Genomic DNA, 56286 nt, shown 5'->3' on the forward strand with positions numbered 1-56286 from the left:
GTGGGCCATCAGCGTAGTCTCCTATAAGGAAGCTGATTCGACCAACACCGGTCAAGATAGTTCTATCTATTTTTGAGACACCACACTAGGAGTCCGCGCGGCAGAACCCTGACTTGAGGGCATCGCCGGATGCGCGCAAGCGGCGCTGGCGATAAATTGACTGCATGCCGACCAGCTACCTACCCTACGCGCCCGACCAGCAGTTGCTTCTGCCCCACTCGTTGCAAGAGTGGCTGCCGCAAGGGCATCTGGCCCACTACATCAACGACACCATCGACACGCTGGATCTGAGCGCGTTCTTCAAGCGCTACCAAGGTGGCGGCTCACGCAACCAGCCCTTCCACCCGGCCATGATGGTCAAGGTGCTGGTGTATGGCTACGCCACGGGCGTGTTCTCCTCGCGCAAGATCGCCAAGAAGCTGCACGAGGACGTGGCCTTCCGGGTGCTGGCCGCAGACAACTTCCCCAAGCCCCGCACGCTGAGCGACTTCCGGGCGCTGCACCTGGAAGAGCTGGCGGCGCTGTTCGTGCAAGTGGTCAAGCTCGCGCGAGAGTGTGGCTTGGTCAAGCTGGGCACCATCGAGGTGGACGGCACCAAGCTGCGTGCCAAGGCCAGCAAGCACAAGGCGATGAGCTACGAGTGCATGCAGGCCAGGGAGATCGAACTGAAGGCGCAGATCGACACCTTGCTCAAGCGCTCCGCCCACCTGGAATGGCTGAGCTGGCGGCGCTGGCTGGACATCCACGGCGTGGACAAGCTGCAGCCCGAGCGCTGGCTGTATTTCAACTACGCGCACCAGATTGCCCAGGCCGCCCTGAGCGGCCAGGGGCTGGCGCTGTCGCGCATGCCCCTGATTGCCGACGCGCTGGCAGCGGGGGACCTGCTGGAGGTGCTGCCCCAGCACCGCATCGACACCCCGCTGGCCTACTGGCTCATGGTGGGCCCGCGTAGCGCACAGCGCCCCGAAGTCAAGGCGTTTTGCACCTGGCTGGCGGCGCAGGCTGAAATCACGCGTGCGGCCATTGGCGATGGGCCCGACCCCGACACGCAAGACCACCACGACTGAAAGGCCCCCGTGAAAACACCAGTCACCGCCGCAGCCTCTCGGAGGACACTTCGCACTGGCCATGGGCTGCCCCACCGCACCACCCGATCACACCAAGCCGGGGCACCCCGCTGACCACGGCCCCACCCCTGCCGCCACCATGCACCCGATCGAGGCCCCCAACGACAACTTTCGCCTGCTGATACGCCAGGCGTCGGCCTTGTGTGTGCTGGTGCACAGCCTGTACATCGCGCTTTTTGTGTGGGCCAAAGTCGATGCACTGGCCTGGCTGAATGTGGCCAGCGTGCTCACCCATTGCACGGCGTTCTGGCTGTCGCGCACCGACCGCCACGTCAGGGCCGCATCCCTGGTGCTGATCGCCGAGATCACCGTGCACGCCATCGCCGCCACGGTGGTCATCGGCTGGGAGGCGGGCTTTCATTACCTGATGCTGCCCGTGGTGCCGGTGGCCATGCTGTCATCCAGCGAACACCGGATGACCAAGAACGCCATCGCACTGTGCCTGACTGCCATCTACCTGGGCCTGGACGGCTGGAGTGACAACAACCCACCTCAGTACCTTCTGGACGACACCGTGCTGGACTTGCTGCGCTACCAGAACATCGTCACGCTGCTGCTGGCCTTCATCGTCCTCTCGCGCGGCTACTACAACATGGTGACCCAGGCGCAGGCCGCGCTGGCAAAGGAAGCGTCCACCGACCCACTCACTGGCGCCGTGAACCGCCGCCGCCTGATGGACATGGGGCGCAGCGAAATGGCAAAGCAGCAGCCGGGGAGCCGCCCCTGGCCCTGCTGCTGTGTGACCTAGACCATTTCAAGCGCATCAACGACACCCATGGCCACCGCGCAGGGGACCTGGTGCTGCAGGATTTTTACCGCCGCGCGCTGGGGGTGACCCGATCCACCGACACGATCTGCCGCTGGGGCGGCGAAGAGTTTCTGATTTTGCTGCCAGATACCCCCACCGCAGGGGCCCACGACCTGGCAGAGCGCCTGCACCAGCCCGTTGTCACCGCCCCGTTCAGGGTGGGTTCAGGCAAGGTGCTGCATGTGACCGTGACCATCGGCGTGGCCACCGTGCGCGCCAGTGAAGACTTGCTGGACGCAGTGCACCGCGCAGATGCCGCGCTGTACCAGGGCAAGCAGCAAGGGCGCAACCAGGTCGTGCTGAGCCAGGCGCCCACGGGGCAGGATGCGCGGCCCGAGCGGGCGCGCAGCCCTGCCATGCGGCAGGACTGAGCCCGCAAAAAAACCGGTCAGGTCAGCCCAGCGTCACGCGGGCAAACTTGCGCTTGCCCACTTGCACGACATAGGTGCCAGCCTCCAGCTTCAAGCCCTTGTCGCTGACCACACCGCCATCCACACGCACGCCGCCGCCGTCGATCAAACGGTTGGCCTCGCTGGTCGATGGCGCCAGATTGGCCTGCTTGAGCAAGGCGCCAATACCCAGAGGTGCGCCGGACAACGCCACATCAGGAATATCGTCGGGCACGCCGCCCTTGCTGCGGTTGATGAAGTCTTGCTCGGCCGCATCGGCCGCTGCAGCGCTGTGGAAGCGGGCCGTGATTTCCTTGGCAAGCGCCACCTTCGCATCCTTGGGGTTGCGCCCGGCCGCCACTTCGGCCTTGAGCGCGGCGATCTCATCCAGGCTCTTGAAGGACAACAAGGTGTACCAGTCCCACATCAGGGTGTCCGAAATCGACAGCACCTTCGCGAACATGGTGTTGGCGTCTTCGGTGATGCCGATGTAGTTGTTCTTGGACTTGGACATCTTGTCCACACCGTCCAGCCCCACCAGCAAAGGCATGGTGAGCACGCACTGCGGCTCCTGGCCATATTCCTGCTGCAAATGGCGGCCCATCAGCAGATTGAACTTCTGGTCCGTGCCGCCCAGCTCCAGGTCGCTCTTGAGAGCCACGGAGTCATAACCCTGCAGCAGGGGGTAGAGGAATTCGTGCAGGCTGATCGAGCTGCCATCGGTGAAGCGCTGGTGAAAGTCGTTGCGCTCCATCATGCGGGCCACCGTGTACTTGGCCGACAGCTGGATCATGCCGCGCGCGCCCAGGGCGTCGCACCACTCGCTGTTGTAGCGAATTTCCGTGCGCGCCGGGTCCAGCACCTTGGCGGCCTGGGTGTAATAGGTTTCGGCGTTGAACTTGATCTGCTCGGGCGTGAGCGGCGGGCGCGTGCTGTTGCGGCCAGAAGGATCACCGATCAGCGTCGTGAAATCGCCGATCAGAAAAATCACCTGGTGGCCCAGATCCTGCAGCTGGCGCATCTTGTTGAGCACCACCGTGTGGCCGATGTGGATGTCAGGTGCCGTGGGGTCCAGGCCGAGCTTGATACGCAGGGGCTTGCCCGTGGACTCGGAGCGCGCCAGCTTCTTGGCCCACTCGTCCTGCGGCAGCAACTCTTCCACACCCCGCAGCGAGACTTCCAGGGCCTTTCGTACACCATCGGACAGCGGGCTTGTTGTAACAGCAGATTGATTCATAAGGGTTTTTTTCGATGTCTGGGGATCGCGCGCCGCTATACTCGGGCTCCATTGCAAAGGCGGATTCTAGTAGGGCCGCCGTTTCGGCACTGGATTCACCGGCCGAAATTTGCCTTGTATCCATCTCAGTGCCTCCACGTGCCGCCGAGCCATCCGCTCCCGACTCAGACGTTGACACACCAATTCTGGGGATAGAACTTGATTCACGGCTTGACCACCGCCAGCCTGGCTTTGCTTGATCGCCTCTCCCAAACCGCCCAAAAACACCCCAAGCGCATCACCGCCGCAGTGGCTGCTGTGCTGCTGACAGGCGGCGGCGGGGCGTTTGCTGTGGCATCGCTTGACCCCGATGCGTCGGACCTGCCCACCAAACTGGTGAGCTATCCGGTTGAATCTCTGGCAGAAAACCTTTCCCTCGAGGCTCTGGAAGCACCAGGCTTCTCGCTGTACCGGTCTGAGCAGACCCGCAGCAGTGACACCGCTGAATCGCTGCTGCAACGCATGGGCGTTGCCGATCCAGCTGCGGCGGCATTCTTGCGCGCTGACAACACGGTGCGCCAAAACTTGCTGGGCCGTGCGGGCCGCCTGGTTTCCGCAGAAACCACGGACGACCATAGCCTGGTACGCCTGACTGCACGCTGGGCTCCCGACGACAGCGGCACCTTCCGCCGACTGGTGGTTGAACGCAAGGGCGAAGGCTTCGCCTCCCGCATCGAAACTGCCCCCCTCACCAAAGGCACCCGCCTGGCTGGTGGCGTGATTCGCAGTTCATTGTTTGCAGCCACAGACGCCGCCAACATTCCCGATGCCGTTGCCATGCAAGTGGCGGAAATCTTCTCCGGCAACATCGATTTCCACCGCTCCCTGCGCAAGGACGACCGCTTCGCCGTAGTTTACGAAACACTGGAAGCCGATGGCGAGCCGCTGCGCACCGGCCGCGTGTTGAGCACCGAGTTCCGCAACAACGGCAAGACCTATGAAGCCGTGTGGTTCCAGGAACCCGAGGCATCCAAAGGCGCCTACTACACCCTGGAGGGTGAGAGCATGCGCCGCGCGTACCTCGCCTCTCCCGTCGAGTTTTCTCGGGTGACCAGCGGCTTCAAGATGCGGATGCATCCGATCCTGAAAACCTGGCGCGCACACCTGGGCACCGACTACGCAGCCCCTACAGGCACCCCGGTGCGCACGGTGGGTGATGGCGTGGTGGAGTTTGCAGGGGTACAGAACGGTTTTGGCAACGTGGTCTTCGTCAAGCACCGCAACCAGCACGTGACCGTGTACGCCCACCTGAGCCGCATTGACGTCAAGAATGGCCAGTCGGTAGAACAAGGCCAAACCGTGGGTGCCGTAGGCGCCACGGGCTGGGCAACCGGGCCGCACTTGCATTTTGAGTTCCGCATCAACGGTCAGCACCAGGACCCACAAACCATCGCCCAGCAAAGCGAGGCAGCAGCACCGGTCTCTGCGGCGGCGCGGCCCGCCTTCCAGCGCTTGGCCGCTGCCATGCGAACCCAACTCTCTTCAGCAGACCTGATCCAGCAGGCCAGCGCCCAGTAAAAGTATTCCCCCCGCCTGCACACGGCCAGCGGGGGAATGAGCCAGACGCCACAACCATGGGTGATCTCTACATCGGACTGATGTCTGGCACCTCGCTGGATGGGGTGGATGCTGTTCTGGTGGACTTCGCTGGAAAACGCCTCCAGGTACTGGGGCACCGATCTGCCCCTTTTTCGGACGAGCTCAAAAGTGAGCTGCTTGCCCTGAACACTTCTGGAGCGGACGAGTTGCACAGAGCTGCACTCGCGGGCAACGCTGTCTCTCGCATCTATGCATCCCTGGTCCAGCAACTGCTGAGTGACCTGCAACTCAACGCTAGTCGAATCAGTGCCCTTGGCGCCCATGGACAAACCGTTCGCCATCGCCCCCAGGAGTTCGACGGCACGGGCTACACACTGCAGTTGCAAAACCCAGCCTTGTTGGCGGAGCTCACCGGCATTCGTGTAGTGGCCGACTTCCGCAGCCGCGACGTCGCGGCCGGGGGCCAGGGCGCACCTTTGGTTCCTGCATTCCACCACGGTGTTTTCCGCAAGCCCAACCAGACCGTGCTGGTGCTGAACATTGGCGGCATTTCCAACATCAGCGTGCTACCAGCGCAAGGATCGGTGATCGGCTTCGATTGCGGCCCCGGCAATGCGCTCATGGACTACTGGTGCCAGCGGCACACCGGTGCACCCTACGACGCTCAAGGCCACTGGGCGGCCCAGGGCACTGTGCACCCGGCCCTGCTGGAAACCTTTTTGAACGAGCCTTTCTTTCAGAAAGCGCCACCGAAAAGCACCGGAAGGGACTTGTTCAATGTGGCGTGGCTCAACAGCAAGTTGCAGCACTTTGCGGACCTGCGCCCCGTCGATGTACAAGCCACTTTGACCGAGCTGACTGCCCAGGCTTGCGCGAACACAGTCAAACAATACGGTGGAGGCGCAACTTTGATGGCAGTGTGCGGTGGCGGCGCGCTCAACAACCACCTGATGCACCGCCTGAAGGACTTGCTCGCCCCTTTACCCGTAGAGCCAACGGATGTGCTGGGCCTACCTGTGATGCAGGTGGAAGCCTGCGCTTTTGCGTGGCTGGCCCGTCAAACCATCGTCGGGCAAGCAGGGAACCTTCCAAACGTCACGGGCGCACAAGGCGCCCGTGTTTTAGGGGCCATCTACCCCGCTTGATGCCCTTTGGCAGGGCTTGGCCTGGTCAGGCAGAGAAGCTGGAACCGCAACCACAGGTGGTGGTAGCGTTCGGGTTCTTGATCACAAACTGTGCGCCCTGAAGGTCTTCCTTGTAGTCGATCTCAGCGCCCACCAGATACTGGTAGCTCATCGCGTCGATCAACAACGACACCCCGTTCTTGGTCATGGTGGTGTCGTCGTCATTGGTGATTTCATCGAAGGTGAAACCGTACTGGAAGCCAGAGCACCCGCCGCCCTGCACGAACACGCGCAGCTTCAAATCCGGGTTACCTTCCTCGGCAATCAGATCCGCAACCTTGGCCGCAGCGCTGTCGGTGAACAGAATCGGCGCGGGCATTTCGGTGGGGACGTTTTCAGCAACTGTACTCATGGGGACTCCGGATTCAGAATTTGCATGCGATGGTACTGCAACTCCCCCGTGCGCTCAGCGCACTGGTTGTTTGACGCTAGTTTGAGTGGGGGCTTTTCTTCAATCAACACAGCCGCAGGTTGCAACTGACCCGCAATCGTTGCCCCTTGGTGCATCTCCAGCGCCCTGTAGTTCACATTGCCTGTGATGCGCGCCTTGGGCTGCAGTTCCAGCAGCTCCGCGGCGTGCACTGGCCCCACCACCGACCCATTCACGATCACATGGTCAGCATGCACAGCCCCCTCCACTCGGGCCGTTTCGGAAATCACCAAGATGCTGGGTTGCTCGGTCGAAGCACGGATATCACCCACCACATCCCCGTCGATCCGAATTCCTTCTTCAAACAGAACATTGCCTTCGATGCGGGTGCCATGGGCAATCAAGCTTTTGATGGGCGGCTGCTTCTTGCGAGAAAACATTGGAACTCCTCCTCAGACGCCTTTGCGGCGCTCCACTGCGAAATCATTGAGACACCGCACCACCACGCCAGGCAGAAAGCCCCAGCACCAGTGCATTGCGCACACGTCCGCAAGCTCCCTCGGCGGACTCAATCCAGATCTACCGCCTGGATTGCCCGAATGGTCTGGCCTTCATAGACACGGGCGGTCACGGTTTTTACCACGACATTCAGAGGCAAAGCGAATACGCCTCCCAAGCGACGGTACTGGCGAAACTGGATCGCCTGCCCTTCAGGCGGGAAGGCCTGCGTCCAAGGCTTGCCGTTGAGAACACCCGCAAGCACCAATTCGAGGCGCCCTTTGAATTCCGGCGCATTGCGTGCAGCAGCAGCCTGAATGACCAGCACCTGCCACTTCAGCTGCGCACCACCCACCAACTCCGCTTTCAGGCCACGTATGGTGACGCCATCCGATTTGGCCGCAGGAATGAGTTTTTCAAAAAAGCCCAGATCGTCTCGCAGGGCGCGATTCTCCGCTTCCAGCAGCTTCACCTGGGCAGTCAGGCGCTCCAGTGTTGCACGATCAGCAGTCAAGAGACTCTCCGCCGTTTGCGACAGCAACTGGGTTTGCTGTGACTGCTCCCGCAATCGCTCAATCTCGGCGCGCAGTTGCATTACCTCCTGCCGCGAAGTGGGCTCAAGGCCTGCAATCGACTTGCCAAACTCAAAAGCCCACAAGGCGGTGGCTGCGCTCAGGCCCAAGGCAAGCGCCAATACCAGCCAGCGCAGGGGCCACGGCATCGCACTGCGAATGGCCACCCTGGGTGCGCTAATGGTCAACCGCCGACGAAGCAAACGAAAACGCATGTACGAACCATCCCCCTTGAAGAAGCACGCACCATAAACGAAAAAACCGCCCGAAGGCGGTTTTTGCAGAGGCCGGGGGAAAACCCGGTCTCCTGAAGGCTGCGAAGATTAACGCTTCGAGAACTGCTTTGCACGACGTGCAGAGTGCAGACCGACCTTCTTACGCTCCACTTCACGTGCATCACGTGTCACGAAGCCGGCTTGGCTCAGTGCAGACTTGAGTGCTGCATCGTAGTCGATCAGAGCGCGGGTGATGCCGTGACGGGTTGCACCGGCTTGACCGGATTCACCACCGCCGTGGACATTGACCTGGATGTCGAAAGTTTCGACATGGTTGGTCAGCACCAGGGGTTGCTTGGCAATCATGATCGATGTTTCGCGGCCGAAGTAGGACTGGATGTCCTTGCCGTTCACAGTGATCTTGCCGGAGCCTTTTTTCAGAAACACGCGGGCGACGCTGGACTTGCGACGGCCGGTGCCATTGTTCCATTCACCAATCATTCTCAAGGCTCCTTAGATTTCCAGCACTTTGGGCTGCTGGGCGGCGTGGGGATGCTCAGCACCACCGTACACCTTGAGTTTCTTGATCATTGCATAGCCCAGGGGACCCTTAGGCAGCATGCCCTTGACAGCCTTTTCCAGAGCACGACCAGGGTGCTTGGCTTGCATGTCGCGGAAGTTGGTGGCCGTGATACCGCCGGGATAGCCCGAGTGACGGTAGTACACCTTGTCCAGGGACTTGGTGCCGGTAACCTTGAGTTGGGCTGCGTTGATAACGACGATGAAGTCACCGGTATCGACGTGAGGCGTGTAAATGGCCTTGTGTTTGCCGCGCAAACGGAGAGCAACTTCGCTGGCTACTCGTCCGAGGACCTTATTGGTCGCGTCAATCACAAACCACTCGTGCACAACCTCAGCGGGCTTTGCGCTGAAAGTAGTAGTCATGAGTTTCTCTTTTCAAGAGGGGGTTTGTAAGGGCCCTTTTCCACGGTCGGTGCTTCTCTGAAGGAAGCCTCTTAGGTGGGACTGATGTGTTCGCCGCGGGGCCGCTCAATCGCTGCGAAGCCTGTGATTATACGAAGTTTCACAAAAGCGGCACAACCGCTCGTCCCGAAGCCCGTCCGCCGAGGCGCCAAACCACTCAGTTGCCCATCTGCCGGGCACGCTGCTCCTCAGCCTCGTAGCGCTTTCGGTTCTCGACACAGATGGCCTGCCCGACCTGCGACGGCTTTTGGCATTCCTGATGAATGCACATGGGTTTGGCCAAGAAGCCAGCATTCGCGCAAACCTCTTGGGGCGTCGGGATTTTGGCGGGTGCTGGCCGGGGTTTCGGCTCAGGCGGTGGCGGGGGAGGCGGAGGAGGCGCTTCCACAGCCACCACCGGCGCGGGGGCAGGCTCTGGAGCCACCTTTCTTGCAGCGGCGCTGTTGCGCACCACGGGCTTGGGCGCCGTAGCCGGCTGGGACGCAGAAGCTGCAACCAGCGGAGGATCCACGAGACTGGGCTCCGCCACAGCCACCTCACTGGCGACCGAGGCGCTGGCCACCGGAGCAGATGCTTCCACCAGCGTCAAAGCAGCTGGTGGCTCAGCCATTTCGGTGATGATGTCATCCGCCACCGGAGCCTTGCGTGCATACAGCCCCCAGCCCGCACTCGCCACCGCCATGAAAGCAACCGCAGCCACAGCCCCCCAGCGCAAACTCTTGTGGCGACGCGGGACAGCAGCGCGGGCCCGTTGACTCGATTCTTGCGAAGCGCTCGCAGACCTGGAAGACTTGGAAGCATGCCCCCCTACTTCGCGGTGCGCGCCCGATCCTGAACGATGACCTGACGAACTGGACGACTCCAACTCCTCCATCATCACCGTATCGCCCGGATCCATGAAAACGGTATCTGCAGCCTCTACAGCCACCGTATCAGGGCCTGAGTCAGCATCCACCCGCTTGGAATCGCGCAAAGCGGCAGGAGCAGAGACCGCGGCTTGCGCGCCCCCCAGCGATGCCTGGATATCCGCCACGATCTTGGGCGCAGAGGTCACATCCACGGTGGGCGTCAGCAACCCAGGGCCGGGCTGGTCCGCAGGCTCGACCCAGATGTCGCCCAGATCAGCGCGGAAATCGAATCCGTCAATACCTTCAGGTGCAGACACCATTTCCATGGCCTGCAAGAAGGCGTCAATGCTCTGAGGACGATCTTCGGGGCGCAAAGAGAGGGCCTGGCTCACCGCTTCGATAAACGCAGGCGAATACTCGACACCAAACTGCCGCTTCACGGTCTTGGCAACGCGGGGGAACGGCACCATGCGATCTCGAATGGAACGCAAGGTGGCAGGCAAAGGCGTGTCGTTGCACAGACAGCCGTGCACGACCGCCGCCAGCGAATACAAATCGCTCCAGGGCCCCTGGCGCAGGTCGTCATCGGTTTCTGAATACTGCTCGATGGGCGCATAGTTGACCTTGAGCACCGCAGTGTGCTGGCGCCCCTGGTCATTGATGGCGTGGCGTGCGGCCCCCAGGTCCAGCAACACGGGGGGGCCATAGTCTTGCAAGAAGATGTTGTCTGGAGAGATATCGCGGTGCAGCGTCTTGCCGTCGTGCAGCACCCGCAGCGCCCCCAGCACTGACCACAGCACCTTGCGCAGCCAGGCCTCTGGCGGCGGAGTGCGCATCTGCGCACGCGCTTGCTTGAACGTCATGCCGCTGTAGAGCGGCATGACCATGTAAGCCGTGTTGTTCGCCTCCCAGAAACGGAACACCTTCACGAGCGAAGGGTGATCAAACTGGGCCAGCAAGCGCGCTTCGCCCACAAAGGAAGCCAACCCGGCCTGGAAGGTCTGCTGATCGGACGAAGAGCGAACCCCCAGGGATTGCCCGTGCACACGCCCTGCCAGAGCCGTCGGCATGTATTCCTTGATGGCCACCGCGCGGTGCAGGGAATGGTCAAACGCCTTGTAGACCATGCCAAAACCGCCCACACCCAGAAGCCCCAGGATTTCAAACTCAGCCAGCCTGGTGCCGGGCGGCAGCGCATCAACGTGGCTGACGCCGGCGGCAGGGGTTTGACTGGATCGTTCGATCATGGTGGGAAGGGAGCAGGACCGGGTCTGAAAGGGCACTCAATGGTGCCTGCCAAGCGTCTAGGCTGGGCAACAGACGCGATGATGCGATATCAAAGCCTGTAGAGAAGCCACAAAAAGCAGACTGTCTGAGAAAAACATCACAGGCCGCCGGAAGGTTGTGATTTTGCCCGGCTCCCGGACGATTTGTATGAGGTTTCTCAGCACTCAAGGCCGTCAAGGTACGCAATCGTTACCATACGGGCATGTTCAGTTATCGCCACGCATTCCACGCAGGCAACCATGCCGATGTGCTCAAGCACACGGTTTTGATTGCCACCTTGCAATATCTCACGGAGAAAGACGCGGCGTTGACCGTTCTGGATACCCACGCCGGCGCGGGCCTCTACCGGCTGGATGGCGACTACGCCAGCACCAGCGCAGAAGCCTCGGACGGCATCTTGCGCCTGGTCGCCCCCGAAGTACCGCCCCTCACACCGGCTCTGGCAGCGTATGTAGACATGGTGCGGGCCTTCAACCAAGGCAGCAAAACCAGGGTGTACCCCGGCTCGCCCTTCATCAGCCAGCGCCTGCTGCGCGGGCATGACAAGCTCAAGCTGTTTGAACTTCACCCCACGGACATGCGCGCGCTGGCTGGCAACGTGGCCCAGCTGGAAGCCGGCAGGCAAGTGGCCGTGCTGCATGAGGATGGCTTTGAAGGCATCAAAAAATTTCTGCCGCCACCGGCCCGCCGCGCTTTGGTGCTGTGCGATCCCAGCTATGAAATCAAGAGCGATTACGGCAAGGTGCTGGACATGGTCACGGATTCGCTCAAGCGCTTCGCCACCGGCACCTACGCGGTGTGGTACCCCATCATTCCCCGCCCTGAAGCCCATGATTTGCCCCGGCGGCTCAAGACCCTGGCCACCAAGGCGGGCAAGAGCTGGCTGCATGCCACGCTGACGGTGAAATCCAGCAAGGTCACAGAAAACGCGGCTGGGGAAACCAAACGCCCAGGTCTGCCAGCCAGCGGCATGTTTCTGATCAATCCGCCCTTCACCCTCAAGCCCGCGCTGAAGGAAGCCCTGCCCCAAATGGTGGAGTTGCTGGCGCAAGACAAGCACGCCACGTACACACTGGAATCAGGCAGTTGAAGACAGGCCCGCGGCGGCCTAATCGGGCCGCTTGGGCGGGCAGGCATCTTCGCCCGCACCCAGGGGAAACACATCCACCGGCTTGAGCCCCAAGCCGTGAAGCCCCAAGGCAATGGCAGCGCCCCGGCTGAGGTCTACCACCCGGTTGGCGGCGTGCGGGCCCCGGTCGTTGATGCGGACGACCACCCCGCGCCCGGTGATCTGGCTTCGCACGCACACCATGGTTCCGAACGGCAAGGTGCGGTGCGCAGCGGTCATGGCGTGCATATCAAAGCGCTCGCCACTGGCGGTGCGGCGCTTGTGAAAACCAGGGCCGTACCAGGAAGCCAGCCCGGTTTCGCTGGGCAAGACTTCTGCCTCCTCCTCCCCCTCTTCGTCCTCGTCCCTGCTCAGCAGATCGATGGCGGAGCGCTGGGCGGGAAGCGGTTTTTCCGCATCAGAGGATGACGTCGCACTGGGGTCGGGCATGCCCGAATCCTCATGGGCAAGAACAACGACAGGCCAGGCCAGCACCACAGCGGCACAGACCAGCAAGGCAGACCAGAGCCTGCGCACACTTGCAAGCCCTGCCGCGCGCTGCCCTGGCACGTTTACAGCTCCAGTCGGCGGCAGATCTCCAGCGTGGCCGCGCTCTGGTTCATGGTGTAGAAGTGCAAGGCGGGCACCCCGGCGCTGCGCAACTGATCACATAGATCGGTCACCACGTCCAGGCCAAACGACTTGATGCTGGCGGTATCGTCGCCAAACGCCTGCAGGCGCAGCCGGATCCAGCGCGGAATCTCGGCGCCGCACGCATCCGAAAAACGCATCAGCTGCGTAGAGCTGGAGATGGGCATGATGCCGGGCACGACGGGAATGTCTGCACCCAGCTTGTACGTGTCCTCCACAAAGCGGAAGTACGCATCGCTGTTGTAGAAATACTGGGTGATGGCGGCATCAGCACCCGCACGCACCTTGGCCACATAGGCCTTGAGGTCAGCCTCGGGCGAACGGGCTTGCGGATGCACCTCGGGGTACGCGGCCACCTCGATGTGAAAGTCCCGCCCCGTTTCTTCGCGGATGAAGGCCACCAGGTCGCTGGCGTACTGAAATTCGCCTCCCGCGCCATAGCCGCTGGGCAAGTCGCCCCGCAAAGCTACCAGCCGCCGCACGCCCATGCCCTTGAGCACAGCCAATTGCTCACGCACCGACTGCCGAGTGGCACCAATGCATGAAAAATGGGAGGCCGCGCTGACGCCTTCCGAAAGGATCTCTTTCACCGTGGTGAAGGTGCCCTCTTGCGTGGAGCCACCCGCCCCATAGGTCACGGAACAAAACTCTGGATGCAGGGCATACAGCTGCTGGCGCACGGTACGCAGCTTGACCGCGCCCTCTTCGGTTTTTGGCGGAAAGAATTCCAGGCTCACCGGGAAACCGGTGGCTTCGGTCTTGGCAGCGTTCATGCAGCCCTCCTTGCGTCAATAAAGAATTCCCGGTTGCCGTCGCCGCCCTGAATAGGGCTGTCGATCCACGACAACACGTCCAGGCCCACCTCGGCACAGCAATCGCGGATGCGCTTTTCCACCACGGGGTACAGCGCTTCGTCGCGCACAATGCCGCCCTTGCCAACCTGGCCGGGCTGTAACTCAAACTGCGGCTTGACCAGCATGAGCAGCCGGCCCTGCGGGGCCAACAGCGGCACCAGCGCGGGCAGTACCAGCGTCAGCGAGATGAACGACAAATCGCCCGTGATCACATCAAACACGGGCGTGATGTTCACCTCCTCACGCCCCGGCTTGCGACGGCGCACCACGGGCAAAGAGCCCTCGGCACGCGCCTTGGCCTTGGCAGCGCGCTCGGCCTTGAAGGCTTCCACGTCCTGCTCCTTGGCGTCGTCGCTGTCGTCGTACTCTTCATCCACCAGCCCGCCGTTGCGCATCCAGCTGTAGGGGGCCACGGGCTGGGTCTCGTTGTCCTCTTCGTCCTGCACCTCTTCTTCAGACAAGGCCACGTCGCAGCCTTCCAGGAGGGACTCGGCAGTCATCGCCCGAGCGTTCAGGCCTTCCACGCCCACCACGCGCGGGTCATCGCGCAGACGCTCGTGCAACTGGCCGTGGCCCACGTCCACGCCAATGACCTGGGCGGCACCGTGCTGCAGCAAGCAGTCGGTGAAGCCGCCGGTGCTCTGCCCCACATCAAGGCAGCGCAAGCCTTTGACCACCAGCCCCGTCGCCTTGAGGGCGCCTTCGAGCTTGAGCCCCCCGCGCGAGATGTACTTCGCCTCGGCATCGTCCAGCAAGCGCACCTCTGCCATGGGTGGAATGTCATCGCCGTTCTTGACCACCTTGTTCCAGGCAGACAGCGGCGTCAGCCGCCACTCCACCCCCGAGGCAATCAGGCGTTGCGCCTGTGAGCGCGTGGCGGCTTGGCCGCCTTCCACCAAAAAAACATCTGCGCGCATGCGTACTCTCTTGTCATCCGACGGAAATTGGAATAAAAACAGGCACCAGCGCTTACCCAGCAAGCGCTAGCAGCTCCTAAATCAGGAGCATTCAACCTCTATCGCCAGGGCTTAGTAGCGGTAGGTATCTGGCTTGTAAGGGCCTTGCTTGGGCACGCCAATGTAGGCGGCTTGCTCGTCTGTCAGCTCCGACAACATCGCACCCACCTTCTTCAGGTGCAGGCGTGCGACCTTTTCATCCAGGTGCTTGGGCAGCACGTAGACCTTGCCGTTCTCATAGAAGTCGCTGTGCGTGAACAGCTCGATCTGGGCAATCGTCTGGTTGGCAAAGCTGGAAGACATCACAAAGCTGGGGTGACCCGTGCCGCAGCCCAGGTTCACCAGGCGGCCCTTGGCCAGCAGAATGATGCGCTTGCCGTCAGGGAAGATCACATGGTCCACCTGGGGCTTGATTTCTTCCCACTGGCAGTGCTCTTCGAGCTTGGCGACCTGGATTTCGTTGTCGAAGTGACCGATGTTGCAGACGATGGACTGGTCCTTCATGGCCTTCATGTGCTCGAACGTGATCACATCGCGGTTACCGGTGGTGGTCACAAAGATGTCGGCCTTGTCGGCGGCATATTCCATGGTCACGACCTTATAGCCTTCCATCGCGGCCTGCAGGGCGTTGATCGGGTCGATCTCGGTCACCCACACCTGGGCGCTCAGGGCGCGCAGGGCCTGGGCCGAACCCTTGCCCACGTCGCCGTAGCCCGCCACCACGGCCACCTTGCCGGCAATCATCACGTCGGTAGCGCGCTTGATGCCATCCACCAGCGACTCGCGGCAGCCGTACAGGTTGTCGAACTTGCTCTTGGTCACCGAGTCGTTCACGTTGATCGCGCGGAACATCAGGCTGCCCTTGGCAGACATTTCCTTCAAGCGGTGCACGCCGGTGGTGGTTTCTTCCGTCACACCGATGATTTGTGCGCTCTTGCGGCTGTACCAGGTGGGGTCCACCGCCAGCTTGGCCTTGATGGCGGCAAACAGAATGCGCTCTTCTTCGCTGCCAGGGTTGGCCAGCACGCTCTGGTCCTTTTCGGCCTGCTTGCCCAGGTGCATCAGCAGCGTGGCGTCACCGCCGTCGTCCAGAATCAGGTTGGGGCCTTCGCCTTCGGTGCCTGCAGGGCCAAAGTCAAAAATGCGGTGGGTGTAATCCCAGTAATCCACCAGTGTCTCGCCCTTCACTGCAAACACGGGCGTGCCGGTGGCCGCAATGGCGGCAGCAGCGTGGTCCTGGGTGGAGAAAATGTTGCACGAGGCCCAGCGCACCTGCGCGCCCAGTGCCTGCAGGGTTTCGATCAGCACAGCGGTCTGGATGGTCATGTGCAGCGAGCCCGTGATGCGCGCGCCCTTGAGTGATTGCTTGGGCGCGAATTCCTCGCGGATGGCCATCAGGCCGGGCATCTCGGTTTCAGCGATGCGGATTTCTTTACGGCCCCATTCGGCCAGGCCGATGTCGGCAATGATGCAGTCGGTGTTGACCGGGGCGTTGACGCGTGCGTTCATGGTGTGCTCCAAAGCAGGTTTGAAAAGCCACTTGACGGGGGAAGATGCAACTCACCACACGAAAAGTGGATGAGCGTCGTTGCTTGATGACTCCGAGCCTCACGCCCCGCAGATGGCAGGGGGCGCTGCAACGCTCCTCGGAAGTGCGGATTATAAAAGCAGTCGCCATGCAGGCGTCTCGCGTGCCACTTCAGCCCCCAAGCCCACTGGGTAAAATCGCCAACCAAAAGCCCCCGCGCCACCGCGCTCCACAGGGGCTGCGCACCCTCTGACCCCGCAGCGCGCCGCCTGTCGCGCCTGCCTACCCATTTGGAACCCCTTGTGTCCTACGCCCCAGAAACCCGGCGCCGCCGCACCTTCGCCATCATTTCCCACCCTGACGCAGGTAAGACCACGCTGACGGAAAAACTGCTGCTGTTCTCGGGCGCGATCCAGATCGCCGGTGCGGTGAAGGGCCGCAAAGCCAGCCGCCACGCCACGTCGGACTGGATGGAGATTGAAAAGCAGCGCGGCATCTCGGTGGCATCGTCGGTGATGCAGATGGCTTACCGCGACCATGTGGTCAACCTGCTCGACACGCCCGGCCACAAGGACTTCTCCGAAGACACCTACCGCGTACTCACCGCCGTCGATTCGGCGCTGATGGTGATCGACGCCGCCAACGGTGTGGAAGCGCAGACGCGCCGCCTGATCGAGGTGTGCCGACAGCGCGATACGCCCATCATCACCTTCGTCAACAAAATGGACCGCGAAGTGCGCGACCCGCTGGACATCATGGATGAAGTGGAGCGTGAGCTGGGCATGCCCTGCTGCCCCATCACCTGGCCCGTGGGCCAGGGCAAGAGCTTTGGCGGCATCATCAACCTGCGCACGAAGAGCATGACCGTGTTCCAGCCCGGCAGCGAAAAGCGCCCGCAGGACTTCGAGACCATTCCCTTGTCTGACGCAGACAACCTGCGCGCCCGTTTCGGCCAGGCATTCGACGACGCGCTGGAGAGCATGGAGCTGGCCGTAGGTGCCTCTGCCGAGTGGGACCACGATGCCTTCCTGAAAGGCAAGCTCACCCCCGTGTTCTTCGGCTCCGGGGTGAACAACTTCGGGGTGATGGAAGTGCTGGACGCGGTGGTCGATATGTCGCCCCCGCCCGGCCCTCGCGTGGCCTACACCGAGGTCAACCGCAACCGCGAAGAAAAGATCATCCAGCCTGAAGACGAGAGCTTCTCGGGCGTGGTGTTCAAGGTGCAAGCCAACATGGACGCCAACCACCGCGACCGCATTGCGTTTGTGCGCGTGGCTTCTGGCAAATACACCCCTGGCATGCGGATGAAAGTGCAGCGCACCGGCAAAGAATTGCGACCCACCAGCGTGGTGACCTTCATGAGCCAGCGCCGCGAAGCGGTGGACGAGGCCTATGCCGGTGACATCATCGGCTTCACCACCCACGGCGGCGTGCAACTGGGCGACACCATCACCGACGGCCCGAACCTGCAGTTCACCGGCCTGCCCTTCTTCGCCCCGGAAATGTTCATGACCGTGGTGCTGAAGAACCCCCTGCGCACCAAGCAACTGCAGCAGGGCCTGATGCAGCTGGGCGAAGAAGGCGCCATCCAGGTCTTCAAGCCCGACGCCGGCGGCAACATGCTGCTGGGCGCCGTGGGCCAGCTGCAGTTTGAAGTGGTACAGCACCGCCTGAAAGCCGAATACGACTGCGACGTGCGCCTGGAAGCCTGCCAGTACACCGGCGCCCGCTGGATCACCGCCGACACGCCAGCCGAGCTGCGCGAATTCGAAACCGCCTACCCGCTGCGCATGGCCCATGACGCAGCCGACACGCTGGCGTATCTGTGCACATCGCCGTACGACGTGCGACTGGCGCAAGAACGGTTTCCGAAGATTCACTTTCATCCGCTGCGGGAGCATGCGGGGCTGAGTTTGGGTAACGCGGGTTGAGCTTGGGTCGGTAGCCATGCATCCACTCACGAGCGATCTTTTTCATCAACGCCCCTTGTTGGGCGTCATGACCGACATCGACGACACCCTCACCACCGACGGCGCCATCACTTCCGATGCGCTGGAAGCACTGGGCAAGCTCAAGGCAGCTGGGCTGCACGTGGTCGCCATCACTGGCCGGCCCGTGGGCTGGAGCGAGCCCTTTGCGGGCAGCTGGCCGGTGGATGCCATCGTGGCGGAGAACGGTGCGGTGGCTCTACAGTCACTGCCCGGCCAAGGGCTGGTCAAGCGCTACCAGCAGGACGAGTCCACCCGCCAGCGCAACTACGCCCGCATGCAGGAAGTGCTTGCACAGATCGAGCGCGAGGTGCCCGGCGCCCGCCGTGCCACCGACTCTCCGGGGCGCGAGACAGACATCGCCATCGACCACAGCGAGTTCACGCACATGCCCCAGCAGGGCATTGACGAGGCGGTGCGCATCATGCGGGCGGCGGGCATGAATGCCACGGTGAGCAGCATCCACATCAATGGCTGGTTTGGCGCGCACAACAAGCTCGAAGGTGCGCGGTGGATCGTGCGCGAGTTGTGGGGCCGGGATCTCGATGCAGAAATGGACCGCTGGGTGTACGTAGGCGATTCGACCAACGACCAGTTGATGTTCCAGCACTTCGCGCACAGCGTGGGTGTGGCCAATGTGGCGCGCTTTGTGCCCCAGTTGCAGCACCTGCCGCGCTACATCACCCAGGGTGAACGCGGCGCGGGGTTTGCCGAGGTGGCCAGGGCTATTTTGCAAAGCAGATAAAGCACAGCGGATTCACGACTGCCGAGCAGGAGGCTGCCCTCGAGCCTTTTTCGGGCGCTCGCCAACGCAATGCAAGGGCCAACTGGCACTAACAGCCTCACGCGTCAGACATACGCTACGGGAACCTCTTCGAGAGCTGGCAAATGAATGAAGCGCCTCGCGGCGCTCCCCATTCACTGCGGCTTGGCCAACCCCAGCTTTTCCACCAGCGCCTTCTCGCGCTCAAAGGTGTCGGCTGCAAACTTCTGGTAGGTGGCGCTGCTCATGTAGATGGGCACCATGTCGTAGCGGGCCAGCGCGGTGCGGTAGTTTTCCTGCTCCATGGCCTGCTTGAAGGCATCGTGCAGGCGCTTGACCACGGCGGTTGGCGTGCCTTTGGGGGCGCCAATGCCGAAGGGCGAGTTCTGCACCAAATCCAGCCCCAGCTCCTTGAGCGTGGGGGCATCGGGGAACTTGGCCAGGCGCTCTGCGCCCCAGGTGTTGAGCACGCGCAGCTTGCCCGCTTCTACCTGCGGGGCAAACCCGGTGGAGTCGGCCGCGGCCATGAGCTGCCCGCCCAGAATGGCCTGCATCAAATCGGCGCTGCCCTTGTAAGGCACGTGCAGCAGTTCCATGCCCAGCTTCTGCGCCGCCAGTTCCATGGTCAGGTGCGGGCTGGTCATGGTGCCGGTGGAGCCGTAGCTCAGCTTGCCCGGGTTGGCCTTGGCCCAGGCTACAAAATGCGTCCAGGTCTTGAGCGGGGAGTCTGCCGGCACCACCACACCAAAGGCGTAGCCCGTGACGTTGAGCACGTAGCTGATGTCCTTGACCGGGTCCCAGTTGATCTTGGTGGTGTAGGGCAGGCGGAACACGCCCAGCGGAATCTGCGCCAGCGTGTAGCCATCGGCCGAGGTGCCTTGCAGGGCCTGCGCGGGCAGCGTGCCGCCAGCGCCGGGTTTGTTCTCCACCACCACGGGCTGGCCCAGGATCTTGCTGGCGTTGTCGGCCAGAACGCGCATGGTGATGTCGGTGGGCCCCCCGGCGGGGAAGGCAATCACCAGCTTGATGGGCTTGACGGGAAAGCTCTGGGCGCGCGCTGTGATTGTCGGCGCGGCGAGGCTGGCGGCCCCCCACTGGATGATCTGGCGACGTTGCATGGTGAGGCGCTCCTGACTGGCAAAACAATGACGGCGCCATTGCACCGCAGGCAAGCCGCCCGCCGTAATGCGGAAACCCCTTAGAGCCTGTCGCCCATGCGGCAGCCCCTAAGCTCAGGAGGCGCGCCCTGCCACGCCCGCACATCGATGAGCCTTACGCCTTGTAGGTGGACAGCAGGATGCTGGTCTCCGTGTTGGCGATGCCGGTGGTCAGGCGAATGCGGCCGAGCGCCGCGTCAAACGCCTCCAGGCTTTCAGCGCGCACCTCGGCCACGATGTCCCAGCGCCCATTGGTGGTGTGCAAAGTGCCCACTGCGGGCTCGCCGCGCAGCGCGCGAATGACTTCGGGGGCTGCGTTGCCCTCCACGGCGATGCTCATCCAGGCGCGGATGCGCTGCGGCTCTGACTCGGGGCGCAGGCGCACGGTGTAGCCGGTAATCACACCGCTGTCTTCGAGCTTGCGCAGGCGGTTTTGCACCGTGCCACGGGCTATGCGCAGCTTTTGCGCCAGCACGGCCACGGGCGTGCGCGCATCGGCACGCAGGATGCTCAGGATCTCCCGGTCCGTGTCGTCCATTTTGAACATTTGGTCATACCTGCAATACAAAACGCCAATTTACAGCACTATTTGAGCAGCTTGCGGGCTGTTCGCTGGCGCATGCCCTCGGGAGAATTTCTTCCGTTGCACCGCGACATTGCTTTTTTGATTCACAGAGCGACCCCAAAAACTTCTCCTCGACCGCCTTGGTGCCGCAGGCCATCGCAGCCCGATGCTCACCGTGCGCAAGGCAGTTTTGTGAGCCGCTTTACACCGGAGACTTTCATGACCCGCCTGATCGACCTTCCCACGCTGGCCCAGCTCGTTCACCACATCACCCCTGCCCGCTTCATGACCGAGCTGGCCGAGCACCTGCACAGCGACTACCTGCGCTGGCAAGACTTTGACAAGACGGCCCGCGTGGCCAGCCACAGCGCGGGCGGCGTGATCGAGCTCATGCCCGTGGCCGACAACGCGTACTACAGCTTCAAGTACGTCAACGGGCACCCCGGCAACCCCATCAGCGGGCTGCCCACGGTGATGGCGTTTGGTGTGCTGTCCGAAGTGGCTACCGGCTACCCGCTGCTGGTGTCCGAGCTGACGCTGACCACCGCGCTGCGCACTGCGGCCACATCGGCCATGGCCGCACGGGCCCTGGCACGGCCCGATGCACGCTGCATGGCGCTCATTGGCAACGGCGCGCAAAGTGAGTTCCAGGCCATAGCGTTCCACGCCCTTCTGGGGGTGAACGAGTTGCGGGTGTTTGACATTGACCCTGCCGCCACAGCGAAACTGCAGCGCAACCTGGCAGCCGTGCCCGGCTTGCGCGTGGTGCCCACATCGTCTGCAGCCGAGGCGGCGCGCGGTGCCGACATCGTCACGACCATCACCGCCGACAAGGCCAACGCCACCATCGTGACGCCCGACATGATCGAGCCCGGCATGCACCTGAACGCGGTGGGCGGCGACTGCCCTGGCAAGACCGAGCTGCATCCCGATGTGCTGCGCGCCGCAAAGATTTTTGTCGAATACGAGCCGCAAACCCGCATCGAGGGCGACATACAGCAGCTGCCTGCCGACCACCCCGTCACCGAGCTGTGGCGCGTGCTGGCAGGCGAGGCCGCCGGGCGCCAGTCGGCCAGCGACGTGACCGTGTTTGACTCGGTGGGCTTCGCGCTCGAAGACTACGCTGCATTGCGCTACATCCATCAACGGGCCACGGCAGAAAACCTGGGCATAGAGGTCGAACTCGTGCCCACCGATGGCGACCCCAAAGACCTCTTCGGCCGCACCCGCGGTGACCGCCAACGCGTGGCCCTGCGCCGTGTGGCTTGATGGCCGGTGGACATGCCATGACCCACGCTTCACCCTGCGCCACGCCCAGCGCCACACCCCAAGCCATCTCCTCTGCGCCCCCGCGCCAAGGACCAGCGCGCGCCTCCATGCAGGCACCTGCCGCCGTGGTGATGGTGCGCCCCCACCACTTTCACCCCAACCCGGAGACCGCTGCCGACAACGCTTACCAAGGCTGCAGCGGCGCACCCGCCAGCGAACTGGCACGCCGTGCCCACGCCGAAGTGACCGAGGCCGCAGCGCAGCTCCGCCAGGCCGGGGTGCGCGTGCACCTGTTTGACGACGAAGACCCGCACGGCAGCATGGGCCAGCCAGCCACGCCGGATTCGGTGTTTCCGAACAACTGGTTTTCCACCCATGCGGGCGGCCATGTGGCGCTGTACCCCATGTACGCGCCCAGCCGCCGCCGCGAGCGGCGCAGCGACATCATCGAGCTGCTCAAGGCACAGTACCGGGTGCAAGAGGTGGTGGACTACTCCGGCCTGGAAGCCGACAACGTGTTCCTCGAAGGCACCGGCGCCATGGTGCTGGACCATGTGGGCCGCGTGGCCTACACAGCCCAGTCGCACCGCGCCAACCCGGTGGCGCTGGAGCGCTTTTGCACCCACTTTCAGTACGAGCCCATGGTGTTTGCCACGGCCGACGCAACGGGCCAGCCCTGCTACCACACCAACGTGATGCTGTGCATCGGCACCGAGTTTGCGATGGGCGGGTTTCACATGGTCAGCGACCCGCAGCGCCGGCGCGAGGTGCAAGAGCGCCTGTGGGAAAGCGGCCGCAACCTGATCGAGTTGGGCCCAGAGCAGATCACCAACTTTGCGGCCAACGCACTGGAACTGCAAAGCCGCAGTGGGCCCGTGCTGGCCCTGTCGGCCCGCGCGGCTGCGTGCCTCACGCCCGCACAGCGCCGGGCGCTAGAGCAGCACACCACCTTGCTCCCGCTGGCGGTGCCCACCATTGAACTGGCAGGCGGGTCGGTGCGCTGCATGCTCGCGGGCATCCACCTGGCACCCCGTCCCAGCATGGCGCCGGCATCGCGTGAAGCCAGCGCCACAAGCACGAATCTCATTCAAATTGGCACCTAGCGCTTGATACACAAGCGCAAGCAGCTATATTTTTAATAGCAAAATCATGCATCAGGTGGCGCGGCCTGCGCCTGCAAGTCGGCATCGCACCCCACGCCCGAAGCGATCCAGCGCCGCGCCAGCAGCGACAGGCCGCGCACCACCCACGGATGGCGCCAGCCGGTGACGCTTGCAGGCTCGGCCACCATGCCGCACCAATAGCGCTGGTCGCGGTCACTCCAGCGCAAGGCCACGCAAGTGCCACGACGGCGGCGCGATACCAGCACCCCCAGCGGGCAGGGCTCTGCCAGGCAACACAGGCCACAGCCATTGCAGGGCGCGCCCTCGGCTGGCTTGGGCGGTGCCGCAGGCTGCAGCCACACAACGGGCGCAGAAGGCTGGGTCATGCCAAGGCAACGCCCGAAAGGGCTGGCGTGAAAGAGACGATGGGCATGGAAGGCGAGGGGATCAGAGCAGCGTCTGGTGACACTGCAGCAGCACCAGATCATGCCCCGCGCAAGGGTGCAGCAAAAGCCCCCAACGCCAAAAAAAGACCCCAGCTATTGCGGAAATAGCTGGGGCGAAGAGGCCGGTCAGAAGGGAGGAGAGAAGAACCGGCCCGAGGGGGACAAGAGACAAGAGAGACAAGGAAGGTGCCCTACCCCGCGCTGCAGCGCTGTGGGCACCCTGGGGCCAAAGCCCGATCAGCAGCCGCTGGGGCGGCCCGTGCGCATGGGCACAATGCCGCTCACCTTGAGCGTGGCGCCCGAGCCGTCGCTGGCCGTCAGGGTCTTGCTGGTAAAGCGCACGCGGTCGCTTTCGCGCTCCACCGCGGAGTCCACCGCCTCGCCGCTGGCGTATTCCTTGCCGGCAAATGTCATGAACACCTGGTAGGTGACGGTGCCGTTGACCTGGTAGCGGATATCGCCGAACGCGGTGGCATCAGAGCCAACCTTGTTGGCACCGTCGAACTTGAACGTGCACACCTCGGGCGATGAACCCACGGGGTTCTTCTTGTCCACATCGGTGATGTTCAAGGAGCCATTGCCGTAAATGCCGTTGAGACCGTCCACGGTGGAACTGGTCACGGTGAGCACGCCTGGCTCGTTGCTGGGGGTGGGGTCATCGTCGTTGCCGCCACCGCAGGCCACCAGCAGAACGGAGGAGGCAGCGAGGGCCAGGCAAGTTTTGAAGGAGGAGTTCATCTCAGTGGGGCCATCTGGCGGCCGGGGTTGGTTGGCAGTGGAGTCATCGTAAAAATGCCACTGCACCGCCCACGTCCGACAACGGCAGCACCCGCCGTAGGACGGCACCGCACGCGCTGGGGGCACGGCCGCCGTCGCCGGCCAGCGCGTGCCCAGCGCATGTTCAGCGCCTGTTCAGCGTGCCAGCACCGGCCCCAGTGCCTTGCCCGTGTGCGTGCCCAGGCGCACCAGGTCCTCGGGCGTGCCGGTGGCTACGATGCGGCCGCCGTCGTTGCCGCCTTCGGGGCCCAGGTCGATGATCCAGTCGGCCTCGGCAATCACGTCCAGGTCGTGCTCGATGACGACCACGCTGTGCCCGCCATCGACCAGGCGGTGCAGCACGCGGATGAGCTTGTCCACGTCTGCCATGTGCAGGCCCACGGTGGGCTCGTCCAGCACGTACAGGGTGTGCGGGGCTTTCTGGCCCCGGCGGCCCACTTCGTCGCGCACTTTGGTCAGCTCGGTCACCAGCTTGATGCGCTGGGCTTCGCCGCCGCTGAGCGTGGGCGATGGCTGGCCCAAGGTGAGGTAACCCAGGCCCACGTCTTTGAGCAGTTGCAACGGGTGCGCAATGCTGGGCATGCTGGCGAAGAACTCCACCGCCTCGTCCACCTCCATCTGCAGCACATCGCCAATGCTCTTGCCGCGCCAGGTCACGGCCAGGGTTTCGGGGTTGAAGCGGGCACCGTGGCAGGTTTCGCAGGGCACCTTCACATCGGGCAAGAAGCTCATCTCGATGGTGCGCACGCCCGCGCCTTCGCAGCCGGGGCAGCGGCCTTCGCCGGTGTTGAAGCTGAAGCGCCCGGCAGCGTAGCCGCGTGCCTTGGCCTCCAGCGTCTCGGCAAACAGCTTGCGGATGGTGTCCCAGAAACCGATGTAAGTGGCGGGGCACGAACGCGGCGTTTTGCCGATGGGTGTCTGGTCCACTTCGAGCACACGGTCGATGCTCTCGAAGCCGGACAGGCCCGTGCAACCGACCAGCGGTGGCGCCTTGCCCGCGTCCATCGCATCGCGCCCGGCCTTGGTACTGCGCTGCTGCACCCAGGCCTGCACATTGGCCAGCAGCACGTCGCGGGCCAGGGTGGACTTGCCCGATCCGCTCACGCCCGTCACCGCCACCAGGCGGTGCAGCGGCACGGTGGCCGTCACGTTCTGCAGGTTGTGCAACTGCGCGCCGTGCACCGTGAGCCAGCGCATGGCAGCGCGCTCCTTCGCCTCGGTGAGTGCATCGGCCGCCAGCGCGGCGGCCTGGGCGGCGCGTTTCTTCACGGCGGCGCTTTGGCGGCCCGTGGGTGCGGCGGCCTCGGCCTGGGCGATAGCCGCCGTGGCTTCGGCGCTCACCTCGCCCGCCACCATGCTGCGGCGCAGTTGCAGCGGGTGCTTCATGGCGTGCAGCAGGTAGCGGCCGGTTTGCGAATCTTCAGCGGCCGTGAGGTCGGCCACGCTGCCCTGCGCCACCAGGCGCCCGCCGCGTTTCCCGGCGCTGGGGCCGATGTCGATGATGTGGTCGGCACGGCGGATGGTGTCTTCATCGTGCTCCACCACCACCAGCGTGTTGCCCTTGTCACCCAGCTTGTGCAGGGCGTTGAGCAAAATCTGGTTGTCGCGTGCGTGCAGGCCGATGGTGGGTTCGTCGAGCACGTAGCACACACCCTGCAGGTTGCTGCCCAGCTGCGCCGCCAGGCGAATGCGCTGGGCTTCGCCACCGCTCAATGTGGGCGCGCCCCGGTCGAGCGTGAGGTAGCCCAGGCCCACTTCTTCCAAAAATTCGAGGCGGCTCTGAATCTCGGGCACCAGGTCGCGGGCGATGTCGGCCTCGCGTTGCGTCATGCCACCTGCGGCGCGCAGGCCCTCCACCCAGCGGCGCACATCGCTGACGGAGAGCGCGGCAATGTCGGCAATGCCCACGCCCGCCACGCCGCTGGCGGCGTTTCCACCGAACCTCACGGCGCGGGCCGTGGCGTTCAGGCGCGTGCCCTGGCAGGTGGGGCAGACGGTGGTGCCGTCCAGGTCTTCCACCTCAGGCTCGGCAAAGGTCTGCTCGCGGCCTTTTTCTTTGTCGGCCAGTACCGAATCGTCAAACACCTTGCGCTGCTCTTTGGTGAGCTTGACACCCGTGCCCACGCAGTCGGGACACCAGCCGTGCTTGCTGTTGTACGAAAAAAGGCGCGGGTCCAGCTCGGCATAGCTGGTGGCGCACACGGGGCAGGCGCGCTTGGTGGAATACACCTGCAAATGCCCGATGCCCGCCGTGGGCGCGCCGCTTTCCATGGCGGCGGCCAGGGTGCCGATGCTGGAGAGGACATGCACCACGCCCTTGCCGTGCGTGAGTGCGTCGGCCAGCGCGGCGCGGAGCTGGGCCTCGTTCTCGGGCGAGACATCGAGGCTGGCCACGGGCAGCTCGATGGTGTGTTCCTTGAAGCGGTCGATGCGCGGGAAGTGGGTGGTGGGCAGGAAGTTGCCATCCACCCGCAGGTGCGTGTAGCCGCGCGGGCGGGCCCAGTCGGCCAGCTCGGTGTAGACGCCCTTGCGGTTGACCACCAGCGGGGCCAGCAGGCCGATGTGCTGGCCGCGGAACTGCGTGAGCAGCTGCGCGGCAATGCTCTCGGGCGTTTGCGGCTGCACGGCAGCGCCATCGTGCACGCAGTGCTGGGTGCCGAGCTTGACGTACAGCAGGCGCAAAAAGTGCCACACCTCGGTGGTGGTGCCCACGGTGGACTTGCGCCCGCCGCGCGACAGGCGCTGCTCAATCGCCACGGTGGGCGGGATGCCGTACACCGCATCCACCTCGGGCCTGCCTGCGGGCTGCACGATGCTGCGGGCGTAGGCGTTGAGGCTTTCGAGGTAGCGGCGCTGGCCTTCGTTGAACAGGATGTCGAACGCCAGCGTGGACTTGCCCGAGCCGCTGACGCCGGTGATGACGTTGAACTTGCCACGCGGTACGTCCACGCTCAGGCTTTTGAGGTTGTGCTCTTTGGCGTTGACGATCTCAATGGCGTTGTTAGCCAAATTGGCCTGCAGCGCATGTCCCTCTTGCGCAAGCAGCTCCTGTTTTCGTAGCACGGCGGCTTTTTCGTGCACCGAATGGCCGCCCACGCCCAGCGCCAGTTCGTAGTCGCGCAGGGCCTGGCCGGTGTGCGATGTGGCGTGCTCGCGCACGTCTTCGGGCGTGCCTTCGGCCACGACGAGGCCCCCGCCCTCGCTGCCTTCGGGCCCCAGGTCGATGAGCCAATCGCTGGCGCGGATCACGTCGAGGTTGTGCTCGATGACGATGAGCGAGTGCCCGGCCTCCAGCAGCTTGCGCAACGCGCGCATGAGCTTGGCAATGTCGTCAAAGTGCAGGCCCGTGGTGGGCTCGTCAAACAAGAACAGCGTGCCTTTGCGGGCCACGTTCTGGCGCGACTTGGCAGCGGTCTTGGCCGCCTCGGCCAGAAAGCCCGCCAGCTTGAGCCGCTGCGCCTCTCCCCCGCTGAGCGTGGGCACGGGCTGGCCCAGCGCCACGTAGTCGAGCCCCACATCCACAATGGGTTGCAGGGCGCGCACCACGTCCTTGTCGCCCGCGAACAGGGCCACGGCCTCGGCCACGGTGAGTTCAAGCACATCGGCCACATTCAGAGCCCGCCCGCCACGTTCGATGGTGATTTCCAGAATCTCGGGCCGGTAGCGCTTGCCGTCGCAGTCAGGGCAGCGCAGGTACACGTCACTCAGGAACTGCATTTCCACATGCTCAAAGCCCGAGCCCCCGCAGGTGGGGCAACGCCCATCGCCGCTGTTGAAGCTGAACTTGGCGGCGGTGTAGCTGCGCTGTTTGGACAGCGGGGCAGTGGCAAACAGCTCGCGAATGCTGTCCCACGCGCCCACGTAGCTCACGGGGTTGGAGCGCGCCGTCTTGCCGATGGGCGACTGGTCCACAAACACCACATCGGCCAGATGGTCCGCGCCCAGCAGGCGGTCGTGTGCGCCGGGGGCTTCGGTGGCCTTGCCAAAGTGGCGCATCAGCGCGGGGGCGAGCACGTCCTGGATCAGGCTGGACTTGCCCGAGCCGCTCACACCCGTCACCGTCACCAGCCGCTGCAGCGGAAATTCGACCGACACATTTTTCAGGTTGTGCTCGCGCGCGCCTTCCAGGATGAGGCGCGGGGTCGAATCGGTGACCATGCGTTTGAAGCCAAAGCCCACCTGCTTGCGCCCGCCCAGGTAGTTGCCGGTGAGGGTGTCCGCCTGGCGCAAATCGGCCGTGGTGCCGTCAAACACAATGCTGCCGCCCTTGCGGCCGGGGCCGGGGCCCATGTCGATCATGCGGTCGGCAGCCAGCATCACGGCGGGGTCGTGCTCCACCACCACCAGGGTGTTGCCCGCATCGCGCAGGCGCAGCATGGCCTCAGTGATGCGGTGCATGTCGCGCGGGTGTAGGCCAATGCTGGGCTCGTCCAGCACAAACAAGGTGTTGACCAGGCTGGTGCCCAGGGCGGTGGTGAGGTTGATACGCTGCACCTCCCCGCCGCTCAATGTGCGGCTTTGCCGGTCGAGCGTGAGGTAGCCAATGCCCACGTCGCACAGGTACTTGAGGCGTGCGGTGATTTCTTCGTGCAGCAGTTTCAGCGCCTGGGCGTCGCCGCCCTTCGCATCGTCGCCCACGGGCAACTGCATGCGCGCAAAGAACTGGCGCAGGCGGTCGATGGGCAGCAGCATCAGGTCGTGCAGGCACAGGCCGGGCAAGGCTTCGAGCTGCGCACGCGACCACTGCACACCTTGGGGCATGAAGCGTTGGCCGGGGTCCATCACCGCATCGGCATCTTCCTTGCGGCCGATGCGCCAGAGCAGGCTTTCCGTCTTGAGCCGCGCACCGGCGCACACCGGGCACGGCGTGTAGCTGCGGTACTTGGACAGCAGCACACGGATGTGCATCTTGTAGGCCTTGCTCTCCAGGTAATCAAAAAAGCGCTGGATGCCGTACCACTGCTGGTTCCATTTGCCGTTCCAGTTCGGCGATCCTTCAATCACCCACTTCTTCTGCTCGGCCGTGAGCTGGTACCAGGGCGTGTCACGCGGAATGCCTGCGGCCTCAGCATGGCGCATGAGGTCGTCTTGCGCCTCTTGCCAGGCGGGCGTCTGGATGGGCTTGATCGCGCCCGAGCGCAGCGTGAGTTTGTCGTTGGGGATGACCAGGCCCCAGTCCACCCCGATCACCCGGCCAAAGCCCCGGCAGGTGTCACACGCGCCTACGGCGGAGTTGAACGAGAAGGCGGAGGGAATGGGCTCGCTGTAGCGCAGGTCGCTGTCGGGGCAGTGCAGGCCTGTGGAGAAGCGCCACAGCTCGGGCTCGCCTTCATCCACCAACCGGTACACATTCAGCCGCCCGCTGCCGCGCTTGAGCGCTACTTCAATCGCCTCGATCACACGCGCCTTCTCGGCATTGCCCAGCCTGAAGCGGTCTGCCACCACATCCAGCAGCTTGCGCGGGCCGGTAGGTGTGGCTACTTCGCGCTCAGCCTGCACCTTGGTGAAACCACTGGCCGACAGCCATTGCTCGACCTGTTCGGCGCTGGTGTTGGCAGGCAACTCGACCGGGAAGGTCAACACAATGCGTGGGTCACCCGCTGCGGCGGAGCGCTGCTGCAGCTCGGCGTAAATGGTCTCTGGCGAATCGTGCCGCACGGGTTGCGCAGTCTGCTTGTCAAACAGCTGGCCCGCGCGCGCAAACAGCAGCTTGAGGTGGTCGTTCAGCTCCGTCATCGTGCCCACGGTGGAACGGCTGGAGCGCACGGGGTTGGTCTGGTCGATGGCGATGGCGGGTGGAACGCCCTCCACGCGGTCCACCGCGGGCTTGTCCATGCGGTCCAGAAACTGGCGCGCGTAGGCGCTGAAGGTTTCCACGTAGCGGCGCTGCCCCTCGGCGTACAGCGTGTCAAACACCAGACTGGATTTGCCCGAGCCGCTGGGGCCCGTCACCACCGTCAGCTCGCCGGTGCGGATGTCCAGGTCCAGGTTGCGAAGGTTGTGCTGGCGTGCGCCACGGATGCGAATGGTTCCCTGGGTCATGGAGGCAGTCTTTCAGGAATAAGGCCGAACATTCTAGGCAGCGCCTGCTGACAACGCAGTGGCAGCAGGTTGCAACCCTTGACGGTACTGCGGTGTTAGCTCGGCCCGCGTCAGCGCGCAGCCCAACACCAAGACGGCATCCCTGCCCAATCCGCCCTGAATAACGTGCGGCCCTGGGGAGTTACGGAGGAGAAACAGGACTCCGCTACAGCAGCGACAACAAAAATTCACCAGGAGAGACAAGCCATGCACGCCTTGAAGAAATGCTGGATCGCCGCAGCCCTCTGCGCCACGCTGGGGGCCGCCCAGGCCCAATTGCTGGTGGGGCAGACCGCAGGTTTCACCGGGCAGGTGGCTGCAGGGGTGAAAGAAGCCTCTGATGGGGCGAAGCTCTACATTGACATGGTCAACGCCAAGGGCGGCGTCAACGGCCAGAAGATCGAGCTCATCGCGCTGGACGACAAGTTCGACCCCAAGCTCGCTGCCGAAAACGCGCGCAAGCTGATCGAAGAAAACAACGTGCTGGCGCTGTTCCTGAACCGGGGCACCCCCCACACCGAAGCCATCATCCCGCTGCTGGACAAGCATGGCGTGCCGCTAGTGGGTCCATCCACCGGGGCCATGGTGTTGCACCAGCCAGTGCGCAAGCATGTGTTCAACGTGCGCGCCACCTACCAGCGTGAAGCCGAAAAGGCCATGACCCACTTGGCATCCATGGGCATCACACGCATTGGTGTGGTCTATGCCGATGACAGCTTCGGTGCCGATGGCCTGGCGGGCGCACAAAAGGGCTTGGTGGCCGCCAAGCTCACGCCGGTGCTGCAAGAGAAGTTTGACCGCGCCAAGCCCGACTTTGCGCCCATTGCCGCCAAGCTGAGCAAGGCCGATGCACAGGCGGTGCTGATCATTGCCTCGGGCTCGTCCGTGGTGGAAGCCAGCAACGCCATTCGCGGGGCAGGCTCCGCCGCGCAGATCGTGACCTTGTCGAACAATGCCTCTACCGGCTTCATCAAGAGCCTGGGCGCCAACGCACGCGGCGTCATCGTGACCCAGGTCTACCCCAATGAACGCGCAGTAACGTACCCCATGGTGAAGGAAGCCCAGGACCTGCCGCGTGCCCAAGGCCTGGGCGATATCAGCCCCGCCATGCTGGAAGGCTTTGCCGCTGCCAAGGTGCTGGTGGAAGGCCTCAAGCGCGCAGGCCCCAAGCCCACCCGCGACAAGGTGCAAGTGGCGCTGGAGAGCCTGCGAAAGTTTGACCTGGGTGGGCTGGAAGTCACTTACGGCCCCGACGATCACACAGGTCTGGACTTTGCCGATCTGTCCATTATCGGCACGGACGGCAAGTTCAGACGCTGAAAACTGAAGGTTGAGGGCGTGTTCACAGAGAATCGTTAACAGACCCCCACCGCAGGCTGGCGGCTTGCTGACAGCCCAAACCCTTACGGAAGGTCGGTGTCACTCTTTGTAAATACACTGCGGACTCCCGCAGACAAGACAAAGGAGACATCCCCATGAAGCCATCCCTTCCGTGGTTGCGCACCAGCCTGGCGCTGGCGTTGTGTGCCTGGGGCGCATGCCAGGCCCAGATCCTGATTGGGCAGACGGTGGGGGTCACAGGCTCCGCCGCCGCCACGGTGCAAGAAGCATCCCAAGGTGCCTCGCTGTACCTGGACCATGTCAACGCCAAGGGTGGCGTGGGCGGGCAGAAGATTGAGCTGCTGACGCTGGACGACAAGTTCGACACCAAGCTGACGCTGGACAACGCACGGGTGCTGATCGAGCAAAAGGGTGTGCTGGGCCTGTTCATGACACGGGGCACCCCCCACACCCAGGGTATCTTGCCGCTGCTGGAGCAGCATGGCGTGCCTTTAGTGGGGCCATCGACGGGCGCCATTGCCCTGCACAAGCCTGTGCACAAGTACGTTTTCAACGTGCGCGCCCCATACCAGCATGAGGTAGAAAAGGCCATCTCGCACCTGAACACCTTGGGCGTCAAGCGCATTGGCGTGGTGCATGTGGACGACACCTTCGGCTCGGATGCGCTTGCGGGGGCCATGTCAGGCTTCAAGGCGAACCAGCTGGAAGCCTTGTTTGTGGAGAAGTTTGACCGCACCAAGCCAGACTTCACGGCACTGGCACCCCGCGTAGCGCAAAAGCAGCCCCAAGCCGTGGTGTTTGTGGGCACAGGAGCGGCTGTGGTGGATGGCATCAAGGCGCTGCGCGGCGCGGGCGTGACGGCGCAGATCGTGACCTTGTCCAACAACGCCTCGGGCGGCTTCATCAAGGCGTTGGGCGATAGCGCACGGGGGGTCGTGGTGACCCAGGTGCTACCGTCCGAGCGTTCGCTCAACTACCCGCTGGTCAAGGAAGCCATGGATTTGGCCAAAGCCAAGAACCTCCCGGATCTGACCCCGGCCATGCTGGAGGGCTTTGTCAGCGCCAAGGTGCTGGTCGAAGGCATCAAGCGCGCAGGCCCCAAGCCCGACCGGACCAAGCTGCAGGCGGGCCTGGAAAGCATCAAGAAGCTGGACCTGGGTGGGCTGGAGTTGTCTTACAGCGCCACCGACCATTCGGGGCTGGACTTTGCAGACTTGGCCATCATTGGTGCCGACGGCAGATTCAAACGCTGACACAGCTTCAGGCAGCGCGCCACGCTAACGCATGGCATGACCACTGAGCAGTCAAAAGGCCCGCGTCCTGGGTGGACGCGGGCCTTTTTCATAGGTTCATGCGCGCAACGCAGACGACCTGCGCTGACGCTACATAGGCGCGTCAGGGCGCACTGGCGGCTGGGGCGGGTGTGCTGGCGGCCGCAGCAGGCTCGGGCGCATGCACGGCGTCAGCACCGTGCTTTTCTCCCCCCATGTCTGCCTTGTCCCCGGCCTTGATGATCACAAAAATCGACAGCGCCGCAAACAGGGCAAAACCAACAGCAATCTTCCACATACATATCTCCTGAGATGGGGTTGTTCAACGAAGAGGCCTGTGGCGGTGTCTTGCCACCCAAAGCCTCTTGATTCAACACAGGGCCTGCGTGCAGCAGGCCCTGTACTCAGAGCGCATCAGCGCATGGCTCAGTCGTTGGCGTAGATGTCCACGTCCTTGGTTTCCTTGATGAACAGGCCACCGATCACCACCGTGGCACCGGCAATGATGATGGGGTACCACAGGCCGTTGTACATGTTGCCTGTCTGGGCCACGATGGCAAACGCCGTAGTGGGCAGCAGGCCACCGAACCAGCCGTTACCAATGTGGTAGGGCAAGGACATCGATGTGTAGCGGATGCGGGTGGGGAACATTTCCACCAACATGGCGGCGATGGGGCCGTACACCATGGTCACCAGCAGCACCAGGTAGACCAGGATCGCGATGACCATGACCTTGTCGATGCGGGCAGGGTCTGCCTTAGTGGGGTAGCCAGCGGCCTTCAGAGCATCGGCCACGGCCTTCTTGAACTCGCCGTCCTTCTTCTTGGCTTCGTCAGCGGGCAGGCCCTTGCTGCTGTAGCTGGTGATGGAGGTTTCGCCGATCTTGATCACAGCAGGGGTGCCTGCTGCGGCAGGGGCGTTCTCGTAGCTCACCGAAGCGCCGGCCAGCACCTGCTTGGCGATGTCGCACGAGCTGGTGAACTTGACGGTGCCGGTGGGGTTGAACTGGAACGAGCACTCGTTGGCGTCTGCCACCACGACAACCTTGTTCTTGGCCTGGGCTTCAGCCAGGGCGGGGTTGGCCGCCTTGGTGAGTGCGCCGAACACGGGGAAGTAGGTAAGCGCGGCCAGCAGGCAGCCTGCCAGGATGATGGGCTTGCGGCCGATCTTGTCCGACAGCGAACCGAACACGATGAAGAACGGCGTGCCGATCAGCAGCGAAACGGCCACAAAGATGTTGGCGGTGGCGCCATCGACCTTCAGCGCTTGCGTCAGGAAGAACAGGGCATAGAACTGGCCCGTGTACCACACCACGGCCTGACCGGCGGTCAGACCCACCAGTGCCAGGATCACGATCTTGAGGTTCTTCCACTCACCGAACGATTCCTTCAGCGGAGCCTTGGAGGTCTTGCCCTCGGCCTTCATCTTCTGGAAGGCAGGCGATTCGTTCATGGCCAAGCGGATCCACACCGAAATAGCCAGCAGTGCGATGGACACGATGAACGGAACGCGCCAGCCCCAGTCGGCAAACGCTTCCTCGCCCACGATGGTGCGTGTGCCCAAAATCACCATCAGCGACAGGAACAGGCCCAGCGTGGCGGTGGTCTGAATCCATGCCGTGTAGGCACCGCGCCTGCCGTGAGGGGCGTGCTCGGCCACATAGGTGGCAGCACCGCCGTATTCACCGCCCAGTGCCAGGCCTTGCAGCAGGCGCAGCACGATCAGGATGATGGGGGCCGCCACGCCGATCGAAGCATACGTCGGCAGGATGCCCACGATGAACGTGGACAGGCCCATGATCAGGATGGTGACCAGGAACGTGTACTTGCGGCCGATCATGTCGCCCAGGCGGCCGAAGAAGATGGCGCCGAACGGACGAACAATGAAGCCCGCGGCAAAAGCCAGCAGTGCAAAGATGAAGGCCGAACCCGCATCCAGGCCACTGAAGAACTGCTTGGCAATGATGGCTGCCAGCGAACCGTATAGATAAAAGTCGTACCACTCGAAAACGGTGCCGAGGGACGAAGCGAAGATGACCTTCCTCTCTTCGGGCGACATCGGCCGCGGTGCGGGATGGGTTGTTGCCATGGTGTGTGTCTCCTGTGTAGGTGTTTTCGGATGCGAAAAAGGCGTTACACCGAAATGCCCTCACCGCTCCGTGGGCCGCAATATCAGAGTCTCATCTGACCCAAAACTGACAAAGTCATACCGCCATTGAAAGCGCAGCTGCGACTAACAGATGGCCCCCTCGATCCGATCAGTGCCAACCCTGATCTCTTTTTTCTTGATGCGAGAAACAGGCCACACGGCGCCAACAAATGTCGCCCCAGGCCGCTATGGGCGACGCCGAGGATTCGGGTAAGTCCCGACTGCACATCTCCGGGACAACCCTGCCAAGGACAAACCCCTAGTCAAACGCAATGCGTGCGTAAGTGGCTGGTCAGTCCCCGTTTTCAGAATCCTTTCCAACATGCAGAGGCTTCCAAACGGCTCTGCAGACGATCCTGAAACCTCTGGAGATAACCATGACCGACCCCGTGGCAGAAAGAATTCAAAGCCACCCGAAGTACCTGGAACTCAAGCGTGAACGCAACCGTTTTGGCTGGCTGCTCACCATGTTGATGCTCTTTGTTTACTACGGGTACATCGCGCTGATCGCGTTCAACAAGCCGTTTCTGGCCCAGCCCATCGGCAACGGCGTGACCACACTGGGCGTGCCACTGGGGTTCGGCGTCATCGTGTTCACGATCGTCATCACAGGCATCTATGTGCGCCGCGCCAATGGACGCTATGACGCCCTGACCCAAGCCATTCTCAAGGACGCCGCCCGATGAAAACGCGCAACATCACTTCTGTAGCAGCCGTTCTGGCCGCCCTGAGCCTGGGTACGCTGGCGCACGCTGCGGGCGGCGACGTGGGCGAAGCCGCCAAGCAATCCACCAACTGGACTGCGATTGCCATGTTCGGTCTGTTCGTGGCTGGCACGCTGTGGATCACCAAATGGGCCGCCGCCAAAACACGGTCTGCCGCTGACTTCTATACCGGCGGCGGTGGCATCACCGGTTTTCAGAACGGTCTGGCGATTGCAGGCGACTACATGTCTGCTGCATCCTTCCTGGGCATTTCCGCCGCCGTGATGGCCAGCGGCTATGACGGCCTGATCTACTCCATTGGCTTTTTGGTGGGCTGGCCTGTCATCACCTTTTTGATGGCCGAGCGGCTTCGCAATCTGGGCAAGTTCACGTTTGCCGACGTGGCAGGCTATCGCTTTCAGCAAACGCCCATCCGCGCCTTTGCCGCCAGTGGCACGCTGGTGGTGGTGGCGTTCTACCTGATCGCCCAGATGGTGGGCGCAGGCCAACTCATCAAACTGCTGTTCGGCCTGGACTACTGGATCGCCGTGGTGCTGGTGGGCGGCTTGATGATGGTGTATGTGCTTTTCGGCGGCATGACGGCCACCACCTGGGTGCAAATCATCAAAGCCTGCCTGCTGCTGGCGGGCGTGACCTTCATGGCCTTCATGGTGATGGCGCAGTTCGGCTTCAGCCCCGAAGCATTGTTTGCCAAAGGCGTGGCTGTGAAGACATCCATTGCTGCCAACTCTGGCAAGCCCGCTGAAGAAGCCGCCAAGATCGGCTTGGCCATCATGGGCCCCGGTGGCTTCATCAAAGACCCCATCTCCGCCATCAGCTTCGGCATGGCCTTGATGTTCGGTACCGCCGGCCTGCCCCACATCCTGATGCGCTTCTTCACCGTGCCCGACGCGAAGGAAGCCCGCAAGAGCGTGTTCTGGGCCACCACCTGGATCGGCTACTTCTACGTGCTGATCTTCATCATCGGTTTCGGCGCCATCACCCTGGTGCTCACAAACCCCGAGTTCTCTGACACGGTGACAGGCGTCATCAAGGGCGGTGCAGGTACAGCCAATATGGCCGCCGTGCTGGTGGCCAAGTCCGTGGGTGGCGACGTGTTCTACGGCTTTATCTCGGCTGTGGCTTTCGCCACCATTCTGGCTGTGGTGGCAGGCCTGACACTGTCGGGCGCATCGGCCGTGTCGCACGACCTGTACGCCACCGTGTTCAAGAAGGGCAAGGCTGACAGCGCCGCAGAACTGCGCGTATCGCGCATCACCACTCTGACGCTGGGCGTGGTAGCCGTGGTGTTGGGCATCGTGTTCGAGAAGCAGAACATTGCCTTCATGGTGTCGCTGGCCTTTGCGATTGCGGCTTCTGCCAACTTCCCGGTGCTGTTCATGAGCGTTTTGTGGAAGGACTGCACCACCAAGGGCGCCGTGATCGGCGGCTTCATGGGTCTGGTGTCATCGGTGGGCCTCACGGTGGTGTCACCCTCGGTGTGGGAAGCCGTTCTGGGCAACCCCAAGGGAAGCGCCCTGTTCCCCTACACATCCCCAGCGCTGTTCTCCATGGCCATCGGCTTTGCAGGCATCTGGATCTTCTCCTTGCTAGACCGCAGCGCGAACGCTCAGCGCGAACGTGCAGCCTTCCCGGCGCAGCAAGTGCGTTCGGAAACCGGCCTGGGTGCGGCCGGTGCCTCGGGGCACTGACCGATTAAACGGATGACCCAACCTGGCGGCGCAGCAAGTGCTGTGCCGCCGTAGCTCCATCAAAACTCGTTCATCAAGGGCGGCAACAGTCCGTCCAGGCCCTCTGCCAACGCGCAGGGGGCTACAGGGGAATAGCACACAATCCCCACCAAGCACGCCCCCTCATCTCTCTAATTCCTTCTGAAGCCTGCCTGCCGACGATGACTTGGCGTGCACACCAGGCACCCTGCGGGGGTGGCCGCGACCGCCAAAGCCTTTGGCAAAAGTCTGCAGGCACCTCCAGTTCCTAACAGCTCGGGCACCTTCAGAGACAGCTGAATCAGATGTAGATGCTCCGGTAGGAGATGGCCTTGCCGAAACTCACCAAAACGTATGCTCAATCTGCACATCCACGCCCCCCCGAGAACCTCGGCAGAACACGGTAAACAGTGCAGCAGGTGGGTGGAGTGGAGCGAAACAGCACCTCCTGCGCTCCGTCTTGCCTACTACATCCGTTGCCAGGCACCAAAGCAAAAAGCCTCACATCCCAAAGGATGCAAGGCTCTGTTATCAGACCAAGACCGGCAGCCTCAGCTGCCAGCATTGAAGCCCAATTAGAAATTGTGGCGGATACCAACTGCGAGGGAGTTAGAGTCAACGCCTCGACCAACCGGACTACCCCCCAGGCCATAAGTGCCTTCGCTGCTATTGTTGATACGAGTGTAGTAACCGTACACTTTGGTGCGCTTGCTCAGGTTGTAGTTGTAGCCAACAGTGTACTGGGTAGCATCACTGTCGTTGATGTTCTTGTATTCACCAGCACGACCCACGTTGACGTGGAACTCGGAAGCGCCCATTGCGTACATACCCGACAGACGGAAAGTGTCACGGGTTCCAGCACCGGATGCGAGAAGTTGATTTGCATCCTTGTTACGCTGGTAGTAGGCACCCACAGTGAAATTACCAAATGTATACAGGCCGCGCAGAGCAGCTTGGTAGTTACTGTCAACAGAACTATACCCAGCGCCCAGAGACAAAGCACCCAGGTTGTAATTGGCAGCTAAGTCGTAGCCGTTTTTGTTGCGAGTGTTATCAGCCTTCTCATGCAGAATCACTGCGGCATCGACAACCAAACCGCCAAAAGTTGGGGAGCGATATCCAACCTTATTCTTAGTACCAAGGGCTCCGAACCAGACTGGATCGTAATACAGTGCGTCGGCAGAGCTGCCTGTGTTGTGGTTGTTCATGCTGATGTAGTCAGCAGTCGCGTAGTAGGACTCAGGGAAGAAATTGCCCAAACGGACTGTACCGAAGCCGCCAGACAGGTTCACTTCGCTTTGACGGCCGAAGAAAGTTGCAGCGGATGCGCCGGTATCAGAGTTGAAACCGCTTTCCAGTTGGAAGCCAGCCTTCAGGCCGCCACCCAGGTCTTCCGTGCCCTTGAAGCCGAAACGCGAGTTGTTGTCGAACAGGCCAGTCGTCTTGACATTGCCTACTTCTTGGCGTTCCACGGTGGTGTTCACGCGACCATACAGGGTCACGCTGCTTTGAGCGAAAGCAGCAGTGCTGCCCAGGAGAGCCAGCACAGCCAGTGCCAAACGGTTCGTCTTTTGCATGAGGGTTCCTTGTTTGCTTTTAGTCCATCAGGAGGAGTGGCATTGCAGCTTCACTGGGGTCGCCAGCAAAAGCTGTCACTACAACTACACAAATTTTAGGTGTTGCGCCCCTCCGGACTAAGTGCAGATTGCTATTTGCTCAGCAATTTATGCATATAAGCAACATTTTCAGAATCCGCCGTCAACAAACAGCCATATTTTCCTGGTCGCTCCATGTTTTTAAGGTGCCGAATGCTCTGGCGGGCTCGGGCATTCGCCCAAGGCATCTACCGGTGGCACAAATGGCGCAATTTGATGAATGCCAGCGCCGCCATGACAGCATCGTTCAGGGCATCGTGGGCTTCACGCTGGGGCAGATCCAAGTCTTTCATTAATGTCGCCAGGCGCAGATCGATATCGGCGTTGTCGTGCTGCTGGTAAGGCGGCAGTTGCTGGAACTTGTAGTCGTAATACAACGCGGAAACTTCGATGCAGGGCTGGGGCAGGCCAATGCCCAGCAGCGGGCGCACGGCGCGGTTGAGCATCGCCACGTCAAACTCCAGGTAATACCCCACCAGAGGGCGGCTACCGATAAAAGTGAGCAGTTGCTCCACTGCCACCGACAGCGGCAGGCCCTCGGCCAGATCCTGGGTGCGCAGCCGGTGGATGCGCACGCTGTTGGCAGATACCGCGCGCTCGGGCCGAACCAGCAGTTCCAGGCGTTCGCTGGTCACGATGCGGTCGCCCTCGATGCGCACTGCGCCAATCGAGACGATTTCGTCGGTACGCACATCCAGCCCGGTAGTTTCGCAATCCAGCGCCACCCATTCGTGGGGCGGAGGGGGTTGCAGCAGCGATGCAAAGCGCGGGTCACGCAACCGATGGGCCAGCCACCGCCGCCGCAGGGCCGCCCAGCCAGGGAACAGCGCGGGGCGAAGCCCGTCTCCACCACCCCACATCTCCACCGCGCCCATCACAAGGCCCCCAGATGAAAGCGCGTGCGCAGCAGTTGCTGAAAGCGCTTGACCACACCCAACGCGTCCTTGAGCAGATCCCGGTCCAGGCTGCTGAGCTGCTGCACCACCACGGTGCCGCTCACCGGCCGCGCCTGTTCCTGCTCGGCCAGGCCCGCCTTCAGCTTGAGCGCCATGAACACGTGCAATGCCTCGGCCAAATCCTCGCCTTCGCCCGGCGACAGTGCCCCCAGGCCCACCAGCGCCTGTACGCGCGCAGCGGTGGACGTGGCCCGGACCTGGTGCGCCAGCGCCAGGCTGCGCACGCCATGCACCAGCGGGAAAAGACCCGCCTTTTTCAGGTGCAGCGGTGGTGGCGTTTCGCCCAGCGAAAACAGCTTGCCGAGCCAACCCGCATGGGCCTCGAACGCATCGATGGCAGCGGCGAAGCGCCCCAGCAGCGCATCGTTGTCGGTCGCCAGCTGGTGCAGGCTGTCGCTGACCTGGGCGAGCAGCGCCGCATCGCCGGCCACCGCGTGGGCGTCCATGAAGATCGCCAGGTGCATGAGGTTGTCCCCGCCCGGCTGCCACACCCACTCGCGCAGCGTGGCAGCAAAGTCTTTCGCGGTGCGCCGCCAGGCCGGGTTGCTGAGCATGATGCCGCCGGGGCATGGCGGGTAGCCAAACACGCCCAGTGCCGCAGAAAAGCGTTCGCAGATGGCAGGCAGGTCGGCAGGAGGTTCGTAGCCGTCGCGCAGGATGAGGCCGTTGTCCTGGTCGGTCTTGAGCAGTTGCTCGCCCCGGCCTTCACTGCCCATCACGAACAGGCAGCTGTTGGCCACCAGGTCGGGCGGTGCAATGAGCTGCCAGGCCCGCTCAAACAGGCGGGCGTTGAGCTGTTGCACGAGCCGCGCAATCAGCTCCACCCGCGAGCCACTGCGAAACAGCAATGCGATCACCTTGGTGATCTGCGCTGCGGCAGAGGCGAGACTGTCCAGGTCACGCGCCTGCTCGATCTGTAAGGTCACGATGTGCGACTGGTTGGAGAGGTAGCTGAGCAAATCCAGCGCCTCCAGCACGCCCAGCATCTGGCCGCCCTCTTCCACCACCAGCCGGTGGATACGGTGGCGCAGCATGGTGGCCATGGCGTCGCCCAGCAGCTCGGTCGAGCGGATTTCGATCAGCGGGTAGCGCGCCCAGTCGCCCACCGGCATGGTCTGCAGGGGCCGCCCGTCCAGAATGGCCTGCTGCAGCAAGGTGCGGCTGAAAATGCCCTTGCGCCCGCCCACCGCGTCCAGCACCACCACGCTGGAGGTGCGCTGTTCGCGCATCAGCCGCACCACGCTCAGGATGTCAGTCGCCGCATCGACGCTGTGCACCGGGCGCAAAAAGGCTTCGCCCACGCGCGAGAGGCTCAGCGACGGTAGCTCGCGCGGCTGCTGGCGCTCTGCCAGCACACTGAGCTTGTGGCCCAGGTCGGCAAACAGCAGCGCGCCAAACGTGGCGTTGCTGGCAATCAGCTCGATCACCGTCTGCCGAGCGAGCTGGTAGGCCACCACTTCTTGCGCGGCCACAAACCGACTGCTGACGCGCCCGGCCACCAGGCTGCGCCCATCAAAGCAATCGTCTGGCCCCAAAGTGGCCACCACCTCGCCATCGTCCATCTGTTGCACGTAGCCTTTGACAATGACGAACAGGTGCGACGGCGTGGCGCCAGGCTCCAGAATCACGGCCTGCTGAGGGAAGTAGGCAATGTCCACACTGCCGCGCACCTGGCGCCGCTCGTCCGGGTCCAGGCAGTCGAACGGTGACAACGAAAACGGGAATGCGTTGGGCATGCGCAGCGGCCTCCATCGGAACGGGTCCGGATGGCTTCATTCCACCACTGCGCGCTTGCAGGGGGCTTGCAACAGCGCGGTTTCAAGCCGTGGCTTGACCCACACCACACCGCACCGCACCGCACCGCACCGCACCGCAGATCGATTTAAATAAAATCAGCCTCTAGCGCTTGATTAGAAAGCGCCACCAGCTATCAAATCAATAGCAAATTAACCCTTGGCGGCTGGCGCCAACCCTGATGGCACCTGCGCCACCGCGTCCCACTGCGGGCCGTCGAACCAGGCGTCTCCCGCCAGATACGCGCGCAGCATGGGCAAGCCATCGAGCCCCCAGAACAGCTTGCCGTCCACATCAAAGGCGGGCACACCAAACACCCCGGCGGCCTGAGCGGCTTCGGTGTTGGCGCGCAGCAGAGCTTTGGGGCCATCGCTGTGCATGTCTTGCCCTGGGCGAATCTGCTCGCTGAGTTGCTCAGCCAGCACGCGCAGGCGCTCGGCGTCCAGCGCGTCATGCCCGCCCTGCCACACGTGGCGCAGCAGTGCACCAGCCACAAAGCGGTTGATGCAGCCATCGTCACTGCAAGCCAGCGCCTGTCGCAGCAGGGGCAGCGGGTTGAACGGGTGGCGTGCCGGCATCTGCAGCGGCGTGCCCTGCGCATGGCCCAGCCAGGTGACGTGGCGGTAGGTCCAGTCGCGCTTGGGGGCAATGCCTGCGGGCCCGGGGTTGGCGTGCTGTTGCAGCAATGCGCCCAGCAGCACGGGTTTGTAGGAAACGCTGTAGCTCAGCCCCTCCAGCGCATCGGGCAGGCGCTCGTACGCCAACCAGGCGTAAGGCGAAACAAAGTCCAGATAAAACGTGATGTGCTTCATGGGCTGGGCTCCTGCGCTGCCAAGGGCTGCGTGCAACAAACAAAGGGAATCAGCGGGCGAGGGTTTCGGGCACATCGGCCCCGGCACGCTGCAGCAACTGCACCCAGATGGCGCGGCGCTGCGCGCTATCGGCGGCCGCCCAGGCGCGGATTTCATCGATGGTGCGAAAGCACCCCTCGCAGCGGCTGCGGTCTTCCGTCATGCGGCACACCGAGATGCAGGGCGAAGGCACCACCTCGTCAGAGTTTTCATCAAAATAGCCCGCTTCGCTCATCAAACGGGCGCGAGCTGCTATCGGTTCAGTAGCACTCATGCGGCACCTGCTCCACTCGCCTGTGGGGCGCTGGCCTGCACCACATCCACCACGGGCGCACCCGTCAAACGCTGCAAGTCGCTGGGGTGCAGCGGGAACACGCCGTTGGGGTGCCCGGCGGCGGCCCACACCACGTCAAAGCGAAGCAGGTCCTGGTCGATCAGCGTCACGGGCGGTGTGGCGTGGGCCACGGGCGAAACGCCGCCAATCGAAAAGCCTGTGCGGCTTTTCACAAAATCGGCATCGGCGCGGCCCACCTTGCCCACATGGGCTTCGACCTTCTTTTCATCCACCCGCCGGTCGCCCGAGGTAACCACCAGCACAGCCGCGTCATCGCTCTTGCGCCGGAAGATGATGCTCTTGGCAATCTGCCCCACGGCAATGCCCAGGGCGTCTGCCGCTTCCTGCGCGGTGCGGGCGGAGTTGTCGAGCATGCGGGGCCCGTGCGGGTGCCCCTTTTCCTGCAAGGCTGCGGCCACGCGCTGCACGCCATCGGGCAGCGCGGTCAGTTCACTTCCACACATACACATCCATCCTTGTTGCCCGCGCCCCGCACTCAGCCTGCACGCTTGGTCAGCAGTGCGTTGGCCACTCGGGAGTTGGGCTTGCGATCGAGAAAGCCGCTAATGTAAGCGCCAGCGTCAATCAGCCGGTCCAGGTCAATGCCGGTATCAATGTCCATACCGTGCAGCATGTAGACCACGTCTTCCGTCGCCACGTTGCCGGTTGCGCCCTTGGCGTAAGGGCAACCACCCAGCCCGGCCACAGACGACTGGAAGTTCCACACGCCCAGTTCCAGCGCCGCCAGCGTGTTCGATAGCGCCTGGCCGTAGGTGTCGTGAAAGTGGCCCGACACCTCGTCGATGCCAAAGTGCTGCAGCGTGGCCTCCAGCGCCTTTTGCACCTTGCGCGGCGTGCCCACGCCAATGGTGTCGGCCACATCCACCCGCTGTACGCCAATGCCCTTGAGCAGCCCAGCCAGGTAGGCCACGCGCTCGGGGGCAATGTCGCCTTCGTACGGGCAGCCCACGGTGCAGCTCATCGCCCCGCGCACGCGGATGCCCGCGGCCAGCGCGGCCTGCACCACGGGCGCAAAGCGCTCAATGCTCTCGGCAATGCTGCAGTTGATGTTGCGCTGGCTGAAGGCCTCGCTGGCCGAGCCGAACACCACGATCTCGTCGGGCTGGTCGAGCACCGCCGCCTCAAAACCCTTGAGGTTGGGCGTGAGTACCGAATACGCCACGCCCGGCTGGCGCACGATGCCGCTCATCACCTCGTGGTTGTCGCCCATCTGCGGCACCCATTTGGGCGAGACATAGCTGGTGACCTCGATCTCTTTCAGCCCCGCCTGCTGCAGGCGGTGCACCAGCTCTACCTTGACGGCGGCGGGCACGGGGGTTTTCTCGTTCTGCAGGCCATCGCGGGGGCCCACGTCGATGAGCCGTACGCGAGAGGGGATGGAGGAAGTCATGAAAGGCCTCAACAAATGGAAAACACGCGCAATCAATAGCCGCGTGCGGGGTTGACGATGCCCGCCACCGCCTCGCCGCGCTCCAGCGCCGCCATCTTGCGGGCGATCTGGGCGATGCTTTCGTCGCGCAACGTGCGCGCCGAGGTGTGCGGGGTGATGGTGATGCGGGGGTGGTTCCAGAACGCATGGCCCGCAGGCAGCGGCTCGGTGCGAAACACGTCGAGCGTGGCGCCCGCCACATGGCCGCTGTCGATCAAGGCCAACAGGTCCTCTTCCACCAGGTGCGCGCCACGCGCCACGTTGATGACATAGGCACCCGGCCGCAGACGGCCCAGCGTGTCCTGGTTCATGACATTGGCCGTCTCTGGCGTGAGTGGCAGCAGGTTGACCAGCACCCGGCTGGCCGCCAGAAATTCGTTGAACTGCTCGGCACCCGTGAAGGCGCGCACACCGTCAATGACCTTGGGGCTGCGGCTGTAGCCGTTGATGGGAAAGTCGAACTGCGCCAATGCCCTGGCCACGCGCTCGCCGAGCACGCCCAGGCCCATCACGCCGATGGGAAAGTCGCTGCGCAGGCGCGGCTTGCGGTAGCCCCAGCGGCCTGCCGCCATGTCAGCCTCATAGCCATCGAACTCGCGAAAGTGGCGGATGACCGCGTGGCACACATATTCGGCCATCTGCACGGCCATGCCAGCGTCGTCCAGCCGCACCACCAGCGCCTGGGGTGGCAGGCGTAGCTTGAGCAGCGCATCCACACCCGCGCCGATGTTGAACAGGGCTTTGAGGCCCGACTGCTCGTCCATGAACTGCTGGGGCGGGGCCCAAACCACGGCGTAGTCAGCCTGTGGCGCGCCCGGCTGCCACACGGAAATATCAGCGCCGGGCAGCACGGCCGCCAGGCCCTGCAGCCAGGGCTCGGCCTTGGTGTCGGTACAGCAAAAGGTGATTTTCATGGCTGCCAAGCGTACCGCGCCCTGCCGCTGCGCGTTGTCACGCAGCGGAAAGCTTGAGCAGCTCGGCCCCTTCGGTCACCTGGTCGCCGGGCGCGTAGAGCAGTTCCTGCACCACGCCATCGGCGGGGGCAGCAATGGTGTGCTCCATCTTCATGGCTTCCATCACCGCCAGCGGTTGGCCCTTGGTCACGGCATCGCCTGCCTTCACCGCAAACGACACCACCTTGCCCGGCATGGGGGCCGTGAGGCGCCCGCCCTCGGCCGCAGTCTCGCCCGAGTGGGCCAGCAGGTCGATGGACGTGATCTGCGTAGCGCCCAGCGGGGTGAACACATGGTCTACCTCGCCCTGCGGGTAGACGGCGGCGCGGGTGCGCTGGCCGGCAAATTGCAGTTCGATGCCACCGGCCCGCTGCTCGAACACCAGGGGGCTGGTCACCATGGCCTCGCCACTGCCTACCGACAGGGTCAAGCTGCCGCCGCGCTCGTAAGTCAGCGATGCCTTGACGTGCTCGCCCGCAAACTCAAATTCAAAACGGCGCTGCACCACGCCATGCGTGTGGAAACCGTCGCGGCGGCTGAACGGGTCCACGCCTTCGCTGGCACGCTCATGCAGCAGCGTTTGGGCCACGGCTGCCGCAGCGGCCAGCGGCAAGCCCACGGGTTCCTGGTGGAACAGCACGGCCTGCTCACGCTGAATGAGGGCGGTGTCGAGCTTGGCCTGGGCAAACGAATCGGTGCGGGCCACGCGGCGCAGGAACTGCACGTTGGTCGCCAGGCCCACGATGTGGGTCTGCGCCAGGGCTTCATCCAGCCGCGCCAGAGCTTGCTCGCGCGTGTCGCCATGCACGATGAGCTTGGCCACCATGGAGTCATAGAAGGGGCTGATCGCATCGCCCTGGCGCACGCCGGAATCGACGCGGACCGCGCCCCGCTCAAAGGTCACGCACTCGGGCAAGGCATACACATTCAGCGCGCCGGTGGCGGGCAGGAAGTTGTTGTCGGGGTTCTCGGCGCAGATGCGCGCCTCGATGGCGTGGCCAGTGATGCGCAGGTCTTCCTGCCTCAGCGGCAACGGCTCGCCCGAGGCCACGCGCAATTGCCACTCCACCAGGTCCAGGCCGGTGATGGCTTCGGTCACGGGGTGCTCCACCTGCAGGCGGGTGTTCATCTCCATGAAGTAGAACTTCATCTGCTCGGGCGCGTCGTAGCCGCCGGGCTGCTCGACGATGAACTCCACCGTGCCCGCGCCCACATATTTCACGGCACGGGCGGCAGCCACGGCGGCCTCGCCCATGCGGGCGCGCAGCTCGGGCGTCATGCCGGGGGCGGGGGCTTCTTCCAGCACCTTCTGGTGGCGGCGTTGCACCGAGCAATCGCGCTCAAACAGGTACACGCAGTTGCCGTGCGTGTCGCCAAACACCTGGATCTCGATGTGGCGGGGGCGCTGCACATATTTCTCCACTAGCACCGCATCGTCGCCAAAGCTGTTGATGGCTTCGCGCTTGCACGATTCGAGCGCCGCGGCGAAGTCCTCGGCCTTGTCCACCGCACGCATGCCTTTGCCGCCGCCGCCCGCGCTGGCCTTGATGAGCACGGGGTAGCCAATGCGGTCTGCCTCGCGCTGCAACAGCGCGGGGTCCTGGTCCGCACCGTGGTAGCCGGGCACCAGGGGCACCTGGGCTTGCTCCATCAGGCGCTTGGACTCGGCCTTCAGCCCCATCGCATTGATGGCGCTGGCAGGCGGGCCGATGAAGACCAGGCCCGCGTCGGCACAGGCCTTGGCAAAGTCTTCGTTCTCGCTCAGAAAGCCGTAGCCGGGGTGGATGGCCTGCGCGCCTGTGGCCTTGGCCGCGTCGATGATGCGCTCCCAGCGCAAGTAGCTGTCCTTGGGCGCACTGCCGCCAATGTGCACGGCCTCGTCGCACACGGCCACGTGCTTGGCCTGCGCGTCGGCGTCGGAATACACGGCGACGGTTTTCACGCCCAGGCGCTTGGCAGTGGCGGCGACACGGCAGGCGATCTCGCCGCGGTTAGCGATCAGTATCTTGTTAAACATTGCGCCCTCCTGCGGCGAGATCGCCTGCGCACGCTACGCGTGCCATACGATTTGTCGAAACGGTTGCTGAGCAACCGTTTTCGCCGCGGTTTGCAATAAGGATCTTGTTGAACATGTTTAAGCCACCTTGGCAGAACCAGAAAAGAAAGAAGACAAGCGCCGCACCACGGCGCGCAGAAACTTGAACAGCACCACCAGCAGCAGTACCGACACGATCACCATCACCACCAGCGCCACCCCAAACGCCACCGGGTACTGCGTGGCCAGCCACACCACCGCCACCACCAGGCCATCCTCAAAGAACGACAGCCCCCAGTTGGAAAACGGCTCGGGCGAGGTATTCACCGCCGCGCGCGTGGTCATCTTGGTAGCCAGCGCGGTGGCCGAGAGCGAGCCCCCCAGCAACCCCGCCACCACGGCCATCGCAGCGTTGTCGGCGCCAAACACGCCGTAAGCCAGCGCCGCCCCTGCGGGCACGCGGATGAAGGCGTGCGCGGCATCCCAGGCGCTGTCCACCCACGGCACCTTGTCGGCAAAAAATTCCACCAGCAGCATGGCGCCGCTCACCGTCAACACCAGGGGGTTTTGCAACACGGCCAGGCCCGGCGGCAACGGCATCCAGCCCAGCACGCCCATCATCCCCACCAGGAAGACCACGGCATACAGCCGAAACCCGCTGGCCCAGCCCAGGGCTGCAGCCAGCGCCAGCAGGCTGGGCATGTCGAGCTGCGCGGTGGCATTGGCCGCCGCATCTCCTACGGCACGCGCGGTGCCGCCGTCGATATGCAGCCCCACGGTGTGGAGCCACTGCACGATGTGAAGCCAGAGGGTGTCCATGTCAGTAGCACTCCCCGGCACAGCGAAAGATGGTTGACCGTAACAACTGGCGCGCACCGGGCACAGGACGCCGAGCAAGGGCCGCCCCGCAGCGAGGGCGTCGTCCCCCTGCCCGCTGAGCGCAGCACAGCGAGAGCGGGGGGAAGGCGCGCAGCGCCTCAGGGGGGTGTCGGCTCATAACCAGTTGGGCTTGCGTTTGTTCAGGAACGACTGCACGCCTTCCTTGCCCTCGTCGCTGGCACGGATATCGGCAATGCCCTGCACGGTGGCGGCGATCAGCCCGGCATTGATTTCGCGCTCGGCCACATCCATCACCAGCTTCTTGCACACACGCACGGCGTTGGGGCTGGCGGCGGTCAGGGCCTTGAGCAGTTCATCCACCTTGGCATCCAGCTCATCGGCAGTCACCACCTCGTGCACAAAGCCGATGCGCAGCGCCTCGGCGGCGCCAAAACGCTCGGCCGTCAGAAAGTAGCGGTGCGCAGCACGCGCGCCCATGGCGCGGATCACGTAGGGGCTGATGGTGGCGGGGATGAGCCCCAGCTTCACCTCGCTCAGGCAAAAACCTGCGGTATCCACCGCCACGGCCATATCGCACGCGGCCACCAGGCCCATGCCGCCGGCGTACACATCGCCCTGCACGCGGGCGATGGTGGGCTTGGGGCATTCATAAATCACGCGCAGCATCTCGGCGAGCTTGCCCGCGTCGGCGATGTTTTCATCGCGCGTGTAGTCGGCCATACGGCGCATCCAGTTCAGGTTGGCACCGGCACAGAATGCGGGGCCTTCGGCCGCCAGCACCACGGCGCGCACATCGGCGCGGCTGCCCACGTCCACAAAGGCGGCCGTGATCTCGGCAATGACTTCGTCGCTGAAGGCGTTGCGAATCTCCGGCTGCGTGAGCGTGATGCGCGCCACTGCGCCGGTCTGAGTGATGGAAAGGTTCTGGCTGCTCATGGCTTGGTCGGGTTTTGAAGAAAGTAGACGAAGTCCAGCTCGGGGCAAGGCTGGCCCAGCGCGGTCAATGCGGCAGTGATCTGGCCCCGGTGGTGTGTGCCGTGGTTGAACACATGCGCCAGCGTGGCGGCAAACGGCAGCGATGCCGCTGTGCCGCGCATGGTGGTGTAGTCGAGCGTGCCGCTCCAGCGGTCGGGCTTGAACGAGGCGATCAGCGGCGCCCAGCGGGCAGCGCCTTCGCGCAGGCGGGCATCGAGCTGCGCGCGGCCACTCTCCAGCTCGGCGTCCAAAGCCACCTTGGGCGAGATGCCTTCGGCAAAGCGCACGAACCACAGATGGTGCTCGCCTACCAACAGGTGGTTGAGCGTGCCGTGAATACTTTTGAAGAACAGGCCCACATTGCGCCGATACGCCTCTTCAGGCAAGGCCCGCACGGCATCGAGCACGCGCGCCGTGGCCCACACGTTGTAGCGTGCCAGCTGGGTGAAGTGGGCAACAGCGTCCATCGTAGCTCCTGGTTCTGGCTCTGGCGGGGTTACATGCGGAACAGGCCGAACTTGGTGTCTTCAATCGGCGCGTTGCGCGTGGCCGCCAGGCCCAGCGCCAGCACGCGGCGGGTGTCGGCGGGGTCGATCACGCCGTCGTCCCACAGGCGGGCCGTGGCGTAGTAGGGGTGGCCCTGGTCTTCGTACTGGCGGCGGATGGGGGCCTTGAAGGCTTCTTCTTCCTCCATGCTCCACTGCCCACCCTTGGCCTCGATGCCGTCGCGCTTCACCGTGGCCAGCACGCCAGCAGCCTGCTCGCCGCCCATCACGCTGATGCGCGCGTTGGGCCACATCCACAAGAAGCGGGGGCTGTACGCGCGGCCGCACATGCCGTAGTTGCCTGCGCCAAAGCTGCCGCCGATGATGATGGTGAACTTGGGCACACTCGCTGTGGCCACGGCCGTCACCATCTTGGCGCCGTTGCGGGCAATGCCTTCGTTCTCGTACTTGCGGCCCACCATGAAGCCGGTGATGTTCTGCAGGAACACCAGCGGCACCTTGCGCTGGCAGCACAGCTCGATGAAGTGCGCGCCCTTCAAGGCCGACTCGCTGAACAGGATGCCGTTGTTGGCGATGATGCCGACCATCATCCCCTCGATGCGCGCAAAGCCGCAGACCAGCGTGGTGCCGTAGCGTGCCTTGAACTCGTCGAACTCGCTGCCATCGACGATGCGGGCAATGATCTCGCGCACGTCAAACGGCTTGCGCGTGTCCACGGGGATCACGCCATACAGCTCTTCTGCTGCAAATTTAGGAGCTACCGGCGCTTGATCTGCGGGCGCTGGAGGCTTGTTTTTATTCAAATTGCGCACGGCATTGCGTGCCAGCTGCAGCGCGTGCAGGTCGTTTTGCGCCAGGTGGTCGGCCACGCCCGACAGGCGCGTGTGCACATCGCCACCGCCCAGGTCTTCGGCGCTCACCACCTCGCCCGTGGCGGCCTTCACCAGCGGTGGGCCACCCAAAAAGATGGTGCCCTGGTTCTTGACGATGATCGATTCATCGCTCATTGCGGGCACGTAGGCGCCGCCTGCCGTGCACGAGCCCATCACCACGGCGATCTGACTGATGCCCATGGCGCTCATGTTGGCCTGGTTGAAGAAGATGCGGCCGAAGTGGTCGCGGTCGGGGAAGACCTCGTCCTGGTTGGGCAGGTTGGCCCCACCCGAGTCCACCAGGTAGATACAGGGCAGGTGGTTCTGCTGCGCCACCTCTTGGGCACGCAGGTGCTTCTTGACGGTGAGCGGGTAGTAGGTGCCGCCCTTCACTGTGGCGTCGTTGCACACGATCATGCAGTCCACGCCGCTCACGCGGCCAATGCCCGCGATGAGCCCGGCGCTGGGTGCGTCGTTGTTGTACATGTTGAGCGCCGCCAGCGGGGCGAGTTCGAGGAACGGCGTGCCGGGGTCCAGCAGCATCTGCACGCGCTCGCGGGGCAGCAGCTTGCCCCGCGCGGTGTGCTTGGCGCGGGCGGCTTCCCCACCGCCCTGGGCCACCTTGTCAAGCTGGGCGCGCAGGTCATCCACCAGCGTGCGCATGGCGGCGGCGTTGGCCAGAAAGTCCGCCGAGCGGGCGTTGAGTTGGGTGTCGAGAATCATGCAAGCTCCATCGATATCTTGGGTTTACGTAGCGCCACCGGCTGGCCGGTGGCACTGAAGGCCGCGGAGCAGGCCAAGCCCGGGCCGCCGTGGAACCGGCTTTGCCGGGCCAGTGGCGGCGTCCCCCTGGGGGGAAGACGCGAAGCGGCTCAGGGGGGTCATCAGTTCAAGCGGTTTTCTGTTCTTCCAGGCCCAGCTGGTCCTTCATCTCGTCACGGATCTTGAACTTCTGGATCTTGCCCGTCACCGTCATCGGAAAGCTGGTGACAAAGCGGATGTAGCGCGGCACCTTGTAGTGCGCAATCTGGCCCTTGCAGAAGGCGCGGATGTCGTCCTCTGTGGGCTTCGTGCCGGGCTTGGCGATGATCCAGGCGCAGAGTTCTTCGCCGTATTTCTGATCGGGCACGCCCACCACCTGCACGTCCTGCACCTGCGGGTGGCGGTACAAGAATTCTTCGATCTCGCGCGGGTAGATGTTCTCGCCGCCACGGATCACCATGTCCTTGATGCGGCCGACGATGTTCACATAACCCTCGGCGTCCATGGTGGCCAGGTCGCCGGTGTGCATCCAGCCGTCGGCGTCAATCGCCTCGCGGGTCTTGGCCTCGTCGCCCCAGTAGCCGTGCATGACGGAATAGCCTTTGGTGCAGAACTCGCCGCGCTCACCACGGGGCACGGTGGCACCCGTTTCGGGGTCCACGATCTTGATCTCCAGATGCGGCTGCACCTGGCCTACGGTCGATACGCGCTTGTCCAGCGGCGTGTCGGTGCTGCTCTGGCAGCTCACGGGGCTGGTTTCGGTCATGCCATAGGCGATGGTGATCTCGCGCAGGTTCATCTGCTCCACCACGCGCTTCATCACCTCGGTGGGGCAAGGCGACCCGGCCATGATGCCGGTGCGCAGGGTGCTGAGGTTGAACTCGGCAAAGCGTGGGTGGTCCAGCTCGGCAATGAACATCGTGGGCACGCCGTGCAGGCCGGTGCAGCGCTCGTCCTGCACCGTTTGCAGCACCGTCAGCGGGTCGAAGCCATCATTGGGGTACACGATGGCAGCGCCGTGCGTCAGGCAGGCCAGGTTGCCCAGCACCATGCCAAAGCAGTGGTACAGCGGCACGGGAATGCACAGCCGGTCTTCAGGCGTGAGCTTCATGCACTCGCCAATGAAGAAGCCGTTGTTCAGGATGTTGCGGTGCGTGAGCGTGGCACCTTTGGGGAAGCCCGTGGTGCCGCTGGTGAACTGGATGTTGATGGGGTCCGTGGCCTTCAGCGTCGCTGCCACCTGCGCCAGGCGCGGGTCGTCCGGGTTGCCGCGCGCGATCAGATCCGAAAAGCGCAGCAGGCCAGGCTCTTCGCCACCCACGCCAGATTCGTCGATCCAGACGACAGTGTGCAGGTGAGGCAGCTGTTGCGACTCCAGCTGGCCCGGCGTGCCATGCGCCCACTCGGGCGCCAGCTCGCGCAGCATGCCCAGGTAGTCGCTGGTCTTGAAGCGCGCCATGGTCACCAGCAGCTTGCAGCCCACCTTGTTCAGCGCATATTCCACCTCGGCCGTGCGGTAGGCCGGGTTGATGTTGACCAGCACCAGGCCCACCTGCGCAGTGGCCAGTTGCATCAGCACCCATTCGGCGTTGTTGTGCGACCAGATGCCCACGCGGTCGCCCGGCACCAGCCCCAGGCCCAGCAGCGCGCTGGCCAGGCGGTGGGCTTCGGTCTGCAATTGGGCGTAGGTGTAGCGGCGGCCCTGGTGCACGCTCACCAGCGCCTCGCGGTCGGGCTGGCGGGCCACCATGTCGGCAAAGAAGGCGCCGATGGTCTGCTCGATCAGGGGAACATCGGTGGCGCCACGGGCGTAGCTGTCCACCAGCGGTGCGGATTGTTTTGCGGCTGCAGTCGTCACGGGTTTGTCTCCTCGGTCATCCGGCCAGCGCGGGCAGAGCGCGCGTGGCGAGCCATTCGAAAGCATAGGCAAGCATAGAAGCCCACGGCCCGGCAGGGTTGCCACAATGGTTGCAAATCGTGCCACGGGTGGCACACTCTGTAACGTGAATTCACCTGCCTCTATCTCCAACCGCCTGCCTGCGCCCCCCACAGCTCGACCCCCCACAGCTCGACCCCCCACGCCGACTGCACCGGCGGCTACGCCCATAGCGTTCGTGCGCGCCATTGCGCTCGCCTATGAACGTCGCGGCATGAGCCCCGCACGCGCCCTGGCCCAGGCACAGATTGCGCCGCAGCTGCTGCAAGACGACAGCGCCCGCATCACCGCCTGGCAGATGGAACAGATCTCCGACGCCGCCATGCAGGAGCTGGACGACGAAGCCCTGGGCTGGTTCATCCGCCGCCTGCCCTGGGGCAGCTACGGCATGCTGGCGCGCGCCAGCATCAGCTCGCCCACGCTGCAAGTAGCACTGGCCCGCTGGTGCCGCCACCACGGCCTGCTGGCGAACGACATTGCGCTGCAGCTCACCACCCAAGGCGACACCGCCACCCTGACCATCACCGAGGCCCGCGACCTGGGCGCGCTGCGCGAGTTCTGCCTGGTGTCGGTGCTGCGCAATGCCCACGGCCTGGCCTGCTGGATGGTGGACTCGCGCATCCCGCTCATCGCTGCGGAATTCGCCTTTGACGCGCCACCCCACGCCGATGCCTACGCCGTGCTGTTCCGCGGCCCCGTCACCTTCAGCGCCCCGCGCACCGCCATCCACTTCGACGCCCGCTACCTGCACCTGCCCCTGCGCCGCGACGAACAGGCCCTGCGCCAGATGCTGCAACACGCCCTGCCCCTGACGGTGCTGCACTACCGCCGCGACCGCCTGCTGGTGCAGCGCGTGCGCCAGCTGCTGGCCGCGCCCCTGCCCGGACAACCCGCCCACGCCCTGCCCCAGCACAGCGCCGAATCCCTGGCCGCGCTGCTGCACGTATCGCCGCGCACACTGCACCGGCAATTGAAGGAAGAAGGCGCCACGCTGCAGGGCCTGAAAGACGAGGTGCGCCGCACCCGCGCGGTGGAACTGCTGCACCGCACGCAGCGGCCCATCAAGCAGGTAGCGGAAGCGGCGGGGTTTGAGAACGAGAAGAGTTTTATCCGGGCGTTTCGCGGGTGGACGGGGCAGTCACCCGCCGAATTTCGCCGCCAAACCCACACGGCATGATTTGCCCCCAACGTGACGGGTCGCGTCACGCCACGGCATTGCAGCCTCACTACACTGACCCTTGACTTCGACCTGCTTGCCATGCTCCACCTCCACCACTGCGTCAGCGCCCGCTCCTTCCGCCCCCTGTGGATGCTCGAAGAGCTGCAACTGCCCTACCAGCTCCACATGCTGCCCTTCCCGCCCCGCGCCAAGGCCCGGTGGTTTCTGGACGACAACCCGCTGGGCACGGTGCCGCTGTTGGTGCAGGGCGCCGCGCCAAACGAGGTGCGCATGACCGAATCGGCGGCCATGTGCCAATACCTCGCGGCCACGCACCCCGACGCGGGCCTGGATGTGCCGCCCACCGACCCTGCTTATGGCGCGTACCTGAACTGGCTGCACATGAGCGATGCGACGCTGACTTTTCCGCAAACGCTGGTGCTGCGCTATGGCCGGTTTGAGCCCACCGAGCGCCAGCAGCCGCAGGTGGTGATGGACTACACGCGCTGGTTTCTGGCGCGGCTGCGGGCGGTGGAAGCTGCGGTGGCGCAGAGCGAATACCTGTGCGCGGGCCGTTTCACGGCGGCCGATGTGGCGGTGGGCTATGCCTTGCTGCTGGCACAACACCTGGGCCTGGCGCCGCAGTTTGGCCCGGCCACCCAAGCCTATTGGCAGCGGCTACAGGCGCGGCCCGGTTACCAGCGGGCCATGGCGGCGCAACTGCGGGCGGCTGTGGAGCAAGGCGTGCCCACCACCCCTGCGCCAGACACGCAGCCTTGAACACACGCCCCACCCCACCCGTTTTTACAGATCGCACAGCATGTTCAAACAAATCTTTGGCATCGCCGCACTGGCCCTGTCGTTCACCGCCGCAGCCCAGCAACCACCCACGGTGGTGGACCTGCCCACGCGCCCTGGCGTCACCCAGCGCATGCTGGTGACCACCCCGCCGGAGCCCAAAGCCACCGTCATCCTGCTGGCGGGTGGGCATGGCGGGTTGCAGATATTTCAGAACGGGTCGTTCAAATGGGGGGAAGGCAATTTCCTCGTCCGGTCGCGGCAACTATTTGCCGACAAGGGGTTGATGGCGGTGGTGGTGGACGCGCCCTCGGATCGGCAGCGCGCACCGTTTCTCAACGGCTTTCGCCAAACGGAAGAGCACGTGGCCGATTTGAAAGCCACCATTGCCTGGGCAAGAGCCACCGCCAAAGTGCTCGTGTGGCTGGTGGGCACCAGCCGTGGGACGCAATCGGCCGCCTATGCAGCCACCGTGCTGCAGGGCGCAGACGCGCCCGATGGCGTGGTGTTGACGGCGACCATCCTGACGGATGACAAACAGCGCCCGGTTCCCGCCATGCCGCTGGAACAAATCAAAGTGCCAGTGCTGGTGGTGCACCACCAGCAAGATGGTTGCTCTCACTGTGCGTACAGCGAGATTCCCAACCTGATGGCCAAACTGACCCACACACCCCGCAGCCACCTCATCACCGCCACGGGCGGCAAGAACCAGGGGGATGCCTGCGCGGCCTTTGCGTACCACGGGTTCAACGGCCTGGAGGCTGACGTGGTGGGGCAAATGGCCGACTGGATTCTGGCCCCGGCCCGGTAGGGATGTCCTTACATGGACGTCTCCAGAAGAGCAAGATTCGGCGGCGTGAAGGTCTGAAGGGT

The 56286-nt window shown here is 63.8% G+C and carries 49 protein-coding genes and 1 riboswitch; of the genes, 17 read left to right on the top strand and 32 right to left on the bottom strand.

Translation table 11 applies throughout. The annotated features are described in order from the left end of the window. The first annotated feature begins 164 nt into the window (after positions 1–164). The 3 genes from IHV84_RS20485 (at position 165) to IHV84_RS13695 (ending at position 2306) form a co-directional block, all read left to right on the top strand. Complete coding sequence (locus IHV84_RS20485) at positions 165–1067, top strand: transposase (protein ID WP_233100014.1); 903 nt, start codon at positions 165–167, stop codon at positions 1065–1067. A gap of 61 nt (positions 1068–1128) precedes the next feature. Continuing rightward, a complete protein-coding gene (locus IHV84_RS13690; RefSeq protein WP_198847263.1) occupies positions 1129–1875 on the top strand; it encodes a hypothetical protein in 747 nt (248 codons plus the stop codon). After that, a complete protein-coding gene (locus IHV84_RS13695; protein WP_233100017.1) occupies positions 1863–2306 on the top strand; it encodes a GGDEF domain-containing protein in 444 nt (147 codons plus the stop codon). Before IHV84_RS13690 ends, IHV84_RS13695 begins: the two co-directional genes overlap by 13 nt. A gap of 22 nt (positions 2307–2328) precedes the next feature. Here IHV84_RS13695 and tyrS read toward each other — a convergent pair whose 3' ends face one another. After that, on the bottom strand, positions 2329–3561 hold the full coding sequence (tyrS, locus tag IHV84_RS13700; RefSeq protein ID WP_198847264.1) for a tyrosine--tRNA ligase: 1233 nt from the start codon (positions 3559–3561) through the stop codon (positions 2329–2331). A gap of 198 nt (positions 3562–3759) precedes the next feature. Here tyrS and IHV84_RS13705 point away from each other — a divergent pair, with 198 nt between their 5' ends. Together IHV84_RS13705 and IHV84_RS13710 are read left to right on the top strand one after the other, a co-directional pair. Continuing rightward, positions 3760–5118 carry a M23 family metallopeptidase gene (locus tag IHV84_RS13705; RefSeq protein ID WP_198847265.1) on the top strand — a complete coding sequence of 453 codons (1359 nt, stop codon included), beginning with the start codon at positions 3760–3762 and terminating at the stop codon, positions 5116–5118. A 56-nt stretch (positions 5119–5174) separates the two neighbouring features. After that, positions 5175–6284: an anhydro-N-acetylmuramic acid kinase gene (locus IHV84_RS13710; protein ID WP_198847266.1), complete on the top strand. Its 1110-nt coding sequence runs from the start codon at positions 5175–5177 to the stop codon at positions 6282–6284. A gap of 25 nt (positions 6285–6309) precedes the next feature. On the opposite strand, the gene erpA is transcribed toward IHV84_RS13710, so the two are convergent. From erpA to IHV84_RS13740, 6 genes are all read right to left on the bottom strand, one after another. Further along, positions 6310–6675, bottom strand: coding sequence for an iron-sulfur cluster insertion protein ErpA (erpA, locus tag IHV84_RS13715; protein ID WP_044396980.1), 366 nt, complete (start codon positions 6673–6675; stop codon positions 6310–6312). After that, positions 6672–7133: a polymer-forming cytoskeletal protein gene (locus IHV84_RS13720; protein ID WP_198847267.1), complete on the bottom strand. Its 462-nt coding sequence runs from the start codon at positions 7131–7133 to the stop codon at positions 6672–6674. Before IHV84_RS13720 ends, erpA begins: the two co-directional genes overlap by 4 nt. A gap of 128 nt (positions 7134–7261) precedes the next feature. After that, positions 7262–7978, bottom strand: a complete 717-nt coding sequence (locus tag IHV84_RS13725) for a DUF6776 family protein (protein WP_198847268.1) — start codon at positions 7976–7978, stop codon at positions 7262–7264. Positions 7979–8086: 108 nt separating this feature from the next. Further along, positions 8087–8479, bottom strand: coding sequence for a 30S ribosomal protein S9 (gene rpsI, locus IHV84_RS13730; protein ID WP_198847269.1), 393 nt, complete (start codon positions 8477–8479; stop codon positions 8087–8089). Between the two features lie 12 nt (positions 8480–8491). Continuing rightward, positions 8492–8923, bottom strand: coding sequence for a 50S ribosomal protein L13 (rplM, locus tag IHV84_RS13735; protein WP_044396978.1), 432 nt, complete (start codon positions 8921–8923; stop codon positions 8492–8494). A 196-nt stretch (positions 8924–9119) separates the two neighbouring features. Further along, positions 9120–11057, bottom strand: a complete 1938-nt coding sequence (locus tag IHV84_RS13740) for a serine/threonine-protein kinase (RefSeq protein WP_198847270.1) — start codon at positions 11055–11057, stop codon at positions 9120–9122. A 242-nt stretch (positions 11058–11299) separates the two neighbouring features. Between IHV84_RS13740 and IHV84_RS13745 the strand changes: the two genes are divergently transcribed. After that, positions 11300–12187: a 23S rRNA (adenine(2030)-N(6))-methyltransferase RlmJ gene (locus IHV84_RS13745; protein ID WP_044396975.1), complete on the top strand. Its 888-nt coding sequence runs from the start codon at positions 11300–11302 to the stop codon at positions 12185–12187. A gap of 18 nt (positions 12188–12205) precedes the next feature. On the opposite strand, the gene IHV84_RS13750 is transcribed toward IHV84_RS13745, so the two are convergent. The 4 genes from IHV84_RS13750 to ahcY all read right to left on the bottom strand — a co-directional run bounded on the left by IHV84_RS13750 (position 12206) and on the right by ahcY (position 16175). Further along, on the bottom strand, positions 12206–12655 hold the full coding sequence (locus IHV84_RS13750) for a septal ring lytic transglycosylase RlpA family protein (protein ID WP_198847271.1): 450 nt from the start codon (positions 12653–12655) through the stop codon (positions 12206–12208). Positions 12656–12777: 122 nt separating this feature from the next. Then, positions 12778–13629 carry a methylenetetrahydrofolate reductase [NAD(P)H] gene (gene metF, locus IHV84_RS13755; RefSeq protein ID WP_198847272.1) on the bottom strand — a complete coding sequence of 284 codons (852 nt, stop codon included), beginning with the start codon at positions 13627–13629 and terminating at the stop codon, positions 12778–12780. Then, a complete protein-coding gene (locus IHV84_RS13760; protein WP_198847273.1) occupies positions 13626–14627 on the bottom strand; it encodes a TlyA family RNA methyltransferase in 1002 nt (333 codons plus the stop codon). The genes metF and IHV84_RS13760 overlap by 4 nt, the downstream gene beginning before the upstream one ends. 111 nt (positions 14628–14738) lie before the next feature. After that, positions 14739–16175, bottom strand: a complete 1437-nt coding sequence (gene ahcY / locus IHV84_RS13765; RefSeq protein WP_198847274.1) for an adenosylhomocysteinase — start codon at positions 16173–16175, stop codon at positions 14739–14741. A gap of 64 nt (positions 16176–16239) precedes the next feature. Then, positions 16240–16321: riboswitch (S-adenosyl-L-homocysteine riboswitch) on the bottom strand. 175 nt (positions 16322–16496) lie between these two features. On the opposite strand from ahcY, the gene IHV84_RS13770 reads away from it, so the two are divergent. Together IHV84_RS13770 and IHV84_RS13775 are read left to right on the top strand one after the other, a co-directional pair. Continuing rightward, positions 16497–18125, top strand: coding sequence for a peptide chain release factor 3 (locus IHV84_RS13770; RefSeq protein ID WP_198847275.1), 1629 nt, complete (start codon positions 16497–16499; stop codon positions 18123–18125). 16 nt (positions 18126–18141) lie between these two features. Then, entirely contained in the window at positions 18142–18927 is a 786-nt protein-coding gene (locus IHV84_RS13775) for an HAD-IIB family hydrolase (RefSeq protein ID WP_198847276.1), read from the top strand. A 173-nt stretch (positions 18928–19100) separates the two neighbouring features. Here IHV84_RS13775 and IHV84_RS13780 read toward each other — a convergent pair whose 3' ends face one another. Both IHV84_RS13780 and IHV84_RS13785 read right to left on the bottom strand, forming a co-directional pair. Then, positions 19101–20063: a tripartite tricarboxylate transporter substrate binding protein gene (locus IHV84_RS13780; RefSeq protein WP_198847277.1), complete on the bottom strand. Its 963-nt coding sequence runs from the start codon at positions 20061–20063 to the stop codon at positions 19101–19103. Positions 20064–20217: 154 nt separating this feature from the next. Next, positions 20218–20649, bottom strand: a complete 432-nt coding sequence (locus IHV84_RS13785; RefSeq protein ID WP_142083420.1) for an Lrp/AsnC family transcriptional regulator — start codon at positions 20647–20649, stop codon at positions 20218–20220. A gap of 237 nt (positions 20650–20886) precedes the next feature. Here IHV84_RS13785 and IHV84_RS13790 point away from each other — a divergent pair, with 237 nt between their 5' ends. After that, complete coding sequence (locus IHV84_RS13790) at positions 20887–21936, top strand: ornithine cyclodeaminase (RefSeq protein WP_198847278.1); 1050 nt, start codon at positions 20887–20889, stop codon at positions 21934–21936. Positions 21937–22043: 107 nt separating this feature from the next. Then, positions 22044–23039, top strand: a complete 996-nt coding sequence (ctlX, locus tag IHV84_RS13795) for a citrulline utilization hydrolase CtlX (protein WP_370541287.1) — start codon at positions 22044–22046, stop codon at positions 23037–23039. Between the two features lie 44 nt (positions 23040–23083). Here the strand turns inward: ctlX and IHV84_RS13800 are convergent, their stop codons facing one another. From IHV84_RS13800 to uvrA, 3 genes are all read right to left on the bottom strand, one after another. Then, a complete protein-coding gene (locus IHV84_RS13800) occupies positions 23084–23425 on the bottom strand; it encodes a hypothetical protein (protein WP_198847279.1) in 342 nt (113 codons plus the stop codon). A gap of 297 nt (positions 23426–23722) precedes the next feature. Beyond that, positions 23723–24223: a hypothetical protein gene (locus IHV84_RS13805; RefSeq protein ID WP_142083414.1), complete on the bottom strand. Its 501-nt coding sequence runs from the start codon at positions 24221–24223 to the stop codon at positions 23723–23725. A 174-nt stretch (positions 24224–24397) separates the two neighbouring features. Then, on the bottom strand, positions 24398–30304 hold the full coding sequence (gene uvrA / locus IHV84_RS13810) for an excinuclease ABC subunit UvrA (protein WP_198847280.1): 5907 nt from the start codon (positions 30302–30304) through the stop codon (positions 24398–24400). A gap of 246 nt (positions 30305–30550) precedes the next feature. On the opposite strand from uvrA, the gene IHV84_RS13815 reads away from it, so the two are divergent. Together IHV84_RS13815 and IHV84_RS13820 are read left to right on the top strand one after the other, a co-directional pair. Continuing rightward, a complete protein-coding gene (locus IHV84_RS13815; RefSeq protein WP_198847281.1) occupies positions 30551–31663 on the top strand; it encodes an ABC transporter substrate-binding protein in 1113 nt (370 codons plus the stop codon). A gap of 155 nt (positions 31664–31818) precedes the next feature. After that, positions 31819–32937, top strand: a complete 1119-nt coding sequence (locus tag IHV84_RS13820) for an ABC transporter substrate-binding protein (RefSeq protein WP_198847282.1) — start codon at positions 31819–31821, stop codon at positions 32935–32937. Positions 32938–33079: 142 nt separating this feature from the next. Here the strand turns inward: IHV84_RS13820 and IHV84_RS13825 are convergent, their stop codons facing one another. Then, positions 33080–33253: a hypothetical protein gene (locus tag IHV84_RS13825; RefSeq protein ID WP_162995897.1), complete on the bottom strand. Its 174-nt coding sequence runs from the start codon at positions 33251–33253 to the stop codon at positions 33080–33082. 128 nt (positions 33254–33381) lie between these two features. Continuing rightward, complete coding sequence (locus tag IHV84_RS13830) at positions 33382–35043, bottom strand: MFS transporter (protein WP_198847283.1); 1662 nt, start codon at positions 35041–35043, stop codon at positions 33382–33384. 437 nt (positions 35044–35480) lie between these two features. Between IHV84_RS13830 and IHV84_RS13835 the strand changes: the two genes are divergently transcribed. Next, positions 35481–35789: a DUF485 domain-containing protein gene (locus IHV84_RS13835; protein ID WP_198847284.1), complete on the top strand. Its 309-nt coding sequence runs from the start codon at positions 35481–35483 to the stop codon at positions 35787–35789. Further along, a complete protein-coding gene (locus IHV84_RS13840; protein ID WP_198847285.1) occupies positions 35786–37519 on the top strand; it encodes a cation acetate symporter in 1734 nt (577 codons plus the stop codon). Before IHV84_RS13835 ends, IHV84_RS13840 begins: the two co-directional genes overlap by 4 nt. A gap of 593 nt (positions 37520–38112) precedes the next feature. On the opposite strand, the gene IHV84_RS13845 is transcribed toward IHV84_RS13840, so the two are convergent. From IHV84_RS13845 to IHV84_RS13910, 14 genes are all read right to left on the bottom strand, one after another. Then, the gene (locus IHV84_RS13845) at positions 38113–39114 is read right to left on the bottom strand and encodes a porin (RefSeq protein ID WP_198847286.1); all 1002 of its coding nucleotides are present in this window, start codon (positions 39112–39114) and stop codon (positions 38113–38115) included. Positions 39115–39380: 266 nt separating this feature from the next. Further along, a complete protein-coding gene (locus tag IHV84_RS13850) occupies positions 39381–40052 on the bottom strand; it encodes a 3'-5' exonuclease (protein WP_198847299.1) in 672 nt (223 codons plus the stop codon). 14 nt (positions 40053–40066) lie between these two features. Beyond that, the gene (locus tag IHV84_RS13855; RefSeq protein ID WP_198847287.1) at positions 40067–41884 is read right to left on the bottom strand and encodes a DUF294 nucleotidyltransferase-like domain-containing protein; all 1818 of its coding nucleotides are present in this window, start codon (positions 41882–41884) and stop codon (positions 40067–40069) included. Between the two features lie 210 nt (positions 41885–42094). After that, a complete protein-coding gene (locus IHV84_RS13860) occupies positions 42095–42754 on the bottom strand; it encodes a 2-hydroxychromene-2-carboxylate isomerase (protein ID WP_066699492.1) in 660 nt (219 codons plus the stop codon). 49 nt (positions 42755–42803) lie between these two features. Continuing rightward, positions 42804–43067: a DUF1289 domain-containing protein gene (locus IHV84_RS13865; protein WP_198847288.1), complete on the bottom strand. Its 264-nt coding sequence runs from the start codon at positions 43065–43067 to the stop codon at positions 42804–42806. Further along, a complete protein-coding gene (locus IHV84_RS13870; protein ID WP_044396949.1) occupies positions 43064–43591 on the bottom strand; it encodes a YbaK/EbsC family protein in 528 nt (175 codons plus the stop codon). The genes IHV84_RS13865 and IHV84_RS13870 overlap by 4 nt, the downstream gene beginning before the upstream one ends. Before the next feature lie 32 nt (positions 43592–43623). After that, positions 43624–44538: a hydroxymethylglutaryl-CoA lyase gene (locus tag IHV84_RS13875; RefSeq protein WP_198847289.1), complete on the bottom strand. Its 915-nt coding sequence runs from the start codon at positions 44536–44538 to the stop codon at positions 43624–43626. Between the two features lie 32 nt (positions 44539–44570). After that, entirely contained in the window at positions 44571–45491 is a 921-nt protein-coding gene (locus tag IHV84_RS13880; RefSeq protein ID WP_198847290.1) for a glyoxylate/hydroxypyruvate reductase A, read from the bottom strand. A gap of 37 nt (positions 45492–45528) precedes the next feature. Then, a complete protein-coding gene (locus tag IHV84_RS13885; RefSeq protein WP_198847291.1) occupies positions 45529–47547 on the bottom strand; it encodes an acetyl/propionyl/methylcrotonyl-CoA carboxylase subunit alpha in 2019 nt (672 codons plus the stop codon). Between the two features lie 117 nt (positions 47548–47664). Continuing rightward, the gene (locus IHV84_RS13890; RefSeq protein WP_066786766.1) at positions 47665–48384 is read right to left on the bottom strand and encodes a DUF4126 domain-containing protein; all 720 of its coding nucleotides are present in this window, start codon (positions 48382–48384) and stop codon (positions 47665–47667) included. Positions 48385–48558: 174 nt separating this feature from the next. Continuing rightward, positions 48559–49341 (bottom strand): enoyl-CoA hydratase/isomerase family protein, encoded by a 783-nt coding sequence (locus IHV84_RS13895; RefSeq protein ID WP_198847292.1) that lies wholly within the window; start codon positions 49339–49341, stop codon positions 48559–48561. Next, entirely contained in the window at positions 49338–49847 is a 510-nt protein-coding gene (locus IHV84_RS13900) for a DinB family protein (RefSeq protein ID WP_198847293.1), read from the bottom strand. The genes IHV84_RS13895 and IHV84_RS13900 overlap by 4 nt, the downstream gene beginning before the upstream one ends. Positions 49848–49876: 29 nt before the next feature. After that, entirely contained in the window at positions 49877–51481 is a 1605-nt protein-coding gene (locus IHV84_RS13905; protein ID WP_198847294.1) for a carboxyl transferase domain-containing protein, read from the bottom strand. A gap of 166 nt (positions 51482–51647) precedes the next feature. Continuing rightward, the gene (locus IHV84_RS13910; RefSeq protein WP_198847295.1) at positions 51648–53378 is read right to left on the bottom strand and encodes an AMP-binding protein; all 1731 of its coding nucleotides are present in this window, start codon (positions 53376–53378) and stop codon (positions 51648–51650) included. A gap of 106 nt (positions 53379–53484) precedes the next feature. On the opposite strand from IHV84_RS13910, the gene IHV84_RS13915 reads away from it, so the two are divergent. The 3 genes from IHV84_RS13915 to IHV84_RS13925 all read left to right on the top strand — a co-directional run bounded on the left by IHV84_RS13915 (position 53485) and on the right by IHV84_RS13925 (position 56224). Then, the gene (locus IHV84_RS13915; RefSeq protein ID WP_233100016.1) at positions 53485–54633 is read left to right on the top strand and encodes an AraC family transcriptional regulator; all 1149 of its coding nucleotides are present in this window, start codon (positions 53485–53487) and stop codon (positions 54631–54633) included. A gap of 81 nt (positions 54634–54714) precedes the next feature. Then, entirely contained in the window at positions 54715–55395 is a 681-nt protein-coding gene (locus IHV84_RS13920; RefSeq protein ID WP_198847296.1) for a glutathione S-transferase family protein, read from the top strand. A 40-nt stretch (positions 55396–55435) separates the two neighbouring features. After that, entirely contained in the window at positions 55436–56224 is a 789-nt protein-coding gene (locus IHV84_RS13925) for an alpha/beta hydrolase (RefSeq protein ID WP_198847297.1), read from the top strand. Positions 56225–56286: the final 62 nt, after the last annotated feature.

Source organism: Acidovorax sp. IB03 (assembly GCF_016406015.1).
GTDB lineage: Bacteria > Pseudomonadota > Gammaproteobacteria > Burkholderiales > Burkholderiaceae_C > Acidovorax > Acidovorax temperans.

What these genes read in the sequence shown, in the direction of transcription:
- IHV84_RS20485 (WP_233100014.1), top strand. Translation starts at nt 165, where the DNA reads ATGCCGACCAGCTACCTACCCTACGCGCCCGACCAGCAGTTGCTTCTG.
- IHV84_RS13690 (WP_198847263.1), top strand. Translation starts at nt 1,129, where the DNA reads ATGGGCTGCCCCACCGCACCACCCGATCACACCAAGCCGGGGCACCCC.
- tyrS (WP_198847264.1), bottom strand. Translation starts at nt 3,561, where the DNA reads ATGAATCAATCTGCTGTTACAACAAGCCCGCTGTCCGATGGTGTACGA.
- IHV84_RS13710 (WP_198847266.1), top strand. Translation starts at nt 5,175, where the DNA reads ATGGGTGATCTCTACATCGGACTGATGTCTGGCACCTCGCTGGATGGG.
- erpA (WP_044396980.1), bottom strand. Translation starts at nt 6,675, where the DNA reads ATGAGTACAGTTGCTGAAAACGTCCCCACCGAAATGCCCGCGCCGATT.
- IHV84_RS13720 (WP_198847267.1), bottom strand. Translation starts at nt 7,133, where the DNA reads ATGTTTTCTCGCAAGAAGCAGCCGCCCATCAAAAGCTTGATTGCCCAT.
- IHV84_RS13725 (WP_198847268.1), bottom strand. Translation starts at nt 7,978, where the DNA reads ATGCGTTTTCGTTTGCTTCGTCGGCGGTTGACCATTAGCGCACCCAGG.
- rpsI (WP_198847269.1), bottom strand. Translation starts at nt 8,479, where the DNA reads ATGATTGGTGAATGGAACAATGGCACCGGCCGTCGCAAGTCCAGCGTC.
- rplM (WP_044396978.1), bottom strand. Translation starts at nt 8,923, where the DNA reads ATGACTACTACTTTCAGCGCAAAGCCCGCTGAGGTTGTGCACGAGTGG.
- IHV84_RS13740 (WP_198847270.1), bottom strand. Translation starts at nt 11,057, where the DNA reads ATGATCGAACGATCCAGTCAAACCCCTGCCGCCGGCGTCAGCCACGTT.
- IHV84_RS13745 (WP_044396975.1), top strand. Translation starts at nt 11,300, where the DNA reads ATGTTCAGTTATCGCCACGCATTCCACGCAGGCAACCATGCCGATGTG.
- IHV84_RS13750 (WP_198847271.1), bottom strand. Translation starts at nt 12,655, where the DNA reads ATGCCCGACCCCAGTGCGACGTCATCCTCTGATGCGGAAAAACCGCTT.
- metF (WP_198847272.1), bottom strand. Translation starts at nt 13,629, where the DNA reads ATGAACGCTGCCAAGACCGAAGCCACCGGTTTCCCGGTGAGCCTGGAA.
- IHV84_RS13760 (WP_198847273.1), bottom strand. Translation starts at nt 14,627, where the DNA reads ATGCGCGCAGATGTTTTTTTGGTGGAAGGCGGCCAAGCCGCCACGCGC.
- ahcY (WP_198847274.1), bottom strand. Translation starts at nt 16,175, where the DNA reads ATGAACGCACGCGTCAACGCCCCGGTCAACACCGACTGCATCATTGCC.
- IHV84_RS13775 (WP_198847276.1), top strand. Translation starts at nt 18,142, where the DNA reads ATGCATCCACTCACGAGCGATCTTTTTCATCAACGCCCCTTGTTGGGC.
- IHV84_RS13780 (WP_198847277.1), bottom strand. Translation starts at nt 20,063, where the DNA reads ATGCAACGTCGCCAGATCATCCAGTGGGGGGCCGCCAGCCTCGCCGCG.
- IHV84_RS13785 (WP_142083420.1), bottom strand. Translation starts at nt 20,649, where the DNA reads ATGTTCAAAATGGACGACACGGACCGGGAGATCCTGAGCATCCTGCGT.
- IHV84_RS13790 (WP_198847278.1), top strand. Translation starts at nt 20,887, where the DNA reads ATGACCCGCCTGATCGACCTTCCCACGCTGGCCCAGCTCGTTCACCAC.
- ctlX (WP_370541287.1), top strand. Translation starts at nt 22,044, where the DNA reads ATGCAGGCACCTGCCGCCGTGGTGATGGTGCGCCCCCACCACTTTCAC.
- IHV84_RS13800 (WP_198847279.1), bottom strand. Translation starts at nt 23,425, where the DNA reads ATGACCCAGCCTTCTGCGCCCGTTGTGTGGCTGCAGCCTGCGGCACCG.
- IHV84_RS13805 (WP_142083414.1), bottom strand. Translation starts at nt 24,223, where the DNA reads ATGAACTCCTCCTTCAAAACTTGCCTGGCCCTCGCTGCCTCCTCCGTT.
- uvrA (WP_198847280.1), bottom strand. Translation starts at nt 30,304, where the DNA reads ATGACCCAGGGAACCATTCGCATCCGTGGCGCACGCCAGCACAACCTT.
- IHV84_RS13815 (WP_198847281.1), top strand. Translation starts at nt 30,551, where the DNA reads ATGCACGCCTTGAAGAAATGCTGGATCGCCGCAGCCCTCTGCGCCACG.
- IHV84_RS13820 (WP_198847282.1), top strand. Translation starts at nt 31,819, where the DNA reads ATGAAGCCATCCCTTCCGTGGTTGCGCACCAGCCTGGCGCTGGCGTTG.
- IHV84_RS13825 (WP_162995897.1), bottom strand. Translation starts at nt 33,253, where the DNA reads ATGTGGAAGATTGCTGTTGGTTTTGCCCTGTTTGCGGCGCTGTCGATT.
- IHV84_RS13830 (WP_198847283.1), bottom strand. Translation starts at nt 35,043, where the DNA reads ATGGCAACAACCCATCCCGCACCGCGGCCGATGTCGCCCGAAGAGAGG.
- IHV84_RS13835 (WP_198847284.1), top strand. Translation starts at nt 35,481, where the DNA reads ATGACCGACCCCGTGGCAGAAAGAATTCAAAGCCACCCGAAGTACCTG.
- IHV84_RS13840 (WP_198847285.1), top strand. Translation starts at nt 35,786, where the DNA reads ATGAAAACGCGCAACATCACTTCTGTAGCAGCCGTTCTGGCCGCCCTG.
- IHV84_RS13845 (WP_198847286.1), bottom strand. Translation starts at nt 39,114, where the DNA reads ATGCAAAAGACGAACCGTTTGGCACTGGCTGTGCTGGCTCTCCTGGGC.
- IHV84_RS13850 (WP_198847299.1), bottom strand. Translation starts at nt 40,052, where the DNA reads ATGTGGGGTGGTGGAGACGGGCTTCGCCCCGCGCTGTTCCCTGGCTGG.
- IHV84_RS13855 (WP_198847287.1), bottom strand. Translation starts at nt 41,884, where the DNA reads ATGCCCAACGCATTCCCGTTTTCGTTGTCACCGTTCGACTGCCTGGAC.
- IHV84_RS13860 (WP_066699492.1), bottom strand. Translation starts at nt 42,754, where the DNA reads ATGAAGCACATCACGTTTTATCTGGACTTTGTTTCGCCTTACGCCTGG.
- IHV84_RS13865 (WP_198847288.1), bottom strand. Translation starts at nt 43,067, where the DNA reads ATGAGTGCTACTGAACCGATAGCAGCTCGCGCCCGTTTGATGAGCGAA.
- IHV84_RS13870 (WP_044396949.1), bottom strand. Translation starts at nt 43,591, where the DNA reads ATGTGTGGAAGTGAACTGACCGCGCTGCCCGATGGCGTGCAGCGCGTG.
- IHV84_RS13875 (WP_198847289.1), bottom strand. Translation starts at nt 44,538, where the DNA reads ATGACTTCCTCCATCCCCTCTCGCGTACGGCTCATCGACGTGGGCCCC.
- IHV84_RS13880 (WP_198847290.1), bottom strand. Translation starts at nt 45,491, where the DNA reads ATGAAAATCACCTTTTGCTGTACCGACACCAAGGCCGAGCCCTGGCTG.
- IHV84_RS13885 (WP_198847291.1), bottom strand. Translation starts at nt 47,547, where the DNA reads ATGTTTAACAAGATACTGATCGCTAACCGCGGCGAGATCGCCTGCCGT.
- IHV84_RS13890 (WP_066786766.1), bottom strand. Translation starts at nt 48,384, where the DNA reads ATGGACACCCTCTGGCTTCACATCGTGCAGTGGCTCCACACCGTGGGG.
- IHV84_RS13895 (WP_198847292.1), bottom strand. Translation starts at nt 49,341, where the DNA reads ATGAGCAGCCAGAACCTTTCCATCACTCAGACCGGCGCAGTGGCGCGC.
- IHV84_RS13900 (WP_198847293.1), bottom strand. Translation starts at nt 49,847, where the DNA reads ATGGACGCTGTTGCCCACTTCACCCAGCTGGCACGCTACAACGTGTGG.
- IHV84_RS13905 (WP_198847294.1), bottom strand. Translation starts at nt 51,481, where the DNA reads ATGATTCTCGACACCCAACTCAACGCCCGCTCGGCGGACTTTCTGGCC.
- IHV84_RS13915 (WP_233100016.1), top strand. Translation starts at nt 53,485, where the DNA reads ATGGTTGCAAATCGTGCCACGGGTGGCACACTCTGTAACGTGAATTCA.
- IHV84_RS13920 (WP_198847296.1), top strand. Translation starts at nt 54,715, where the DNA reads ATGCTCCACCTCCACCACTGCGTCAGCGCCCGCTCCTTCCGCCCCCTG.
- IHV84_RS13925 (WP_198847297.1), top strand. Translation starts at nt 55,436, where the DNA reads ATGTTCAAACAAATCTTTGGCATCGCCGCACTGGCCCTGTCGTTCACC.